Source organism: Williamsia sp. 1138 (assembly GCF_002095435.2).
GTDB lineage: Bacteria > Actinomycetota > Actinomycetes > Mycobacteriales > Mycobacteriaceae > Williamsia.
Genome location: NZ_MJEJ02000043.1, coordinates 59,755 through 117,425 on the forward strand (window position 1 = coordinate 59,755; position 57,671 = coordinate 117,425).

Genomic DNA, 57,671 nt, shown 5'->3' on the forward strand with positions numbered 1-57,671 from the left:
GTCGATGGGCGTGACTATCTCTTCGTCGGACCTGACGAGTTCGATCGGCTGATCGAGGCCGGTGAATTGCTCGAGTGGGCGGAAATCCACGGTGGACTGCAGAGATCGGGCACTCCGGCGCGACCGGTTTTCGACGCAATGGAGCAGGGGAGACCCACTCTCGTGGAGGTCGATCTGGCCGGTGCCCGCAACATCCGGGACGCCGTCCCAGAGGCCGTGACGGTCTTTCTGGCGCCCCCGAGCTGGGACGTTCTGGTCTCGCGGCTGCGCGGTCGAGGCACCGAAAGCGACGAGATCATCGAGCGTCGACTGGAGACCGCACGCGCCGAACTGGACAGTGCGCACGAGTTCGATCACGTCGTGGTGAACGACGAAGTCGACTCGGTGGCCAAACAGTTGCTATCCTTGCTGGTTGAATCCCATTTGAATAATTCGTAGGAGAACTGTGAGCAGCTTGACCCAACAGGACGAGTTCATCGGCGAGGTCGACGCGACTGCGTACGACACACCGCTGGGCATCACGAACCCGCCGATCGATGAGCTGCTGGAACGGGCTTCTTCGAAGTACGCACTGGTCATCTTCGCGGCCAAGCGTGCGCGTCAGATCAATGATTACTACAACCAGCTCGGCGACGGGATCCTGGAGTACGTCGGACCTCTGGTCGAGCCCGGCCTGCAGGAAAAGCCGTTGTCGATCGCCATGCGCGAAATCCACTCCGACCTGCTCGAGCACACCGAAGGCGAGTAATTCCACCTCGGTTCCGAAAGGCGAGAGTTCGTGGGCGAGAACGTCGGCACTACGCGTAAGAACATCGTCATCGGAGTGGGTGGCGGGATAGCCGCGTACAAGGTGGCGTCGGTGATCAGGCATTTCACCGAGGCAGGCCACCATGTCCGGGTGATACCGACCGAGGCGGCGCTGAAGTTCGTCGGCGCCGCCACCTTCGAGGCCCTGAGCGGAAACCCCGTCAGCACAGCTGTGTTCGATGATGTGCCTCTCGTTCCGCATGTCCGCCTCGGACAAGAGGCGGACCTCGTCCTGATCGCGCCCGCGACAGCCGATCTGATGGCTCGCGCGGCCGGCGGTCGTGCCGACGACTTGTTGACCTCCACACTCCTGACCGCTCGGTGTCCAGTGGTGTACGTACCGGCGATGCACACCGAGATGTGGGAGCACCCCGCTACCCAGGCCAATGTGGCAGCTCTGCGCGAGCACGGCGCCACGGTGCTGACCCCGGCCTCGGGCCGGCTGACCGGTGCGGACACCGGAGCCGGCAGGCTTCCCGAACCGCAGGAGATAGCCCTACTCGGTGATCTGCTCCTCGAACGGCCGGAGGCACTCCCGTACGACCTGGCAGGCCTCAAATTCCTGATCAGTGCAGGCGGAACGCGCGAACCGCTCGATCCCGTTCGTTATCTGGGCAACCGCAGTTCCGGCAAGCAGGGTTACGCGCTCGCCCGCGCGGCGGCGCAGCGCGGTGCCCAGGTGACACTCGTGGCCGGTGCCACCGCCGATCTGGCCGACCCCGCCGGCGTCGAGGTGATCAAGATCGCCACCGCCGCGCAGCTGTCCGACGAGATCGGAAAGCGTGCACCCGAGACCGACGTGGTGATCATGGCCGCCGCAGTCGCGGACTTCCGCCCGGTGCACCTCTCCGGCGCAAAGATCAAGAAATCCGACAAGGGACCTGCCCCCATCGAGCTGACCACCAACCCGGATATCCTGGCCGGCCTGGTCGCGGCGCGCAGGGCCGGCGAGATACCCGACACGACCTCGATCGTCGGTTTTGCCGCCGAGACCGGCGACGAGCATCACGGCGTGCTCGACCACGGGCGGGCAAAACTTGCCCGCAAGGGCTGTGACCTGTTGGTCGTCAACGCCGTCGGCGAGGGTAAAGCCTTCGGGATGGACCACAACACCGGATGGATACTGGCTGCCGGCGGTGACGAGACGGCCCTGCCGCTCGGTTCCAAAACACTCATGGCGAGTCGAATACTTGACGCGGTGACTGTTCTGCGCCCAGATGGTGGGGGCACAGATGGTCGATGTAACTGACACCACCACCCCTGTGTAATTTGAGGTCCGCGGGTTTTCGCGCACCGTGCCGCCAGGACAACCGTTCCGAGAGGAAATCCATGACCGATTCCCGTTTGTTCACCAGCGAGTCCGTCACAGAAGGCCACCCCGACAAGATCTGTGATGCGATCAGCGACTCCATCCTGGACGCGCTGCTCACCGATGACCCCCGTGCCCGGGTCGCCGTGGAGACCCTGGTGACCACCGGTCAGGTCCACGTCGCAGGCGAGGTGAACACCACTGCCTGGGCCGACATCCCCAAGATCGTGCGGGACAAGGTTCTCGAGATCGGCTATGACTCGTCGGCCAAGGGTTTCGATGGCAACTCATGCGGTGTCAACATTGCGATCGGTGCCCAGTCGCCGGAGATCGCCCAGGGTGTCGACAATGCCTACGAGTCCCGCGTCGAGGGCATCACCGAGGACGAGATCGCCCGCCAGGGTGCCGGTGATCAGGGCTTGATGTTCGGTTATGCCACGAACGAGACCCCCGAGTACATGCCGGTGCCGATCGCTCTGGCCCACCGCCTCGCCCGGCGTCTGACCGAGGTGCGCAAGACCGGTGTGCTGCCGTACCTGCGGCCGGACGGCAAGACCCAGGTCACCATCGAGTACATCGATGACAAGCCCGTGCGCCTCGACACGGTCGTCGTGTCCACCCAGCATGCTGCCGACATCGATCTGGAGAATCTCCTCACCCCGGACATTCGCAACCAGGTCCTGGAGTCGGTGTTCAACGACCTGAACCTCCCCACACTCGACACCGATGACGTGCGACTGCTGGTCAACCCGACCGGCAAGTTCGTCCTCGGAGGTCCGATGGGTGATGCCGGGCTGACCGGCCGGAAGATCATCGTCGACACCTACGGCGGCATGGCTCGGCACGGCGGCGGCGCCTTCTCCGGCAAGGACCCGTCGAAGGTCGACCGCAGCGCCGCCTACGCGATGCGTTGGGTTGCCAAGAACGCGATCGCCGCAGGTCTGGCCGACCGCATCGAGGTGCAGGTTGCCTATGCCATCGGCAAGGCCGCTCCCGTCGGTCTGTTCGTCGAGACCTTCGGCACCGAGCATGTCGATCGCGCCAAGATCCAGTCGGCGATCACCGAGGTGTTCGACCTGCGTCCGGGCGCCATCATCCGTGACCTGGACCTGCTGCGGCCGATCTATGCTCCGACCGCGGCCTACGGCCACTTCGGGCGAACCGACATCGATCTCCCGTGGGAGCACACCGACCGCGCCGAGAAGCTGAAGGCCGCTGCCGGCGTGTGAGCGTCGCGGCGGGCTCGCCGCGGCATGAGCACAGTCACAAAGGGTCGGGAACTCGCGCCTGACCTGCCGATCGCCCGGGTACTACCTGCGCTCGGACTTGCCCATCTGGATCGTCCGTTCGACTACCAGGTGCAGACGGATCAGCACCTGGACGCCCAGCCGGGTGTCCGGGTGCGGGTGCGATTCTCGGGGCGACTCGTCGACGGGTTCATCCTCGAGCGCGTCGCTGCCAGTGAGCACCCGGGCAAACTCGGTTGGCTCGAGCGGGTGATCTCTGCCGAGCAGGTACTGACCCCCGAGCTGGCCGTACTCGCACGCGCAGTCGCCGATCGCTACGCGGGCACCATGACAGATGTGCTGCGGCTGGCGATACCCGCACGCCACGCCCGTACCGAGCAGGCGGTCGGCCCACCACCGGGCACACCGAAGCCTCCGACGGTCGACCTCGACGCCTGGGATGCGTACCAGCACTCTGACTCCTTTCTCACCGCGATCGCAGAGGGAAAGGCGGCGAGGGCGGCCTGGCAGGTGCTGCCGGGGGAGGACTGGCCGGCTCGCCTCGCCGAACTCGCGTGCCACACCGTCGTCCACGGGCGCTCCGCGATCATCGTCGTCCCGGACCAGCGAGATCTGGTCCGGTTGGAGACCGCGTGTGAACCGTTGCTCGGTGATCGGGTGGTGTCGCTGTCCGCGGGACTGGGTCCGTCGGCGCGGTATCGACGCTGGCTGCGGGCGTTGCGAGGCCAGGCGTCGGTGGTGATCGGTACGCGGAGCGCCGCGTTCGCACCGGTGCCGGATCTCGGTCTGATCGTCGTCTGGGATGACGGCGACGACAGCCTCTGCGAACCGCGTGCACCCTATCCGCACACGCGTGAGGTGGCGGTGTTACGTTCGCATTCAGAGACCTGCGCCCTCGTCCTGGGCGGTGCGGCGCGGACAGCCGAGACGCAGGCATTGGTCAACGCGGGTTGGGCACACGATCTCACCGGCGCACGCGCGACCGTCCGGCAGCGCACGCCCAGAGTTCATGCCCTGTCCGATGAGGACAATCGAATCACCCGCGACCCGCTCGCCCGCTCCGCCAGGATCCCGGCCGTGGCCTTCGATGCGGCGCGAGCAGCGATCGCCGCCGACGCCCCGGTGCTGTTCAGTGTTCCCCGGCGTGGTTACCTGCCGTCACTGGCGTGTGAGCGTTGTCGCGCCCAGGTCCGGTGCCGACGCTGTCACGGGCCGATGCAGGCAGACGGTCCGGGTGTGGGCGGTGCCCACGCGGGTTCCGTCGGCTCTCTGAGCTGCCGTTGGTGTGGGCACCCGGAGACCGATTTCCGTTGTGCCGAGTGTGGGTTCACCAAAGTGCGGGCGCTGACGACCGGGGCCCGGCGCACCGCGGAAGAGTTGGGGCGTGCTTTCCCCGGAGTCCCGGTGCTCACCTCTGGCGGCGACAAGATAGTCGCTTCGGTCGATGCCGGGGCGCGAGTTGTCGTCTCCACGCCAGGCGCAGAACCGGTCGCCGACGGCGGGTACGGCGCCGTGGTGTTGCTCGATACGTGGGCTCAACTCGACCGACCGGAACTCCGGGCCGGAGAAGAAGCCGTCCGCCGGTGGCTCTCGGCCGGTCTGCTGGTCCGTCCTCACGGTGAAGGCGGTGCGCTCGTCATCGTCGCCGATGCAGGTCTGGCGCCCGTGCAGGCGGTCATTCGCTGGGACCCGGTCGGATTCGCCGACCAGGAACTGTCTCAGCGCACCGAATTGGCCTTTCCGCCTGCGGTGACGATGGCGTCCATCGATGGCGAGGGTCCGGCGATCCTCGCGTTCGCAGAGACAGTCGAACTCCCGGCCGGCGGGGAGATGCTGGGTCCCGTCGAACTGCCACCCGGCGTCCGGCTTCCTTCCGGGCTGAACCGCGACGAGGTGTCCGACCCGCAGCGGATCTTGCTTCGATGCACACGCGCCCAGGGGCGTGAACTTGCCGCGGCCTTGCACGCTGCCCAGGTCGCGCGCAATGCCCAGCACGAATCCGCCCCGATCAGGGTCCAGATGGATCCGCCCACCATCGGATAGTCCGCCGAGCGTGCCTTTCTGGGCGCCGACCGTGCTTTTCTTGACGCCGATCGTGCCGTTCTGGACGTCGAGCGTGCCTTTCTTGACTTTGACCGCAGATTTTCGCACCCGACGATGCGCTTTCACCTGTGGACACCGGTTCGTCGGGGCCCTGGCGGTTTGCCGACGCTGGCCGGGTCAGGCACGGCACGTCGGTGGTCAAGGGCCCGGTCGGCGACCGAAAGGGCCCGGTCGGCGACTGAAAGGGCCCGGTCGGCGACTGAAAGGGCACGCTCGGGGTGGGGGTGAGGCAACAACGCGAATGGGTTCCCCGGGACCGGCCAACTACGCTGTTGGCTGGCCGGACGAGTGTTCGGCAGGCGCACACTTTGGAGGTTGCACATGCGGGTGGTGTTCGCGGGCACACCTGAGCCCGCAGTCGGTCCACTGCAAGCGTTGATCGACTCACCGCGACACGAGGTCGTCGGCGTCATCAGCAGGCCCGACGCCGCCGCAGGACGGGGACGCAAGGTGACCCGTTCACCGGTGGCGCAACTCGCCGACGACAACGGCATCCCGGTCATCACCCCGCGGAAGTTGGCTGATCCCGATTCGGTGGCGCAACTCCAGAAGTGGGCGCCCGAGTGCATTCCGGTCGTCGCCTACGGGGGACTGGTGCCGGCGTCACTCCTCGACCTGCCGACCCACGGATGGGTCAACCTGCATTTCTCTCTGCTGCCTGCCTGGCGCGGCGCTGCGCCCGTCCAGGCGGCGATCGCCGCAGGCGACGAGATGACCGGCGCGAGCACCTTCCGGATCGAGGCCGGCCTCGACACCGGACCGGTGTTCGGAGTGGTCACCGAGCGCATTCGTCCCGACGACACCGCAGGCTCTCTGCTCACCAGATTGTCCGAGTTCGGTGCCGGGCTGCTGACGGCGACCTTGGACGGGCTGGAAGACGGTGAGCTGGTCGCCGTTCCGCAGCAATCCGAAGGCGTCAGCACGGCGCCCAAGATCTCGATCGACCACGCCCGGATCCGGTGGGACCTGCCGGCGCACCTGATCGATCGGCACATCAGGGCGATGACTCCGGCCCCCGGCGCGTGGACCACCCTCGACGAGGTGCGGGTCAAGGTGCTGTCGACATCGGTGGTGCCTGCCGGCGAAGAGCAGGCGCCGGCGGCGGGCGAGCTGCAGGTCACCAAGAAGGCGCTGCTCGTCGGCACCAAGACCGATCCGATCCGGCTGGACACGGTACAACCACAAGGCAAAAAAGCGATGGCGGGCGCCGATTGGGCGCGAGGTGCCAGATTGACCGACGGACAGGCACTGACATGAACCAACCGACCGACCAGCGCGAGCACACACCGATCGACCCGGCTCGGGTTGCCGCCGTCGATGTACTGGCGGCCGTACGCGAACGTGATGCCTACGCCAACCTCGTGCTGCCGAAGATGTTGCGGGACAGGAAGATCACCGGTCGTGATGCTGCTCTCGCGACAGAGCTGACCTACGGGACATCGCGGGCGGTCGGGATGCTCGACGCCATCATCGCCGAGGTGGCGAAGCGTCCGGTCACCGAGATCGACGGCGCCGTGCTCGACGTCCTTCGGCTCGGCACCTATCAGTTGCTGCGCACCAGAATAGGAGCGCACGCCGCTGTCTCCACGTCCGTGGACCTCGTCCGTTCCCGTTCGGGCCACGGTCCGGTAGGTTTCGCAAACGCTGTGCTGCGCAAGATCTCCCAGCGTGACGAGGATCTGTGGGTGCAGGCGCTGGCGCCGTCCATCGCCGAGGACCTCATCGGGCATCTGGCCTTCCAATACGCACATCCCCGCTGGATCGCGGAGGTGTTCGACGAAGCTCTCGGCGGCTCGGCGGGGGCCTTGCAGGCTGCGCTCGCCGCCGACGACGAACGTCCACTGACCCATCTTGTTGCTCGACCGGGACTGATAACCGCCGAGGAATTGGCGCTGATCACCGGTGGCGAGGTCGGTCGGTACTCGCCCTATTGCGTCTATCTCGACGGGGGCGACCCCGGCGACCTCGAGCCGATCCGCGAGGGCCTGGCAGGGGTACAGGACGAGGGAAGTCAGTTGGTGGCCAGGGCCCTGGCGCAGGCGCCGCTCGAGGGCCCCGACTCCGGTCGCTGGCTCGATCTCTGTGCAGGTCCCGGTGGGAAGGCCGCGCTGCTCGGTGCACTGGCCGAAATCGAGGGCGCCAGAGTCGACGCCGTCGAGAAGGCGTCGCATCGTGCTGAGCTGATCAGCAAATCCACCCGCGACCTACCTGTTGACGTGCACGTCGCCGATGGTCGCGACCCCGGGCTCGAGCCGGGGTTCGACCGGGTACTCGTCGACGCGCCCTGCACGGGGTTGGGAGCGTTGCGGCGCAGGCCCGAGGCCCGCTGGCGGCGAAGCCCGAACGACGTCGCAGAACTCGTCACGCTGCAGCACCAATTGCTCACCTCGGCCGTCGAACTCGTGCGCCCCGGCGGCGTGGTGGTCTACTCGACCTGTTCCCCTCACCCGGCTGAGACCGCGGGAGTTGTCGACCGGATAGTCGCGGAACTCCCGGTGACCCCCCTCGACACCCGAGAACTCGTCCCCGGCGGCATCGAGGGACTCGGCAACGGGTCCTCCGTGCAGCTGTGGCCGCACCTGCACGGCACCGATGCCATGTTCTTCGCCGCCTTGCGCAAGGACTGACCTCGTGGCCGGCACCACCACGCCGCCGAAGGTGGCGACTCTTCACCAGGGGTGAGGGCACGGCGTTTTAACGGAGCTCAGGGGGAGGCGTCGGATCAACGCCGACGGGTCGGGCGGGCTGCGTACGGTGCGCCCTAGGATGACTCTCATGCAGACGCCTCCGATGATCGCGCCGTCCATTCTGTCCGCCGATTTCGCAAAGCTCGGTGCCGAAGCCGACGCGGTCGCGGGTGCGGATTGGTTGCATGTGGATGTGATGGACGGCCATTTCGTGCCCAACCTGACGTTGGGGTTGCCGGTCGTGCAGAGCCTGCTCAAGAGCACGGACATCCCGATCGACTGCCATCTGATGATCGAGGATCCGGGCCGCTGGGCGCCGGGGTACGCCGAGGCCGGGGCCTACAACGTCACGTTCCACGCAGAGGCCACCGACGATCCGATAGCGGTGGGCCGAGACATCCGGGCCGCGGGTGCAAAGGCCGGACTGAGCATCAAACCCGGTACCGACCTCGATCCGTACCTGGAGATCCTGAAGAGCTTCGACACGTTGCTCGTCATGAGTGTGGAACCCGGCTTCGGAGGCCAGTCGTTCATCCCCGAGGTCCTGGAGAAGGTACGTCGGGTGCGGTCGCTCGTGGACTCGGGCGAGTTACGGGTGCTCGTCGAGATAGACGGCGGGATCAACGCCGACACCATCGAGCAGGCCGCCGAGGCAGGCGTCGATTGCTTTGTCGCCGGGTCTGCGGTCTACAACACCGCCGATCCTGCTGTTGCGGTCGAGTCGCTGCGCGCCCAGGCGCTCGGCGCACGATGACACCATGACCGACGTCGATGGGGCGATGGGCCGGGCGATCACCGCGTCGCTCGGTGCGCGGGGGATCAGTTCGCCGAACCCACCGGTCGGAGCAGTGATCCTCGATGTCGACGGTGCCGTGGCCGGGATCGGTCACACCAGCGCGCCGGGCGGTGCCCACGCGGAGGTGAACGCACTGGCGCAGGCCGGCTCCCGGGCCGCCGGTGGCACTGCGGTGGTCACCCTCGAACCGTGCAATCACACCGGCCGGACCGGCCCCTGCACCGAGGCGTTGATCGCCGCAGGTGTTCGCGAGGTGGCGTACGCCGTCGCCGATCCCAATCCGCTCGCCTCCGGAGGTCATCGGCGGCTGGAAGATGCCGGTGTACTGGTGCAGGGTGGTGTCCGGGCCGGCGAGGTGAGTTCGGGCCCCCTCCGGGAGTGGCTGTTCCGGCAGAAACACGGGCGACCCATGGTCACCGCCAAGTTCGCGGCCTCGATCGACGGTCGGATCGCCGCACCTGACGGGACGAGTCAGTGGATCACCGGAGACGTTGCCCGTGGCCGCGTGCACGACGAACGCGCTCAGCTCGACGCGATCATCGTGGGCACCGGGACGGTGCTCACCGATGACCCGACGTTGACTGCGCGTAACCCCGACGGTTCCCTGCGTCGACACCAGCCGATGCGCGTCGTGGTCGGGTTGTCCGAGATCTCGCCGCAGGCACGCATCTTCAACGCCGACGCCCGCACGCTCCAGGTGCGCGACCGCGATCCGAACCGCGTTCTCGCGGCGCTGGGTGACCTGGCGAATGTGCAGATCGAGGGTGGCTCCCGCCTGCTCGGTGCGTTTTTCGCGGCAGGCCTGGTCGATCGTGTCCAGGCGTACATCGCGCCGCTGGTGATCGGCGGGGGAGCCTCCGCGGTGGTCGACGAGACCGTGCAGACCCTGACCCAGGGTCACCGGTTTGTGACCCAGAGTGCCGAAACCCTGGGTGACGACGTTCTGCTCACCCTGACCGCAACCCGCTGACCGGCGCTGTCACGGCGTTACGCCTGATCAGCTGCCCTGGTGGGTGTGCTAGCGTCGTTGGTGGAAGTTCTCGGGGCGGGGTGTGATTCCCCACCGGCGGTAAAGGTGAAGACCTGGTTTTTCTCCTAGCCCGCGAGCGCCTTCACCTCGGTGGAGGGTCCAGCAGATTCCGGTGAGATCCCGGAGCCGACGGTTACAGTCCGGACGTGAGAGAACACCACTGACAGGTCGCCCAGACCTGCCATGTGCCGCCCTGAGATCGCGCAGCGATTGAAGGAGAAGGCGATGTTCACCGGGATCGTCGAAGAACGCGGCAGCATTGTCGCGAGGGAAGACCTGACGGATGCGGCGCGGTTCACCGTCCGCGGCCCACTCGTCACCAGCGACGCCGGACATGGCGATTCGATCTCCGTCAACGGAGTCTGCCTCACGGTCGTCGACGTCCTTGCCGGCGGCGATTTCACCGTCGACGTGATGGGTGAGACCCTGCGCCGCAGCTCGCTGGAGGCCGTCGGACCGGGCAGCCCGGTGAACTTGGAGCGGGCGATGCCCGCGAGCGGACGGTTCGGCGGGCACATCGTCCAAGGTCACGTCGATGGTGTCGGCACCGTGGAATCGGTGGACGCGGGCGAGAACTGGACTGTCGTGCGCATCGCGATCACGGGGTCGCTGGCCCGCTACATCGTCGAGAAGGGTTCGATCACCGTCGACGGGGTGTCCCTCACCGTTTCGTCAGTCGGCCCGGACTGGTTTGAGATCTCACTCATCCCAACAACTCTCACCTTGACCACCTTGGGTGCTGCTGCACCGGGCGTGGTGGTTAACCTTGAAGTCGACGTGATCGCAAAGTACGTCGAACGGCTGGCTTCGATCGGAGTGGAGCGATGAACAACACCGCAGACAAGCCACAAGGGCTGTCCCAGGACACCAGGTTCGACACGGTCGAGCGGGCGATAGCCGATATTGCTGCAGGTAAGGCTGTTGTCGTCGTCGACGACGAAGACCGTGAGAACGAGGGCGACCTTATCTTCGCTGCGGAGAAGGCGACGCCGGAACTCGTTGCATTCATGGTCCGGTACACCTCGGGCTACCTCTGCGTGCCGCTGGACGGAGCCGATTGCGACCGGCTCGGACTGCCGCCGATGTATTCGATGAACCAGGACAAGCACGGGACGGCCTACACCGTCACGGTCGATGCCCGCGAAGGGATCGGCACCGGCATCAGCGCCTCGGACCGCGCGGCGACCATGCGACTACTCGCCAATCCAGAAAGCACGGCGGGCGATTTCACCCGTCCCGGGCATGTGGTGCCTCTTCGAGCCAAGGAAGGCGGCGTTCTCCGCCGCCCCGGCCACACCGAGGCCGCCGTCGACCTCGCCCGGATGGCGGGTCTGACACCGGCCGGTGTGATCTGCGAGATCGTGAGCCAGAAGGACGAGGGCGACATGGCCCAGACGCCCGAGCTGCGCGTGTTCGCCGACGAACACGACCTGGCGCTGATCTCCATAGCCGACCTGATCGCGTGGCGTCGTCGTCACGAGAAGCACGTCGTGCGGGTGGCCGATGCACGGATTCCCACTGCACACGGCACGTTCCGGGCAGTCGGCTACACCAGCATCTACGACGAGGTCGAACATGTGGCTCTCGTCCTGGGCGACATCCCCGGCGCGGACGGCGAGGGCAACGACGTTCTGGTCCGGGTCCATTCGGAGTGCCTGACCGGTGACGTCTTCGGCTCCTTGCGTTGCGACTGCGGCCCTCAACTCGATGCAGCGCTCGAGATGGTCGCGCAGGAGGGGCGCGGAATCGTGCTCTACATGCGTGGGCACGAAGGCAGGGGCATCGGGCTGCTGCACAAGTTGCAGGCCTACCAACTGCAGGATGCCGGTTCGGACACGGTGGATGCGAACCTCGAACTCGGTCTGCCCGCCGATTCGCGTGATTACGGTCTGGGTGCGCAGATCTTGGTCGATCTCGGTGTCGCCTCGATGCGGTTGCTCACCAACAACCCGGCGAAGCGTGTCGGGCTCGACGGCTATGGCCTGCACATCACCGAGCGCGTGGCGATGCCGGTGCGTCCGAACGCCGAGAATCTCCGGTATCTGCGGACCAAGCGGGACCGGATGGGCCACGACCTCACCGGGCTCGACGACCCGCACGGAACGGATACCGGCGGGGTGCAACCGATCAACATCACCGGAGGAAACCCCGCATGAGCGGCGCAGGCGAACCAGAGCTCGAACTCGGAGATGCCAGTAAGCTGCAGGTGGCAATCGTTGCCTCGCAATGGCATTCGACGATCTGTGAGTCCCTGCTCAGCGGCGCAACGACAGCGGCCGCCAAGGTCGGTGTCAATCAGCCGACGATCGTTCGGGTCGCGGGCGCCATCGAACTGCCGGTCATCGTGCAGGCCCTTGCCCGCAACCACGACGCGGTCGTCGCGTTGGGCGTGGTGATACGCGGTGAGACCCCCCACTTCGAGTACGTGTGCGACGCGGTCACCAGCGGACTGACCCGGGTATCCCTCGACGAGTCGACCCCGGTCGGCAACGGTGTGCTCACCACCAACAACGAACAGCAGGCACTGGACCGGGCGGGATTGCCGGATTCCTCGGAGGACAAGGGCGCTCAGGCGGCTACGGCGGCCATCGCTTCAGCGTTGACCCTGCGCGCGCTCTCCCGTGGCGAGTACCACGCCGGCGTCTGATGAGTGCACATGCCGACAGGACCACAGCGTCTGCGACGGGATCGCCTGTGAGTGCCAGTGGTGAGGCGATGGAGTCGAATGGTGAGCCACGCTGGTTGATGGTCTACCGGCCCCGCCGGTCACCGTTGTACGCGACCATTGCTGCGGTGGTGGTGGTCATCGTCCACGTCGTCGTCGGGTCGCTGTTGACGATCTCGGACACGGGCGCGAACTTCCAGACCTCGGACCAGATAGCCATGGGCTTGATCGGGGTGGTGATCGGCGGTTCGATGATGCTGCTGTGCCGGGCCCGGCTGCGGGTCGGCGCCGAAGGGGTCGGGATACGGAATCTGCTCGGCGAGCGGGTATTCGACTGGAGCATCGTCCGAGGTGTCTGGTATCCCGACAGCGGCAACTGGGCGCGTCTGGAATTGCCGGAGGACGAGTTCAGTCCGATTCTCGCGATCCAGGCGAACGACGGTGACCGTGCGGTGGCCGCGATGGCGGAGTTCCGCGATCTGCAGGAGCGGTTCGCTCCCCGCTGACGTCGGTATTTAACTCCTGTCGTTGCGGGGTACTAGCCTGGAAAATGTGGCTGACCCGTCGACGTACCGCCCGGCTCCGGGGAGCATTCCCACAGAGCCCGGTGTCTACAAGTTCAGGGACGTCCATCGGCGGGTGATCTACGTCGGGAAGGCGAAGAGTCTGCGCTCGCGGCTGACGTCCTACTTCGCCGATCTGACCTCGCTGCATCCGCGGACGCGGCAGATGGTGACGACGGCGGCGTCGGTCGAGTGGACTGTGGTCTCCACCGAGGTCGAGGCGTTACAGCTCGAGTACAACTGGATCAAGGAGTTCGATCCGCGTTTCAATGTCCGGTATCGCGATGACAAGAGTTATCCGATGCTCGCGGTCACGATGGCCGAGGAGTATCCACGGTTGTTCGTATATCGCGGTCCGCGGCGTAAGGGTGTTCGGTACTTCGGTCCGTACGCACATGCCTGGGCGATCAGGGAGACGCTCGATCTGCTGACCAGGGTATTCCCGGCCCGCACCTGTTCGAACGGTGTATTCAAGCGGCACAGGCAGATTGACCGGCCGTGTCTGCTCGGATACATCGACAAGTGTGCGGCACCGTGCATCGGTCGCGTCAGCGCGGAGGAGCACCGCGTCATCGTCGAGGATTTCTGTGATTTCCTCGCCGGGCGTACGGATCGGATGATCAACAATCTGCAGTCGCAGATGGAGAAGGCATCCACTGCCCTGGACTTCGAACGCGCAGCCCGTCTGCGTGACGACATCGGGGCGCTGCGCAGGGCGCTGGAGCGACAGTCGGTGGTCCTCGGTGACGGGACCGACGCCGACCTCGTCGCCATGGACGGGGACGATCTCGAGGTCTCGGTACAGGTCTTCCACGTGCGCGGAGGGCGTGTTCTGGGTCAGCGCGGCTGGATTGTCGAGAAATCGGGCGACGACGACATGGCCGATCAGGTGGGGCAGTTCCTGACTCAGTTCTACGGCGAGCAGGTGGAGCAGGCCGCGTCTGTCTCCGTGGAGGACGGTCACGCGTCTGCGGATCCGGTTCCTCGTGAGGTTCTGGTCCAGGCGTTACCCCCCAATGTCGGCGAAGTGCGCGAATGGCTTTCGGGTCTGCGCGGGAGCAACGTCGATCTACGGATCCCACAACGCGGCGACAAGAAGTCGCTGATGGAGACGGTCGCCCGGAACGCGTCGGGCGCGCTTGCGCAACACAAACTCAAACGGGCCGGAGATCTCACGACCCGGTCGGCGGCCTTGACCGAGATCCAGGACACCCTCGGCCTCGACACCGCACCGTTGCGTATCGAGTGCATCGACATCTCCCATGTACAGGGCACTGATGTCGTCGCTTCGCTGGTCGTGTTCGAGGACGGGTTGCCCCGCAAGTCCGACTACCGGCATTACGCGATCCGGGAGGCCGCCGGTGACGGCCATTCCGACGACGTCGCGTCCATCGCGGAGGTCACGCGACGCCGTTTCCTACGGCATCGCGCGGACCTGGCAGAAAGTTCGGCAGTGGCGATCCCACCGCCCCTCGCCGATGCGAGCGGGGGAGACCTCGCGCCCGAAGCGGCGATCGACCCGAAGACGGGCCGGCCACGTAAGTTCGCCTATCCGCCGAACCTGTTCGTGGTCGATGGCGGCGCCCCCCAGGTGCACGCCGCTGCAGCGGTCCTCGACGAACTGAACATCACCGATGTCGCGGTCGTCGGGCTGGCCAAGCGGCTCGAAGAAGTCTGGGTACCCGGCGACGATGATCCGGTCATCTTCCCGCGGACCAGCGAGGCGCTGTTCCTGCTGCAACGCGTACGAGACGAAGCGCACCGTTTCGCGATCAGTTTTCACCGCAGCAAGCGCAGTAAGCGGATGACCGCCTCGGCCCTCGATGGGGTCCCCGGCCTGGGCAGCACCCGCAGATCAGCGCTCGTCGCGCATTTCGGTTCGGTCGCGAACTTGCGGCAGGCGACCATCGAGCAGATCGCGGAGGTGCCGGGAATCGGGCAAATGACCGCAAAAGCGGTACAGGAGGCGCTTGTCGAACATAATCAGGACAGCGAGAAGACGGGACCCACCAGGTGAGCGAAACCCAGGCCGGCGCGGAGCGCGCGGTCACCGGACGGCCAGAGGTGTTGTTGGTCACCGGACTGTCCGGGGCGGGGAGCAGCACCGTGGCGAACCTGCTCGAGGACGCCGGGTGGTACGTGGCCGACAACGTCCCGCACACCCTCATCGGTTCGATGGTCGATGTGGCCCGCAAAGAGAATTCGACGATCTCCCGGTTGGCTCTGGTGATGCGTATCCAGGGCAACTCCTACGCCGCCGCCCTCGATGAGCTGCGGACAGAACTCGACGCGGCGGGCATTCACCCCAGGGTGGTGTTCATCGAGGCCTCGGAGCAGGTCCTGGTACAGCGGTTCGAGCAGGTGCGTCGGCGTCATCCGTTGCAGGGCAACGGGACTCTGATCTCGGCGATCGCTGCCGAGAGGACTATGCTCGCAACGGTCAAGGAGCGCGCCGACCTCGTTGTCGACACCTCCGGGCTCTCGGTTCAGCGGTTACGGGTGATCATCGAGGGTGCCTACGCCAATGCCTCCGTTGCCGACGTGTCGGTCGTGGTGGAGTCGTTCGGTTTCAAGTATGGACTCCCGATCGATGCGGACATGGTGGCCGACGTCCGGTTCCTGCCCAATCCGTACTGGATCGCGGAACTGCGGGACCACGACGGTCTCGAGGAACCGGTGCGGGACTATGTGCTCGGACAAGAGGGGGCGGGGGAGTTCCTCGACAAGTACGAGCAGATTCTCCGGCTGGTCGGTGCCGGGTACCGGCGGGAGGGCAAGCGCTACATGACAGTGGCCATCGGCTGTACCGGTGGCAAGCACCGCAGTGTCGCGATGAGTGAGGAGCTGGCGGCGAGGCTCTCGCGCACCGGTCCCGACTCGGACGCGTTCTCGGTGCGTGTGGCCCATCGTGATCTGGGGCGCGAATGAGTGGCACCGGTCCATCGATCGTTGCCCTCGGAGGTGGACACGGTCTCTACGCGACCCTGACCGCGATGCGTCTTCTGAGCGATGACGTCACAGCGGTCGTCACCGTCGCCGACGACGGCGGCTCGTCCGGGCGCCTGCGAGCGGAGTTGGGCATCCTTCCACCCGGTGATCTGCGGATGGCGGTGGCAGCGCTGCTGTCGGCCACCGATCCGGGTCCGGAGAGGTCGGCGACCGGTCCTGGTTCTCGACCTCCGCAAGAGTGGGCGACGTTGCTGCAGCACCGTTTCGGGGGCCAGGGTGCGCTCGCGGGGCATCCCGTGGGCAATCTGTTGTTGGCGGGGCTGACCGAGGTCACCGGCGATGCTGTCGAGGCACTCGAGATGATCACCGCGCTGTTCGGGGTGCGGGGACGCGTCCTGCCGATGTCCGCGACGGCGTTGACGATCGAGGCGGACGTCTCGGGGCTCGAAGCAGATCCGCGGATCAGCAGACCCATCCGTGGGCAGGTCGCGGTTGCGACGACCCCGGGAAAGGTGCGTCGCGTTCGCCTGTCACCGGATGATCCGCCCGCGTGCGCGCAGGCCGTCGACGCGATCGACAACGCCGACGTGGTGGTGCTCGGCCCGGGCTCGTGGTTCTCGAGTGTGATCCCGCACGTGCTCGTCCCGGAGCAACTCGCGGCCCTCAAACGCACCAGGGCCCGCAAGATCCTCATCGTCAATCTGGCTCCCGAACCTGGTGAGACAGCCGGGTTTTCGGTAGAGCGACATCTCCATGTGCTCTTCGCCCACGCTGACGATTTCCGGGTGGACCACGTCATCGTCGACTCGGGTTCGGTTCCCGTCGGACGTGAACGCGAGCACGTCGAACGGGCTGCTGCCCAGTTCGGGGCGACCCTGCACGACGGCGAGCTCGCAGTACCCGGGACGCACACCCACGACCCGGGAAGGGTCGCTGCCCTGATCGGGAGGCTGTGCGATAGTGAAGCCTCACGTTACCGATCGACAGTCGGGCAATCTGCATCTGAAACATCCAATGAAAGGGACGACGTCGAGTGGCGATGACATCCGCGGTCAAAGACGAACTGAGTCGTCTGGCGGTGACCCAGGTGAGCAGTCGCAAGGCAGAGGTGTCGGCGTTGCTCCGGTTCGCGGGTGGGCTGCACATCGTCGCCGGCCGGGTCGTGGTCGAAGCCGAGGTCGACCTCGGTAACGTCGCCCGCCGGCTGCGTCGGGAGATTTTCGAACTGTACGGCTACAACTCCGAGGTGCACGTGCTCAGTGCCGGCGGCATCCGCAAGAGCGCGCGGTACATCGTCCGTGTCACCAAGGACGGCGAAGCGCTGGCGCGGCAGACGGGTCTGCTCGACATGCGTGGTCGTCCCGTACGCGGCTTACCCGCGCAGGTCGTCGGCGGCAGCGTCGGTGACGCCGAGGCCGCCTGGCGGGGCGCGTTTCTTGCGCACGGGTCGCTGACAGAGCCCGGACGGTCCTCGGCGCTCGAGGTCAGCTGCCCCGGCCCGGAGGCTGCGTTGGCCCTGGTCGGCGCAGCCCGGCGGCTCGGGGTCACGGCAAAAGCTCGTGAGGTCCGCGGCGCGGACCGGGTGGTCATCCGCGACGGTGAGGCCATCGGCGCCTTGCTCACCCGGATGGGCGCCCAGGACACGAGGCTCACCTGGGAAGAGCGCCGCATGCGCCGCGAAGTCCGGGCCACGGCGAATCGGCTGGCGAACTTCGACGACGCCAACCTGCGCCGGTCTGCCCGAGCCGCGGTCGCAGCGGCCGCACGAGTCGAACGCGCGCTGGAGATCCTGGGCGACCAGGTCCCGGACCACCTGATCACGGCGGGCCAGTTGCGGATCACACACCGGCAGGCCTCTCTGGAGGAACTCGGCCAACTCGCCGATCCGCCGATGACCAAAGACGCTGTCGCCGGGCGAATCCGCCGGTTGCTCTCGATGGCCGACAAGAAGGCGCGAACCGACGGCATTCCTGACACGGAATCGGCGGTCACCGCCGACCTGCTCGACGACGACTGACGCCCTTGGGCGTTGCCGACCCCCGGCTCGGCTCCCCATCGACGGGTGACATCCAACCCACGGAGTCGGACCGGGCGTGCCTGGTCCGAGGCCGACGACTAGGCTGATCACTGCCGCAGACGGGCCACACGATGGCCCAGCACATCCACAGCTAAGGAGCTCATAGTGACCGTTCGTGTAGGCGTAAACGGATTCGGCCGGATCGGCCGTAACTTCTTCCGTGCCATCGAAGCGCAGAAGGCGCTCGGCACCACTGACATCGAGATCGTCGCGGTCAACGACCTCACGGACAACGCGAGCCTGGCACACCTGCTGAAGTACGACTCCATCCTCGGTCGGCTGCCGCAGGATGTCTCGCTCGAAGGTGACGACACGATCGTCGTCGGAGACCGCAAGATCAAGGCTCTCGCACATCGCGGCCCGCTCTCCGAGCTGCCCTGGGGCGACCTGGGAGTCGACATCGTCGTCGAGTCGACCGGCATCTTCACCGATGCCGCCAAGGCCAAGGGCCACCTCGACGCCGGCGCCAAGAAGGTCATCATCTCCGCGCCCGCCAAGGGTGAGGACATCACCATCGTGCTCGGTGTCAACGACGACAAGTACGACGGCAGCCAGAACATCATCTCCAACGCGTCGTGCACCACGAACTGCCTCGGCCCGGTCGCCAAGGTCCTCGATGACGAGTTCGGCATCGTCTCGGGTCTGATGACCACGATCCACGCCTACACCCAGGATCAGAACCTGCAGGACGGACCGCACAGTGACCTGCGTCGCGCCCGCGCCGCCGCCCTCAACGTGGTGCCCACCGGCACCGGTGCCGCGAAGGCCATCGGCCTGGTGCTCCCGCAGCTTCTCGGCAAGCTCGACGGTTACGCGCTGCGCGTGCCCATCCCGACCGGTTCGGTCACCGACCTCACCGCCATCCTGAAGAAGAAGGCGACCGTCGACGAGATCAACGACGCCATGAAGGCCGCAGCCGAGGGACCCCTCAAGGGCATCCTGAAGTACAGCACCGCACCGATCGTGTCCTCGGACATCGTCACCGACCCCCACTCCTCGATCTTCGATGCGCCACTGACGAAGGTCATCGACGAGCAGGTCAAGATCGTGTCCTGGTACGACAACGAGTGGGGCTACTCCAACCGCCTCGTCGACCTCACCGGTCTCGTTGGAAAGTCGCTGTAGCACAACCAGTTCGAGTAGACCCTGACCCTTCGAGCGCCGGGAGACGACGCGCCTGATGACCACCTCGGTACCCACCCTCGCTGATCTGCTCGCGACCGGAGTGGAAGGACGGACCGTCTTGGTTCGATCCGACCTCAACGTTCCGCTGGACGGCTCCACCATCACCGACGCCGGGCGCATCCTGGCCTCGGTGCCCACCATCAAGACGCTGTCCGATGCGGGCGCGAAGGTCATCGTGACCGCGCATCTGGGACGTCCGAAAGGCGCTCCGGATCCGGCGTTCTCGCTGGCCCCGGTCGCGGAGCGGCTCGGCGTCGAGCTGGGCCGCAACGTCCAGCTGGCCACCGACGTGGTGGGCGGTGATGCCCTTGCACGCTCGGAGGGCCTGACGGACGGCGACGTGATGATGGTGGAGAACGTGCGGTTCGATCCGCGCGAGACCTCCAAGGATGCGGCCGAGCGCGAGAAGCTCGCCAAGGCGCTGGTGGAACTGACCGGCGACGAAGGCGCGTTCGTCTCGGATGGGTTCGGGGTGGTCCACCGCGAGCAGGCGTCGGTGTACGACGTGGCAAAGCTGTTGCCGCACTACGCCGGTGGCCTGGTCGCGGCCGAGGTCGAGGTTCTCGCAAAGCTCACCACGGATACGGCCCGCCCGTACGCGGTGGTACTCGGTGGTTCCAAGGTCTCCGACAAGATCGGTGTCATCGAGGCGCTGGCGCCGAAGGTCGACACGCTGGTCATCGGCGGCGGGATGGCGTTCACGTTCCTGGCGGCCAACGGTCTGTCGGTGGGTTCGTCGCTGCTGCAGGAAGATCAGATCGAGACCTGCAAGTCTCTGCTGGAGCGGTTCGGCGACGTCATCCACCTCCCGATCGATGTGGTGGTGGCCGACAAGTTCGCCGCGGATGCCGAGGCGAAGGTCGTGTCGTCTGCCGAGATCCCCGACGGCTGGATGGGTCTCGACATCGGGCCCGAAGCGGTCAAGCGATTCGCGGCGGTGCTCGGCGAGGCGAAGACCGTGTTCTGGAACGGTCCGGCAGGCGTCTTCGAGTTCGAGAAGTTCGCTGCCGGTACGAAGGGCCTGGCCGAAGCGATCATCGGCGCCACCAAGGGTGGCGCGTTCTCGGTGGTCGGCGGCGGCGACAGTGCCGCGGCCGTACGCACACTGGGTCTTCCCGAGGATGGTTTCTCTCACATCTCCACCGGTGGCGGAGCCTCTCTCGAGTACCTCGAGGGCAAAGAACTTCCCGGACTGAAGGTATTGGAGAGCTGAGATGGCCACCCGTAAACCGCTGATCGCGGGCAACTGGAAGATGAACCTGAACCACCTCGAGGCCATCGGTCTGGTGCAGAAGATCGCATTTGCGTTGCCCACCAAGTACTTCGACAAGGTCGACGTCACGGTGATTCCACCGTTCACGGACATCCGCAGCGTGCAGACCGTCGTAGACGGTGACAAGCTGCTGCTCACCTATGGCGCACAGGACCTTTCGGCGCACGATTCCGGTGCGTACACCGGCGAGATCAGCGGGGCGTTCCTCGCGAAGCTCGGGTGCACGTTCGTCGTCGTAGGACATTCCGAGCGTCGCACCCTGCACGCCGAGACCGACGACGTGGTGTTGGCCAAGACCAAGGCCGCATTGAAGTACGAGTTGACGCCGATCGTATGTGTCGGTGAGGGGCTGGAGATCCGTGAGGCGGGCGATCACGTCGCCTACAACATCGCGCAACTCAAGGGGTCCCTCGCCGGGTTGAGCGCTGACGAGATCTCCAAGGTCGTCATCGCCTACGAGCCGGTGTGGGCCATCGGCACCGGCCGCGTTGCCAGCGCCGCCGATGCCCAAGAGGTGTGTGCGGCTCTGCGCACGACGCTCGCCGAACTAGCGGATCAGAAGATCGCCGATTCGGTGCGCGTCCTCTACGGAGGTTCGGTCAACGCCAAGAACGTGGGCGAGATCGTCGGCCAGACGGACGTCGACGGTGCACTCGTGGGCGGCGCTTCACTCAAGTCGGACGAGTTCGCCACCCTGTCGGCCATCGCCGCCGGCGGTCCTCTGCCCTGACCCCCGAATTGGGGCCTTTTGGCGAACGTGACCTGCGGGTTTGCTCGCCAAAAGGCCCCATTTCCGGGCGCGGGCGTCGGCCGGTACAGTGGTAGATCGGCCGTTCGAACAAAACTTCTGATAGGAAACGACACGTGAAGCTTGCCCTGGACATCGGACTCGTGGTCACCAGCGTGTTGCTGATCGTCCTGGTGCTGCTTCACCGCGGTAAGGGCGGCGGCTTGTCGTCGCTGTTCGGCGGCGGCGTGCAGTCCAGTCTGTCCGGTTCGAGTGTCGTCGAGCGCAACCTCGACCGGCTGACCGTCTTCGTCGGCGTGATCTGGACCATCTTCATCCTCGGTATCGGCCTGGACATCAAGCTCTCGTAACACCTTCGGTCAACGTCGATTGTCGAGATGCGCCGGCCCCGCGCTGGCGTAGATACTGAGCGGGTGACTGACAAGCGCCCCGCTGTGCCCCGCCCGGAAGCCGGTAGCACCGACAGACAACTGACCGAACCGCTACGCGAGGACATTCGCCTGTTGGGCGGCATTCTCGGACAGATAGTCCGCAAGCATGCCGGCGAGGACACCTTCGAACTCGTCGAGAAGGCCAGGGTCGAGTCCTTCCGGATCCGCCGTTCCGAGATCGATCGCACCGAACTCGAGACGCTGTTCCGCGACATCGACATCTCCGAGGCCATCTCGGTGATCCGGGCTTTCAGCCATTTCGCCTTGCTCGCCAACCTCGCCGAGGACATCCACCGAGAACGGCGACGGGCGATCCACGTCCGCGCAGGAGACCCGCCGCAGGACTCCACGCTCGCAGCGACATACTCGAAGCTCGCGGCCGCGGGCTTGCGTGACGACCAGGTCGGCGCCGCACTCTCCGACGCCACCGTCGTCCCGGTGATCACCGCACATCCCACCGAGACCCGGCGCCGAACGGTGTTCGAGGTGCAGCGCCGGATCACCGATCTGATGCGCTTCGCCGGGCGAACAGAGCTGACGCCAGCCGAGCGCGAGGAGGTCGACAGAGCCCTGAACAGGCAGGTGCTCACGCTGTGGGAAACCGCACTGATCCGTCTCGAGCGTCTCCAGATCCAGGACGAGATCGAGGTGGGACTCCGGTACTACGACGCGGGGTTCTTCGAGGTGATCCCACGCGTCAATGCCGAGCTCCGCGCCTGGCTTCAGGAGCACTACCCGGCTGCCGGCATCGCCGACGATCCCATGCTGCGGATGGGGTCATGGATCGGCGGAGACCGAGATGGCAACCCGTTTGTGACCGGTGAGATCGTCGGGATGGCAACTCGGCGAGCCGCGGAAACCGCGGTCTCGCATCACCTCGCCGAACTTGCGACATTGGCTCAAGAGCTCAGTTTGACGTCTCGACTCACCGAGGTCGGCGACGAGGTGTTCGCGCTCGGCGGTGTGAAGCGCGGCGAGACCGAGGCCGACGAACCGTACCGGCAAGCCCTACGCGCCATCCGGGCGCGGCTGGCGGCAACCGCCGGCGGATTGTTCGGGGATCGATTTGTCGCCGTCAACGACGGCGGTTACCCGAAAGACGGCGCGTCGACCTACGCCGACGCCACCGAGTTTCTCGCCGATCTCGATGTCATCGATGAGTCCTTGCGCTCGAACGGGGACGACGAACTCGCCGACGACCGGCTGCTGACCCTCCGGGAAGCGGTGCGGGCGTTCGGATTCCACCTCTCCGGCTTGGACATGCGACAGAACTCCGAGACCCACGAAGAGGTGGTCGCGGAGTTGCTCGCCTGGGCGGGCGTCCACTCGGACTATCTGTCCCTGCCGGAGGCCGAGCGAGTGGAGTTGCTCACCGCCGAATTGAGTAGCAGGCGTCCCCTGACCGGGCCGGGGGCCGACCTCTCCGACCTCGCGCACAAGGAGCTCGACATCGTCAGGGCGGCGGCGTCGGCGGTCGCAGCGTACGGGCCTCAGGCGGTCCCCAACTACATCATCAGCATGTGCACCTCCGTGAGCGATTTGTTCGAGGCCATGGTGCTGCTGAAGGAGGCAGGCCTGTTCGATCCGGGGTCGGCGGACATCGCACCGAGTTCGTCGGTGCGCGTGGTTCCTTTGTTCGAGACCATCGAGGATCTGCAGCAGGGCGCCGCCACGCTGCTCGCTGCACTCGACATTCCGCTGTACCGCTCGCTCATCGACGCCCAGGAGGGGATCCAGGAGATCATGCTCGGGTATTCCGACTCCAACAAGGACGGCGGATACCTGGCGGCGAACTGGGCGCTGTACAGGGCCGAGTTGGATCTCGTCGAAGCCGCGAAGAAGGCCGGCATCCGGCTGCGACTGTTCCACGGTCGCGGCGGAACGGTCGGCCGCGGCGGTGGCCCGAGTTACGACGCGATCCTGGCACAGCCTCCGGGCGCTGTTCAGGGTTCGCTGCGGATCACCGAGCAGGGCGAGGTGATCGCGGCGAAGTATGCCGAACCGGTGGTCGCACGGCGGAACCTGGAAACCCTCCTCGCGGCGACCATCGAGTCGTCGTTGCTCGACACGGAGGGGCTCGGTGCCGAGGCCGAGGCGGCCTATGCTGTGCTCGACGAACTGGCCGCACTCGCGCGTGCTGCCTACAGCGAACTGGTGCACGACACGCCGGGATTCGTCGAGTACTTCGTGAACTCGACCCCGTTGTCGGAGATCGGCTCACTCAACATCGGCAGCCGCCCCGCTTCTCGTAAACAGACAGAGAAGATCTCGGATCTGCGGGCGATACCGTGGGTCTTGTCCTGGTCGCAGGCCCGGGTCATGTTGCCCGGCTGGTACGGCACCGGTGCGGCCTTCGAGCAATGGGTCGGCGGCGACGACGACCGGCTCGCCACCTTGACCGACTATTACAACCGGTGGCCGTTCTTCCGCACGGTCATGTCCAACATGGCGCAGGTGATGGCGAAGTCCGACCTCGGCCTCGCCGAGCGGTATTCGCGTCTGGTTCCGGATGAGGCGTTGCGCGAGAAGGTTTTCGGGATGATCACCGCCGAGCACGATCGCACGACCTCGATGTACTTCAAGATCACGGGCACCGACGATCTCCTCGCCGACAATGCCGCGCTCAAGCGGTCGGTGTTCAACCGCTTCCCGTATCTCGAGCCGTTGAATCACCTGCAGGTCGAGTTGCTACGCCGCTACCGCGGTGGGGACGACTCGGATCTGGTGCGCCGCGGTATCCAGCTCACCATGAACGGACTCGCAACGGCACTTCGCAACAGCGGGTAGTCGTGCGGGGATGGCAACCGAGCCGTAATGGGGTATGTTCGAGTCGTGCGAGACGGTTCTCCGTTTTCGTCTCACTGGAACCGAACAGGAGTCTGGGTGTCCACACCAACGCCGATTCGACGGCAACTCGAACCACAGTTCCCCGAGGCCGTCCGGTACGCAGACGCGGTGAACAGCAGAGCGGTCGCGCGCGCACGTCGGGTGACGAAGCGACTGACGGGCAAGGACCTTTTTCCGGCGGAGGAGCACATCCGTACATTTGCCGCGGAGATGTTCACCACGGACCCGGTGGCAGAACGATTCGTGGATGAGGTCTACGGCGAACTCGGCGGCGAGGCGGCCCGCGCACTACTCGACAAGGCGTTGACCGAGGGGCTCGACTCGATCGAGGACCCGCCGCCCGCGATGGTGGCGCTCTTCGAAGAGTTCGAGACCGTTCCCGAGTGGGTCGATCCGGCACAGATAGCCGAAGGTGAGGCCATCTGGAGGCGCTGGGGGACATCGTTGTTCAGCGTGGCGGGCGGGATCACCCTCGAGATGTACACCGAGGCAGCGGTCGCCACCCCGCTGTCGCTCGCAGGTGGATACGCCGGAGACAACGCGCTGCGGCGGTTCTTGGAGACCGCCCGCTTCTGGATCGATGTGTCCGAGCCCGATGCTCTCCTGACACCGGGGTCAGCCGGTCGTGCCACCGCCATGCGGGTTCGGGTCATGCACGTCTGGGTCCGCCGCACGGTCGCCGAACATCCTGAATGGGACTCCGCACGTTGGGGTCTGCCAATCAGCCAGTCATACCAGCTGCTGACCCTGCTCGGCGGAAGCGTGGTGCCTGCGATGGCGCTGTGGATGGTCGGGGTCCAGACGTCGCCTCGCGAGATCCGGGTCTTGCTGCACTACCAGCGTTATCTCGGACATCTACTCGGGGTCCGAACGCAGTGGTATCCGGAGTCGATCGCCGATTCGTTGCGACTGCTGGCGTTGGTCAACACCACCCGCAGCTACGATTCGGGACCGCACGGCGCCGAGCTGATCGAGTCATTTCCTGCGGCCTTCGCCCCGCGGGACGGCCACACGGGTCTGCGCCGGATCCGTGAATTCTACAATTCGCGGATATACGCGGCGTATTCGGCGCTGTTCATGATGCCGTGGACGAGAAGCAAGTACGACATGCCCAGCCCTTTTCCGGCGATTGTGTGGATCGTGCTGCGGCTGCCGCTGATGACGATCGTCGAGACCGCACGTCGGGTGTGCCCACCGATCTCACGTGTGCACGAACGAGTCATGCGGCGGCATCGCGAGAACTGGCATGCCGCGCAGATGGAAGGCCGCGAGGCGACGTTCGACACTGGTCGCGGGCTACGCCGCTGACGCAGGGGTCAGGGCAGATTCGACGCGGCCGCCGGATCGACAAACCACACGGTGGCCTCGGTTCCGTGTGCGCCCGCACAGGGCCAGTCCATGAAGTCGGCACCGGCCACGCCTGCGGCGACGGCTTCGGCCTTTTCCGCACCCGACACCAAGAACCAGACCTCACGTGAACGTGCAATGGCAGGCAGGGTGAGGGTGATCCGCTTCGGCGGCGGTTTCGGCGAGTTCGTCACCGCCACCACCGAGGCCTGACTCTCACCGGTCGCGTCCGAATGCGGGAACAGCGAGTTGATGTGACCTTCGCCGCCCATACCGAGCAGGTGCAGGTCGAACTGGGGAACACTCTCGCCGTCGCCTGCCCGGGCAGCCAGGCGTTCGGCGTAATCGGCTGCGGCTGCGTCGATGTCGTCACCGAACTCACCGTCAGAGGATGCCATCGCGAAGACTCGATCGACGTTCACCGGCACGTGATCGAGTAGCGCGGCCTGTGCCTGACCGGCGTTGCGCTCGGAGTCATCCGCCGCGACAAAACGCTCGTCGCCCCAGAAGATGTCCACCGCAGACCAGTCGATGTCGCCGGAGTCCTTTGCCAGGGCCTCGAGCAGGGCGATGCCATTGCTTCCGCCGGTCAGCACCACCGACGCGGTGCCGCGGGCCGCCTGAGCTGCTGTGATCGTGGCGATGAACCGCTCGGTCACCGCGTCGACCAGCGAATCCTTGTCGGCAGACCTAAAAATTTCCGGTGTTGTCATGCGTGAACCCTGTCTTCGGCGCGAATGATGCCGGCCACCCCCTGCAGGGCGAGATGGTAGATCTCGTCGGGGTCGAGCCTGCGAAGTTCTTCTGCGAGAAGATTACTCAGCTCACGACCCGGAAGCGCAACCCGCCCGTCGGGTTTGCCCGGGATGGAGATGATGGCCTGGTTACTCATTCCGACGCACAGCACGAGCGGACCGGCCTCGCGCTCGACGGTCACCTTGAAGCTGCCGACAGATCGTGTCACCGGAACATCGAGGACCGAATGCAACCAGCCCGCGAGCAGGTCGACCGCGGGGGAGTCGGCCGGACCTTCGACCTCGGCTGCGGTGACCGGACTGTGCGGCGGTTGATCGAGCGCCGATGCCAACAGGGCACGCCATGCGGTGATTCGCGACCAGGCGATGTCGGAGTCGCCCGGGGCATACGTGGCCAGTCGTTGCTGCAATTCCGCGGGGACATCGGTTGCGCGGCGGGCGTCGGTGATCCTTCGGGTACCCAGTCGACCGATCGGGTCTGCGGCCGGATTGTCTGGGCCACGCCCTGGCCACCAGGTCACCACCGGCGTGTCGGGCAGCATGAACGGGATGACGACGCTCTCGCCGTGATCAGCCATGTCGCCGTACAGGTGCAGGACCACGACCTCGGAGGCGCCGGCGTCGCCGCCGACCCGGATCTGGGCGTCGAGTCGCGACTGTGCGTTGCGATCGCCGCGCGCGACGACGATCACCCGGCACGGATGCTCGCGGCTGGCCTCGTTGGCAGCTTCGATGGCACCCTCGGTCGGCTCGCCCTCGTCGGTGCAGACGAGAAGGGTCAACACACGACCGGAGGTGAACGCGCCACCCGAATCGCGAATTTTGATGAGCTGCTTGCTGATTGCGGTGGTACTCGTATCTGGAAGTTCGACGATCATTACCTGCTCCTTCGCCAAGCGGCGCGACTACCGGGAAATCAAGGACGACGCCAGGCCCGCCCGTTGCGGGTCATCATCTCGTCGGCGGACTCGGGACCCCAGGTGCCTGACTCGTAGCCGTCCGGAGTGCCCGTCGCAGCCCAGTGCTCGAGGACGGGATCGAGGATCTTCCATGACAACTCGACCTCGGCGTTGACCGGGAACAGTGACGGTTCGCCCAGCAGCACATCGAGGATCAGCCGCTCGTAGGCCTCGGGGGAGGACTCGGTGAACGCCTGGCCGTACGAGAAGTCCATGTTGACGTCACGCACTTCCATGGATGAGCCGGGGACCTTTGATCCGAAGCGCAGCGTGATGCCCTCATCGGGCTGCACGCGGATCACCAGCGCATTCTGGCTCAGCTCTTCGGTCATCGTCTGATCGAAGGGCAGATGTGGGGCCCGCTTGAACACGAGCGCGATCTCGGTGACCCGACGCCCCAAGCGCTTTCCGGTGCGCAGGTAGAACGGAACCCCGGCCCATCGGCGACTGTCGACCTCGACCGCGATCGCGGCGAATGTCTCGGTTGTCGAATCGGCGGCGAAACCCTTTTCGTCTTTGAGACCGGGGACCGGCTCGCTGCCCTGCCACCCGGCTTCGTACTGGCCCCGAGCGGTGTTCTCGTCGAGCGGCAAGATGTTGCGGGTGGCCGAGAGCACCTTGATCTTCTCGGTCTGCAACTCGTGTGGTTCGAACGAAATCGGCTCTTCCATGGCGATCAGGGCCATCAACTGGATCAGGTGGTTCTGGATCACATCCCGTGCGGCGCCTATGCCGTCGTAGTATCCGGCGCGACCACCCAAGCCGATGTCCTCGGCCATGGTGATCTGGACGTGATCGACGTAATGCGAACTCCACACCGGGTCGAACAACTGGTTCGCGAAGCGCAGCGCGAGGATGTTCTGGACGGTTTCCTTGCCGAGGTAGTGATCGATCCGGAAGACCGAATGCTCCGGGAACACCGTGTTGACAACGTTGTTGAGCTCTTTCGCGCTCTGCAGATCGTGGCCGAACGGCTTCTCGATGACCACTCGCCGCCACTTGTCCTCGGACTGGTCCGCGAGACCCGAGCGCGACAGCTGCTCACACACCACCGGGAACGCCGCCGGGGGAATGGACAGGTAGAACGCGTGGTTGCCGTCTGTACCGCGCTTCTCGTCCAACTCACCGAGCGTGTCACGAAGTTTGTCGAAGGCCTCGGGGTCGTCGAACGTGCCCTGTACGAACCGGAATCCTTCGCTCAGCCGCTCCCAGACATCTTCACGGAACGGCGTCCGGGCATTCGCCCGGACCGCGTCGTGCACGACCTGGCCGAAATCCTCGTGATCCCAGTCGCGGCGCGCGAAACCGACGAGGGCGAACCCGGGTGGCAGCAGCCCACGGTTCGCGAGATCGTAGACCGCGGGCATCAGTTTCCTGCGAGCCAGATCCCCGGTGACGCCGAAGATGACCAGACTGCACGGCCCGGCGATCCGGGGTAGCCGCTTGTCCCGTTCATCTCGGAGTGGGTTGACCCAATCTGAGTTGCGGTCGGGCAATGCCTTTCAGCCCTTCGACTTCTCGGCCAACTGCTCGGCTGTGGCGTCGAGCAGTTCCTTCCACGACGCCTCGAACTTCTCCACACCCTCGTTCTCGAGGACGAGGAAGACATCTGTCAGGTCGATGCCGATGGCGGAGAGCTTGTCGAAGACCTCCTGCGATGCCGGACCCTGACCGATGATCGACGAGGTATTGACCTCACCGTGGTCTGCGAAGGCGTCCATCGTCTTCTCGGGCATCGTGTTGACGGTGCCCGGGGCGACCAGCTCGCCGACGTAGAGGGTGTCCGGGTATGCCGGATCCTTCACGCCGGTCGACGCCCACAGTGGGCGCTGGGCATGGGCACCCTTGGCGGCCAGTGCCGTGAAACGGTCGTCCTTCTCGAACACCTGCTGGTAGGCGGCGTAGGCGAGGCGAGCGTTCGCGAGCGCAGCCTTGCCCTTGAGCGCCTTGGCCTCGTCCGAGCCGATCGCGTCGAGTCGCTTGTCGATCTCGGTGTCGACCCGCGAGACGAAGAACGATGCGACGGAATGGATCTTGGACACGTCATGACCCGCGGTCGCGGCCTGCTCGAGGCCGTCGAGGAAAGCGCCCATGACCAGTTCGTAGCGCTCCACCGAGAAGATCAGGGTCACGTTGACGCTGATGCCCTCCGCGATGGTCTTCGCGATCGCGGGGATGCCGGCCTCGGTGGCCGGGATCTTGATCAGGACATTGGGCCGGTCGACGATCTTCCACAGTTCGACCGCCTGGGCAGCGGTCTTGTCGGTGTCGTGCGCCAGTCGCGGATCGACCTCGATCGACACCCGGCCATCGACTCCACCCGAGGCCTCGTACTGCGGGGCGAGGATGTCGCACGCGTCGCGGACGTCGTCCGTGGTGACGGTGCGGATGGTCGCATCCACGTCGGCCCCGCGGGCGGCCAGCTCATTGACCTGATCGTCGTACGCGTCGCCCTTGGACAACGCGGCCTGGAAGATCGACGGGTTTGTGGTGACACCGACGACCGACTTCGTGGCGACGAGTTCGGCCAGGTTGCCCGATTTGATCCGGGTTCGGGACAGGTCGTCGAGCCAAACCGAAACTCCGGCCTGGGACAGTGCAGCAAGATTGGCGTTCTGTTCGCTCATGGTGCGCTCCAATTCTTGGTGATGGGGGAGTCGTGATGGACGAGTTCGCTCAGGACTGCTTCGCGATGGCGCGCTCGGCGGCTGCCGTGACCGCTTCCGCAGTGATGCCGAACTTCTCGAAGAGGATCTTGTAGTCGGCCGAAGCGCCGTAGTGCTCGATCGAGATGATCTCTCCGCCGTCGCCGACAAGGCGATACCACGGCATCGCGATGCCGGCTTCGACGCTGACCCTGGCCTTCAGTGCGGGCGGGATCACCGAGTCGCGATACGACTGGTCCTGCTCGTCGAACCATTCGACGCAGGGCATCGAGACGACCCGAGCCGCGATTCCCTTGTCCTTGAGCGCCTTCTGTGCGTCGACGGCGAGGTACACCTCCGAACCGGTGCCGATCAGGACGACCTGGGGGTCGCCGTCAGCTTCGGAGAGGATGTATCCGCCCTTGGCGACACCCTCGGCGGACGTGCCTTCGAGGATCGGCAGGTTCTGGCGGGTCAGGGCGAGGCCCGCCGGGTTGTGGCGACGCTGCAGGATCTGCTGCCAGGCGTACGCGGTCTCGTTGGCGTCACCGGGTCGAACCACGTCCAGATCCGGGATGGCGCGCAGCGCCGCGAGGTGTTCGATCGGCTGGTGGGTCGGTCCGTCCTCGCCGAGCCCGATGGAGTCGTGGGTCCAGACATAGATGGGGTCGGTCTTCATCAGGGACGCCAACCGCACCGCCGGGCGCATGTAGTCGGCGAACTGCAGGAAGGTACCGCCGTAGGCACGGGTCGGACCATGCCGCACGATACCCGAGAGGATTGCGCCCATCGCGTGCTCGCGGATACCGAAGTGCAGGGTGCGGCCGTACGGATTAGCGCTCCACTGTTTGGTGCTGATCGACGTGGGCCCGAAGGATGCGGCGCCGTCGATGGTGGTGTTGTTGCTGCCGGCGAGGTCGGCGGAGCCGCCCCACAGCTCGGGCAGGATCGGCCCGAGTGCGGACAGCACCTTGCCCGACGCGGAACGGGTCGCCACGTCCTTGTCGCCGACCTCCCACTTGGGCAGGGCGTCGGTCCAGCCGTCGGGCAGCCCGTTCACGTTGAGCCGATCGAGCAACGCCTTGCGGTCGGGATTGGCCTGAGCCCACTCGTCGAAGGACTTCTCCCACGCCTTACGCTGCTCGGCGCCGCGCTCGACCAGCGCACGGGTATGGCCGATGACCTCGTCGGAAACCTCGAAGGTCTTGTCCGGATCGAAACCGAGGAGCTTCTTCGTCGCCGCGACCTCCTCGTCACCGAGCGCAGAACCGTGTGCGCTGCCGGTGTTCTGCTTGTTCGGGGCGGGGAAGCCGATGATCGTGCGCAGGACGATGATCGACGGCTTGTCGATCACTGCCTTGGCCTTCTCGATGGCCTCTTCGATGGCGGTCACGTTCTCGCCGCCGTCGACGTGCTGCACATGCCAGCCGTACGCCGCGTAACGCGCCGCGACGTCCTCGGACAGCGCGATGTCGGTGTCGTCCTCAATGGAGATGTGGTTCTTGTCGTAGAAGACGATCAGATTTCCGAGCTGCTGGGTACCGGCCAGCGAGCTGGCTTCTGAGGTGACGCCCTCTTCGATGTCACCGTCCGAGGCGATGACATAGATGTAGTGGTCGAAGGCGCTGCCGCCGACCGGAGCATCCGGGTCGAACAGGCCGCGCTCGTAGCGGGCCGCCATCGCCATGCCGACGGAGGATGCGAGTCCTTGGCCGAGGGGACCGGTGGTCATCTCGACGCCCCGGGTGTGGCGGTATTCAGGGTGACCCGGCGTCTTCGAATCCCACGTGCGCAGCGCCTCGATGTCCTCGAGCTCGAGCCCGAAGCCGCCCAGGTAGAGCTGGATGTACAGCGTCAGGCTCGAATGCCCGCACGAGAGGATGAACCGGTCGCGGCCCATCCAGTCGGTGTCGGTGGGGTCGTGGCGCATCACACGCTGGAACAACGTGTATGCGAGTGGGGCCAGACTCATAGCCGTGCCCGGGTGTCCGCTACCGCATTTCTGAACGGCGTCGGCAGCCAGAACCCGTACTGTGTCAACCGCTTTCGTGTCCACCTCGCTCCAGTCAGCTGGATGGGAGGCCTGGGTTAGCGCGCGAATTTCGTCTGATGCTGACACGATCGTGTGAACTCCTACAAGCTCGACTCCGGTACAGGGCGGGGCTACGCAGAGCCCGACACCAGCCTAGTCGTCTCGGCTCGATGTCGTGGCATACGGGAGGCGAATTGTCGCCGCGGTGCCGACCGAGGTCAGTGACAGGCCGCTGTGGTGGGGTTTCGACCTCGATTCTGGTTCTGGAACCCCGGCCGTCTACCATTCTCTGTAGTAGATGGACGAGTCAGGAGATCTAGTGCGGATTGGGGAACGTGTGAGCGGACACGGTTTCGCCTCCTCCCCGGCGACAGATGGCGGTGAGGCGCCGCCGGTGTCGACGCCCACCTCTCTTCGCCGGCGGATTCAGAGTGCGGCGCTGGCTTATCTCGCGCTCACCAAGCCCCGGGTCATCGAGCTGCTGCTCGTCGCGACCATCCCGGTGATGCTGCTGGCAGATCGCGGCACCATCGATCTCGCCCTGATGGCCTGGACGCTGCTGGGCGGCTGGTTGGGCGCGGCGAGCGCGAACACCTTGAACATGGTGGTCGACGCGGACATCGACCAGAAGATGAAGCGCACCGAACGTCGGCCTCTGGCCCGGCACGCGGTGTCGACACGAAGCGCCCTGGTCTTCGGCATTCTGCTCGGAGCCGGGTCGTTCGCAGTTCTCTCCACGATGGCGAACCTCCTCAGCGCTCTGCTGGTGATGGCGACCATCGCGTTCTACGTCTTCGTGTACACGATGGTGCTCAAGCGCCGGACCTGGCAGAACGTCGTCTGGGGTGGAGCAGCGGGATGTATGCCCACGTTGGTCGGCTGGGCTGCGGTGACCGGGAGCCTGAGCTGGCAGCCACTGGTGCTGTTCATGGTGATCTTCTTCTGGACTCCTCCGCACACCTGGGCTCTCGCCATGCGTTACAAGGAGGACTACCGCGCGGCGGGGGTCCCGATGCTCCCGGTGATCGCCACCGAGATCCAGGTGACTCGGCAGATGGTCTTCTACACGTGGGCCACGGTGCTGAGCACGCTGATCCTGTGCCTGGCGACCAGCTGGATCTATGCGGCCGTCGCGCTGGCAGCGGGCGGATGGTTCATCTTCGTCGTGCACAGGCTCTACCGTTCGACTCTTCGCGGCGAAGAGGTCACACCATTGAAGGTGTTCCTGCAGTCGAATGAATATCTCGCGATCGTGTTCTGTGGTCTGGCAATCGATTCGGTGATCGGCTTTCCGACACTCGCCAGCTTGTTCTGACGTCATCCGTTCGGTACATCATCGGCTCATTTCCGTGGGTCGGTTTGGCGTGCCGGATGCGATGAGCGTTAACGTCTGTTGATTCGGGCTTCTCGCTGAGCCCTGTTGCCGAACATCATTGGGGGAATCGTGTCGTATTCACATGGACCTGGGTCCGGGCCCACCGGTGGTGGTCCCGAGTGGCAGCCGTACTCGGAACCGACGGTGGCCGGCCAGCCTCAGTTCGGTCAGCCGCAGCCGGGTAATCCGCAGTATGGGCAACCGGGACCGGGCGAGGCCTACCAGCCCTATCAGCCCTATCCGCCGCAGCCGGGCCAGTGGCCCGCGGGGCAGGGTGGCTTCGGACCGGGTGGCGGGCCACCCCCGCCCCGATCACGTAAGCCCCTGATCATCGGTGCGGTGGCCGGCGCTGCGCTCATCGTCGTGGCACTGGTCGTGACGCTCGTGGTCACCCTGGCCGGCGGCGGCACGGCAGGCAACCCCGACGCCGCGGTGAAGACCTACTTGCAGGCCTTGTCCGACGGGAATGCGCAAAAGGCACTGGATGTGATGAAGGCGCCGCCGTCGGATCTGCTACTCACCGATGACATCTTGAAGAAGCAGCAGGAGATCGCCAAGATCACCGACATCAAGATCGTCGACACCACGAAGGCCGGAGACATGGCCACTGTGCAGGCGACCTACAAATTCGGCGACCGCAATGCCGACGAGACGTTCATCCTCCACAAGACAGGTGATTCGTGGCGTTTGGACGACGGTGCGGTCGGCTTGGAGCTCTCGCCGTCCATGGACATACCTGAACTCACCGCGTTCGGTGTGGCCGTCGACAAGGAAGCCAAGATCTACTATTTCCCCGGCCCGATGGAATGGGGAAGCGCCGACAAGAACTTCAGCGTGGTGGACACCAAGGCCAAGGACTTCCCGATGTCGGCTCAGGCCTACTTCGGTGCGTCGCAGCTGACCACCGAGCTCAGCGGGACCGGCCGCAACGCCGTGCAGTCGGCGATCACGGCTTATCTCGACAACTGTGCCCTCTCCAAACAGGCGGATGCGTCGGCGGACAAACCGGGGTGCGGCCAGAATGTGTATGCCTACAACGCGGAGCCGGGGTCAGCCACCTGGACCGCACCGACCGACTTGTCGAAGCTCGAGTACCGCATCGGTTACGACAATCCCGAAGAAGTGTCGGTCAGTGGCCAGCTGCCCTGGTCCGTGACGTACCGAACCACGGCCACCAGCTATCGGCCTGCAGAGAACAAGACCGAACAGGACAACGAGTTTCTGTACGGCAAGGTCGACCTCTCGGCCGACCCGCCGACGTTCACCTCCGACTGAGCCGCGTCACCGGGCCGGTGGTGGTCAGTGCCGGCCCGGGAGCAGGACGAGCGAACCGGTGGTCGTGCGAGCGGCGAGGTCACGGTGGGCCTGTGCGGCATCGGCCAAAGGGTAGGTGTGGCCGACGAGCACTTTCACGGTGCCGTTCGCGATTCCGCTGATCACGTCACCGGCGCGCCAGGTGAATTCCTCATCGTCCGCGATGAAGTCTCCGAGCTTGGGACGAGTGACCGACAGCGAACCCGCCGCGTTGAGTCGCTGGAGGTCGAACGGCGGCACCGGGCCGCTTGCCGCTCCGAACAAGACGACGAAGCCGCGGACGGCGGTCGCGGCCAAACTCTGTTCGAAGGTGTCGGCGCCGACCCCGTCGTAGGAGACCGCGACTCCGCGTTCGTCCGTCAGAGCGCGCACCCTGTCGGCGAGATCATCTCCGTACCGCAGCACCTCGTCCGCGCCCGCCTCGCGCGACAGGGTCTCTTTGGCGTCTGAGGACACGGTGGTGATGACCCGCAGCCCTTTCGCCTTCGCCATCTGGGTGAGCACCAGCCCGACACCGCCCGCGCCTGCGTGTACGAGGATCGTCTCACCGGTTCGAGGATGGGCAGACCCATCCAGCAGATAGTGCGCTGTGAGCCCCTGGAGCAGGGCAGATGCAGCCACCTGGTCGTCCACGCCGTCCGGGACGGGGATAGCCCGCGCGGCGCGCACGACGACGAGATCGGCATAGCTGCCCGGCGCGTCACACCAGGCAACCCGCTGGCCCACGGTGAGCGTCGTGACCTCGGGTCCGACGGCGATCACCTCGCCGGCGCCCTCGCTGCCGGGGACGTAGGGCAGGTTCATCGCGTACGCACCCGAGCGTTGATAGGTGTCGATGAAATTGACCCCGGTGGCAGCGACCCGGACAAGGATCTCACCGGCGCCGGGTTCGGGATCGGGCACGCTCACGTACTGGAGCTCGTCGGGACCGCCGTGCTGACTGACCTTTATCGCATGCATGTTTCTGTTGTACGCGGGCCGGATGAACGGACCACTCACCGGCCCCGCCGCACTCCGGCTCTATGCTGTTTCCCATGAGTGAGCACCAGGGCGTCATCTCCGCGATCACCAAGTACGTGGCCCGTGAAGGCGGCTCGGCCACCGCTGTTCTCCAGCCCATCGGCGCTGCGGGCGTTCGGATCACGCTGGTCGGCGGTCAGGGCGGCATCCTGGGTGACCAGGTGGTCGCAGACCTGGAGACCGCGAAAGCGATCGTCGACAAGGTCGACGGCGTCGAGATCGGGGAATGGGACAGGGAGCTGACGTCCTCGGTGGACGTTCGGCCCGGTCACTACCGCAAGATGGCCGGCTGGGTCGCCAACACCTGAGCCTTTCGGCTCAGCCCAGCGCAGCGGCTGAGCGCTCCGGAACCGTATGGTCGGCACCGACCGGCGACAGGCGGGGCCGCATCGCGATCCACAGCGCGGCAGTTGCCGCGACACACGCCCCGGCGCCCGCCACGTGCACGACCACCAGAGCTGCCGGAATGTCGGTGATGTACTGGGTCACCCCCACAAGAGCCTGCGCGGCCACCACCGCGACGACGACATAAAGCCGTTTCTTGAGCCTGTGCGATGCACCGACCGCGAACAGTGCAAAGCCGATCGCGACGAGGACCGACAGATACGCGATCAGCAGATCGGCGTGGAGATGCACCAAGGTGGTGATCTCGACCGCGAGCCTGGGAACGGGCTTGTCGATGCTCTTGTCGCCCGCGTGGGGGCCTGCGCCGGTCACCATCGTTCCCGCGACGAGCACCGCACCCATCAGCGCGGCGGACAGTACGGTCAACCAACGCAACGCAGCAGGCACCTCGGGGATCGCCACGGCCTCGTCGGGTTCTCGAACCTTTTCCAGCAAGAGCACCGACAGCCAGACCATGACCATCGACAGCAGCAGGTGGATCGCCACGGTCCACCACAGCAGACCCGTCAGTACCGTGATGCCGCCCATCACGGCCTGTACGACGGTGGACACGGGCATCAGCCAGGCGTAGACCCGGACCTCGTACCTGCGCCGGGCGCGGGTCACGGCGATGACGATCAGTGCCGCGGTGAGCACGACGAGGAAGGTGAGCATCCGGTTGCCGAACTCGACCGCCTGGTGGATCGCCGCCACCTCTCCGTGCTGGACGGGGGTGAAGCTACCCGGGAAACACTGTGGCCAGGTCGGGCATCCCAATCCCGACGCCGTCACGCGGACGACGGCCCCGGTGACGGCGATACCCGCCTGCGACAGCACCACCGCGATGGCGATACCGATCTGTACGCGGAGCGAGGGGAGCGGGAGCCGGTCGACGAGCCGGACAAACAGGCGATACACGCTCTCGATCGTAGGCTGCGGCCCGACGTGCGCCCGCCTCAGGTGAACCTCATCGACTCGCGGCGGAGTGACCCGCCGGCGCTTCGTCAGGTGAACTTGAAATACCTCACAGCGGCGACACCGGACACGATGCCCCAGACGGCCAGGACTGCCAGTCCGAAGAGATCGATCGACCCGGCGGTGGCCTGGTGCAGCGCTTCACTCAACGCGCCGGATGGCGTACACCGGGCGACCCACTGCGCTGCATCGGGCACGCGGTCGCCGAGCACCACGATCGAACCGATGCCCAGGAATGCAAACCACAGGAGATTGGCCAAGGCGAGTACCACCTCGGCCTTCAAGGTGCCTCCGAGCAGCAATCCCATCGCCGAGAACGTCAGGGTGCCCACCGCGATGGCGATGATGCCCAGCAGGAGTCCGGCAACCGTTGGCCGCCAGCCCAGGGCTGCACCGATGCCGCCGAGGATGACCGCCTGGATGCTGACCACGACCGCAACGGCGATCGACTTGCCGGCGATGACACCCCACCGAGGCAGGGGAGTCGCCCCCAGCCGTTTGAGCGCACCGTAGCGGCGGTCGAACCCGACAGCGATCGCCTGACCCGTGAACGCGGTCGACATCACCGCGACGGTCATGATGGCCGGCACGAACAGATCGGTGCGGGACTCGTCGAAATCGCCGATCGGGAGTAGGCACAGGCCGATCAGAAGAGTGATCGGAATGAACATCGTGAGCAGTTGTTGCTCACCGTTGCGCAGCAGGAGCATCAACTCGATACGCGACTGCGCGGCGATCATCGTCCTGATGGGTGCGGGGCTCGGGCGGGGGGTGAAGGTGCCGGCGGCGAACCGGTTGGGATTGGTCATCCGCGCATACCTCGTCCGGTCAGTTCCAGGAACACGTCCTCGAGGCTGCGGGTCTCGACCCTCAGGTCGGTGGCGAGCACGTTGATCTTGGCGCACCAGCCTGTCACCGTGGCCAGCACCTGCGGTGTCACCTGACCACGAACCAAGTACCCACCCGGCGAGAACTCGCTGCACGAGTAACCCTCGGGAAGAACGGTTTCCAGCAGCGTGAGGTCGAGACCCCGAGGGGCGTGGAAACGCAACTCGTTCTCGGCCCCTCGACTGGTCAATTCGGCTGGGGTGCCCTTGGCGACCTCGACACCGTGATCGATGATGATCAACTGATCAGCCAGTTCCTCGGCCTCGTCCATGAGATGGGTGGTCAGCAGGACCGAGACCCCATCCGCCCGCAGACGTTCGATCAGTTCCCACACCATGATCCGGGCGTGGGCATCCATGCCGGCCGTCGGCTCGTCGAGGAACACGACCTCGGGTCGTCCCACCAGGGCGCATCCGAGGGCGAGGCGTTGTTGCTGCCCGCCGGACAGACGCCGGTACGAGGTACGTTCCGCGTCGACGAGACCGAGGTTCTGCAAGAGCCAGTCCGGATCGATCGGGTCGGCGGAGTACGACGCGCACAGGCGCAGCATCTCGCCTGCGCGGGCACCGGGGTAAGCCCCGCCGCCCTGCAACATGACGCCGATCCGGCTGCGTACCTTCTCGTTGTCCGCAATGGGGTCCAGACCCAGGAGGGTGACCTCACCCTCGTCGGGGGACTGGAATCCCTCGCAGATCTCGACCGTGGTGGTCTTTCCGGCGCCGTTGGGGCCGAGTATCGCGAGGATCTCCCCGGTCTGGAGTTCGAGATCGAGCCCACCGACCGCGGTGGTGTCGCCGTAGCGCTTCACGAGCCCCTTGACCGACAGGGCCGGACCGGCCGCCGCACCGCCGGTGACACGGGCTGCGGACGAGGGGCTACTCACAACGTCCAAGGGTAAGCGTCGTTTGATGCGCTGTGGAACACGGGTGACCGCCGCGCCTGGCGACGGTTCTCAGGAGGCTCACCCGACGGGCTCGGCGACGTCGGACTTTGCCCGGCGTCGGCGCTGCCAGGGCATTTCCTCGAAGAACAGCGCTGTGAGTATCGCCACAAGCAGAACCGCCGCAACGATCGCCTCGGCGAGCTGGAACCCACGTGTCCCTGCCCCGGTCGGCAGCACGACCACGGAGATGATCGCGGAGACGGTGATCGCGATGATCCGGAACCAGCGACCGGTCGCCCAGGCTGCGAGCGGGATGATCGCCCACAGGAGATACCACGGCTGAACGAAGGGGAACAGCAGGACGAAGGTGCCCATCGCGATCCCGAGCGCCCCAACCGGGTGCAGACGTCCTGCGAGCGCGGCGAGCAACCAGCGCACGACGAGGATCGCGGCAATCACCTGGGCGACCGGCCTGGCGACGTCGAGCATCGCCTGGGTGTGATCTCCGAGTCCCAGCTGCACACCGATCCGTCCGGTCGTCACGGACAAGAAGGTCGGCATCGACATCCAGGAGCGGACGACATCTCCGGTCGAGAGGGTGGTGGTCCAACCGAATCCGAGACCGGTTCCGAGCGAGATGACCGCGGTGACGCCGCCCAGGATCACTCCGAGCAGGCCCGCGGATTCGAGCAACGCGACGACGCTTCGTTTGGAACGCTGCCAGTATTCGCGAGGTGGTGCGTGCCGCAGGGCGGGCAGGGTGGCACCCCATCGTCTGGCCAGCGCGATGCCGACGAATCCGAACGCGAGCACCGACGCGATCTTGATCATCGCCGACGCGGCGAGCAGCACGGCGCCCCCCAGCAGCAGCCATCCTGCGGCGGAAGGCAGCCACGATCCGGGTCTTCGCAGCCGGTGTGGAGAATCGATACCCCGGAAGCAGATCTCGATGCCGGCCAGCATCATCCCGAGCATGAGGGCCTCGTTGTGGATGCCCCCGACCAGATGCAGGATGAGCAGCGGATTCATCGCGCCGAGCCACAGGGCGGCCACTGGTGAGACCCCGCATCTCTTGGCCAGGCGCGGCAGCGCCCAGACGATCAGCGCGACCCCGAAGAGGGCGAGAGCCCGGTGTGCGACGAGGGCAGCGGGGATGTATTCACCCGTGATGTGGGTGATGCCGTCGCCGAGCCAGAGGAAGAGCGGACCATAAGGAGCGGGGGTTTCGCGCCACAGGTTGGGCACCGAACGGGTGAACACATGGTCTATCCCGAGTCCTGCTGCAGGGCTGACCGTGTACGGGTCGAGCCCGCGGGCGGCGATCTCGCTCTGCGCGAGGTAGGAGTAGACGTCTTTGCTGAGCATGGGCGGTGCGACGACGAACGGCAACAACCACACCAGCAGGGTCCGGTCGGCCTGTCGCCGCGTCATCCGGCGTTCAGGAGCGTGCCCTTTCATCACGTCGACCCCGAGTCGGCCGACGGCGAAGCGCCCGAGCAACAGCCACGCCAGAACCAGGATCACGGTGCCCGCGAGGGAGAAGGTCAAGGCCGTCGGCCACATCCGCGAGGGCAGCGACAGGACGCGAGTGCCCGCGATGGGGTTCTGGAGCACGGGGAGCGCGCCGGTACCGAGCGCACCGACCAGCACCAATACCGCGCCGGTGGCACCGAATAACCGAATCTTCAGAAGTCGTCGTGACTCCTGGCGATTGAGTGGTCCCACTTCGCCCTCGTCGCCGTGGAGCTTGGCGACGGCCAGTCCGTAGTCTCCGGTGGAGTCGCGGCCCGGTCGGCTCGCCCCGACACGGCGAAGGCCCAGATAATCTGCCGAGCGACCGAGCGCCACCCGGACCGGGCTGCGCTGATCCGTTGCCGGAGCACTCGCGTTCGTTGCCGGAGCACTCGCGTTCGTCGCCGGAGCACTCGCGTCGAGATCGGTGTCTGTGGGTTCCGGCACAGGTGCGACTGTAATCGCACGGGATTCCTCTGCCGGTGAGGCCATCGCGGGGGCGCCGGCGCCCGGGGGGTGACGTAACCGACACTGGGAACCAAGGTGACCCTTGCTAGCAATCGATTCTTATTTCGGTAACACTTGTGTTGTGAAAACGGCACAGGAACACTCGCATGCCCTCGAGGTGGCATCGATCTCCGATGCGCCGGGCACACACGGAACCGACGAGCTGCACAGCCCGGTGACCGTCAGTCACGACGGTCACACGCGTGCGGCTGTTGTCACACTGATCTTGGAACAGGGGCCGGTGACCGCCGGCCACATCGGCGAGGAGCTCGGGATCACGCCCACCGCGGTCCGGCGCCATCTCGACGCGATGATCGCGTCGGGCGATGTGGTCTCCACTGCCGCGCCTCGCTACGCCCAGCGTGGCCGGGGCCGGCCTGCCAAACACTTTCAGCTCACTGCTGCCGGTCGTGGCCGTCTCAAACACGCGTACGACGACCTCGCAGGGGCCGTGATGCGGCGACTGCGCCGTATCGGTGGCGAAGAAGCCGTCCAGGAGTTCGCTCGGGACCGTGCTCAGGAAATCGTTTCCGACGTGCAGGTATCCGGCAGTTCGGCAGAAGATCTCGAACGTACGGCTGAAGAAATCGCCGAAGCACTGACCAGCGCGGGATTTTCTGCGACCACTCGACGCGTTGGTAATGGTGTGCAGATCTGCCAGCACCACTGCCCTGTCGCGCATGTGGCCTCGGAGTTCCCTGAACTGTGCGAGGCCGAGACGGCAGTGTTCACAGAGAAGCTGGGCACCCACGTGCAGCGCCTGGCAACGATCGCCAACGGCGACTGCGCATGTACCACCCACGTGCCACTTGCAAATCTGCAGGTGGCAAATCAGGTCGACGCCCAGCCCGCGTCGGCACCGGCAGCCTCCGGAAGGAGTCACACATGACGGTCACAGACCCGACACCCACACAGACAGCAGCTGCGGGCGTACTGACGCAGGAAGAGACGATCGACTCTTTTGGCGCCTATGGATACGGCTGGGCGGATTCAGACGTCGCGGGAGCAAGCGCTAAGCGCGGTATCTCGGAGGCGGTCGTCGCCGACATCTCCGCCAAGAAGAGCGAGCCCGAGTGGATGCTCGCCGCGCGCCTCAAGGCGCTCTCGATCTTCGAGCGCAAGCCGATGCCGAGCTGGGGTTCGAACCTCGACGGCATCGACTTCGAGAACATCAAGTACTTCGTGCGGTCCAGCGAGAAGCAGGCTGCAACCTGGGATGACCTGCCCGAGGACATCAAGAACACCTACGACAAACTCGGCATCCCCGAGGCGGAGAAGCAGCGGCTGGTCTCCGGTGTCGCCGCACAGTACGAGTCCGAGGTCGTCTACCACTCGATCCGTGAGGATCTCGAGGAGCAGGGCGTGCTGTTCCTCGACACCGACACCGCATTGCGCGAGCAGCCGGAGTTGTTCCAGGAGTACTTCGGCACCGTGATCCCGGCCGGAGACAACAAGTTCTCTGCGCTGAACACCGCGGTGTGGTCGGGTGGCTCGTTCATCTACGTGCCGCCGGGCGTGCACGTCGACATCCCGCTGCAGGCCTATTTCCGCATCAACACCGAGAACATGGGCCAGTTCGAGCGGACGCTGATCATCGTCGACGAGGGTGCCTACGTGCACTACGTCGAGGGTTGCACCGCGCCGATCTACAAGACCGACTCGCTGCACTCGGCTGTTGTCGAGATCATCGTCAAAAAGGGTGGCCGCTGCCGGTACACCACCATCCAGAACTGGTCGAACAACGTCTACAACCTGGTCACCAAGCGGGCCAAGGCCGAGGCCGGCGCCACCATGGAGTGGGTCGACGGCAACATCGGTTCCAAGGTCACCATGAAGTACCCGGCTGTGTGGATGACCGGAGAAGGCGCCAAGGGCGAGGTGCTCTCGGTGGCATTCGCCGGACCCGGACAGCACCAGGACACCGGCTCGAAGATGGTCCATCTCGCGCCGAACACGTCCTCGAACATCGTCAGCAAGTCGGTGGCGCGTGGTGGTGGCCGGGCGTCGTACCGCGGTTTGGTCCAGGTGAACAAGGGTGCACACGGCAGCCGTTCGACGGTCAAGTGTGATGCGCTGCTGGTCGATCAGATCAGCCGCAGCGACACCTACCCGTACGTGGACATCCGCGAAGACGACGTGACCATGGGTCACGAGGCCACGGTCTCCAAGGTCAGCGACGATCAGATCTTCTACCTGATGAGCCGCGGCCTGACCGAGGACGAAGCGATGGCCATGGTGGTTCGCGGCTTTGTCGAGCCGATCGCGAAGGAACTCCCGATGGAGTACGCACTCGAGCTCAACCGGCTGATCGAACTGCAGATGGAAGGGTCGGTGGGATGAGTTCTCCTTCCGGAGTCGTAGGACCGGCCGGTGTGGTCGGCGCAGTCCAGGGTGAGAACGTGCGCCCTGTCGCGAACAAGGGTGAGCAGTTCACGTCGTTCGACGTCGAAGCGTTCGAGATCCCGCGGTCCAAGGACGAGGCGTGGCGGTTCACCCCGTTCCGGCGCCTGCGTGGCCTTCACGACGGATCGGCGAAGGCCACCAAGCAAGCGGTGACCACGGTCGAGGGTCTTGTCGCGGGTACGAACGTCGAGACCGTCGGCCGCGACGACAAGCGTCTCGGACAGGGTGGAGTGCCCTTCGATCGTGTTGCGGCACAAGCTTACTCGTCGTTCACCGAGGCGACTGTCATCACCGTCGGCAAAGAGGTCACCCCCGCGGACCCGATCACGGTGGTCATCGAGGGTCCCGGCGAAGGCGAGTTCGCATTCGGGCATCTGCAGGTTCGTCTCGAGGCCTTCGCCAAAGCTGTTGTGGTCATCGACCAAAAGGGCAGTGGCACGTACGCCGAGAACATCGAGTTCATCGTCGGCGACAGCGCCCACCTGACAGTCGTCAACGTCCACGACTGGGCCGACGATGCTGTCCATGTAGCGGCGCATCACAATCGTCTCGGCCGCGATGCGGTACTGCGGCACTTCGCCATCAGCCTCGGCGGCGATCTCGTACGTATCTCTCCGATCGTGCATTACGACGGCCCCGGCGGCGATGCCGAATTGCTGGGGCTGTACTTTGCCGACGCCGGTCAGCACCTCGAGCAGCACCTGTTCGTGGATCACTCGCAGCCGCATTGCCGTTCCAACGTCGTCTACAAGGGCGCCCTGCAGGGCGTGGCGAACGATCGCACGCGTGAGGCCCACACGGTGTGGGTCGGTGATGTGCTGATCCGTGCCGAGGCCGAGGGCACCGATACCTTCGAGCTGAACCGAAATCTGATCCTGACCGATGGCGCCCGCGCCGACTCGGTGCCGAACCTGGAGATCGAGACCGGTGAGATCGTCGGCGCCGGACATGCCAGTGCCACCGGACGTTTCGACGACGAGCAGCTGTTCTACCTGCAGGCTCGCGGCATTCCCGAGGATCAGGCCCGCCGGTTGGTGGTGCGGGGCTTCTTCGGTGAGGTGATCGCCAAGATCGGCGTGCCGGAGTTGCGTGAGCGACTCGAGGCAGCGGTCGAAGCCGAACTAGAGGTCGCCGGCGCCTGAGGCGCGGCCGACTCCAACACATCTTTCAAGCACAGATACAGGCAAGGACTGAAATACAGTGGCTATTCTGGAAATCCGCGATCTGCACGTCAATGTGAGGCAGAGCGACACCGACGCCGAACCCATCCGGATCCTCAAGGGCGTCGACCTGACCATCGAGTCGGGCAAGACGCACGCGATCATGGGACCGAACGGCTCGGGCAAGTCCACGCTGTCATACGCCATCGCAGGTCACCCCAAGTACGAGGTGACGCAGGGGACCATCACCCTCGACGGTGAGAATGTTCTCGAGATGTCGGTCGACGAGCGCGCGCGGGCAGGTCTGTTCCTGGCGATGCAGTATCCCGTCGAGGTGCCGGGCGTCTCCATGTCGAACTTCCTGCGCACTGCCGCCACCGCCGTGCGTGGCGAGGCGCCGAAGTTGCGGCACTGGGTCAAAGAGACCAAAGAGGCGATGACCGAGCTGGACATCGATCCCTCGTTCAGCGAACGCAGTGTCAACGAGGGATTCTCCGGTGGCGAGAAGAAGCGCCACGAGATCCTCCAGCTCGGACTACTGAAGCCGAAGATCGCCATCCTCGACGAGACGGACTCCGGTCTCGACGTCGACGCGCTGCGCGTTGTGTCCGAGGGCGTCAACCGCTACAAGGACACCGAGAACGGTGGCGTGCTGCTGATCACGCACTACACCCGCATCCTTCGCTACATCAAGCCAGATTTCGTGCATGTCTTCGTCGCCGGCCGGATCGTCGAATCCGGTGGACCAGAACTCGCGGACGAGCTCGAAGACAACGGCTACATCCGATTCACCCAGGCCGCGGGCGTCTGAGGTCACAACACTCTGGAGGGCAGACGTGACGACCACCGATCAAGGCTCCTCGATCGAGGCCAGGGCGCTGGACGTGACCGCTGTCCGCGCCGACTTCCCGATTCTCGGGCGGACCGTCCGCGACGACAAGCCTCTGGTGTATCTCGATTCCGGGGCCACCAGCCAACGGCCGCTGCAGGTGCTGGACGCAGAACGTGACTTCCTGCTCAGCTGCAACGCCGCCGTCCACCGCGGTGCGCATCAGCTGGCCGAGGAGGCCACCGACGCCTACGAGGACGCGCGGGCGATCATCGCGGAGTTCGTCGGGGTCGACTTCGACGAACTCGCCTTCACCAAGAACGCGACCGAATCGCTGAACCTGGTGACGTACACCCTCGGCGACGACCGAAGTGCCGGCGTGCTCGGCGGTGAGCGTCTGGGCGCCGGAGACACCGTCGTGATCACCGAACTGGAGCATCACGCGAATCTGGTTCCCTGGCAAGAACTGTGCCGTCGGACCGGAGCGTCTCTGAAGTGGTACGGCGTCACCGATGACGGGCGGATCGATCTCGATTCGCTGGTGCTCGATGACACGGTGAAGGTGGTCGCCTTCACGCACCAGTCCAACGTGACCGGGGCGATCGCGGACGTGCCGGAAATGGTTCGCCGGGCCCGGGAGGTTGGCGCACTGGTCGTGCTCGACGCATGTCAGTCGGTTCCACACATGCCCGTCGACTTCCACGATCTGGACGTCGACTTCGCGGCCTTCTCCGGTCACAAGATGTTCGGCCCCTCGGGCGTCGGTGTGCTCTACGGCAAACGCGACCTGCTGGCCCAGCTGCCGCCCTTCATCACCGGTGGTTCGATGATCGAGACCGTCTCGATGGACGTGTCCACGTATGCGCCTGCGCCGCAGCGCTTCGAGGCGGGCGTCCCGATGACATCGCAGGTGATCGGATTGGGTGCCGCCGTGCGGTATCTGCAAGTACTGGGCATGGACGCCATTGCGGCGCACGAGCACTCGCTGGTCGCCGCCACGCTTGCTGCACTCGAGAAGATCGACGGCGTCCGAATCATCGGACCGGCGACCATGGATCGTCGTGGCGGTGCGGTGTCGTTCGTGGTCGACGGTGTGCACGCGCATGACCTCGGCCAGATCCTGGACGACGAAGGTGTTGCGATCCGCGTCGGCCACCACTGCGCGTGGCCTCTGCACAAGCGTTTCGGCGTCGCGGCGACCGCGCGGGCATCGTTTGCGGCGTACAACACCCTCGACGAGGTCGACGCGCTTGCGAAGGCAATCGTCACAGCGCAGAAGTTCTTCGGTGTGACCGGTGCGAACGACGACAATGCGCACAGCGGGGTGGTTGCCTGATGCGTATGGAGCAGATGTATCAGGAAGTGATCCTCGATCACTACAAGCATCCGCAGGGTCGCGGTCTGCGCGACCCCTTCGGTGCCGAAGTCCACCACGTGAACCCGACCTGTGGTGACGAGGTCACGTTGCGGGTCCAGTTGTCGGAGGACGGCACCACGGTGACCGACGTGTCCTACGACGGCCAGGGTTGTTCGATCTCGCAGGCCTCCACATCGGTGATGTTCGAGCAGTTGGTGGGCCACTCGGTCGACGAGGCGCTTGCCACGGTCGACTCGTTCAATTCGATGATGACTTCCCGCGGCAAGGTCGACGGTGATGAAGATGTCATCGGAGACGGCGTTGCTTTCGCCGGGGTCAGCAAGTACCCGGCACGGGTGAAGTGCGCACTGCTGGGATGGATGGCATTCAAAGACGCGTTGGCTCAGACCGTGGTCAACAAAGAGAACTCTGCCAAGGAGTCAGCATGACAGAAGAAGTTCAGACCTCGTTGCCGAAGATCGAGGACATCGAGGAAGCGATGCGCGATGTCGTCGACCCCGAGCTCGGCATCAACGTCGTAGATCTCGGACTGGTTTACGGTCTCGACGTCAACAGCGACGCGGTCGCCAAGATCGACATGACCCTCACATCGGCGGCGTGCCCACTGACCGATGTCATCGAAGACCAGATCCGGTCGGTGTTGATCACCTCATCGGGTCTGTGCACCGACATCGAATTGAACTGGGTGTGGCTGCCGCCGTGGGGCCCGGACAAGATCACCGACGACGGTCGCGACCAATTGCGCGCGCTCGGCTTCACCGTCTGACGAAGCTGGGCCGTGGCCGAGACGTTTGAAACCCGGATCGATCGGTTGATCAGGGAGGCCCAGGAACGGGGCGAGTTCGACAATCTACGCGGAGCCGGGAAACCTCTCGATCTCAGTGACGCCGACGACCCCGAGTGGTGGGCCAAGCGCAAGATCAAAGAAGAGAACCTCGACGCGTCCGCCTTGCTGCCGCCGACGCTTCAATTGCGGCGAGAGGCCGCGAGTTATCCCGAGTCGTTGAGGGACCTGCGTGACGAGTCTGCCGTTCGTGCCGTTCTGGAGGACTTCAACCGTCGGGTCCGTCGCGATCGGCTGGCACCGAGTCTGGGGCCCGCATCGTATGTCATCGCCCGAACCGTGGACGTCGACGAGATGATCGAGCGCTGGCGCAGCTTTCGTCGCTGACGCGCAATCACCGCGCAGGCGACTCGAGGTCGGTCCAACGGATCTCGACGGCCGTCTGGGCGCTGGACTGGGCGCCGAGCAGGCGGGCGAGGCCGGCTCGCGCAGTATCGCGGACCCGATCTCCGAGCACCCCGAGGTCGTCGTCGTAGCGGCCGATCAGATCGATTCGGACACGTTCGACGGCCTTCCCGTCGGTGTCGATGTGCAGCGCGGCGATCTCTCGTTCACACACATCGTGGACGATGCGCGCGAGCGAGTACCGCAGCGCCCGCGTGTTGACCTCGATTCCGGTGCTGTCGGTGGCGACCGGGACGCCACGACGCACTGCGGCGCGCAATTTGGGCTGAAGCCTGTTGTAGACGTCGGTGTCGTCGGTGTGGTCGCCGAGTTCGGCAGCGGCGTCAGCAATCCACAAATCGTCGTCGTTTGCGGGCTGTGCCATCACAGATCATCCCTTCCGTCACTCGATCGATCCCTGCTTCGCTGCGTCTCGCTTCGATCGTGACTGTCCGGATTCCACGGCGCAAGTTGTTGCGCCAGATGCGCCCTGGCTCGCTGGAGATGCCCACGTACGGAACCGCGCGTGATTGCCAGGGCCGTCGCGATCTCATCATGGGACAAACCCTCGACCTCCCGTAGCCACCAGCAGGCTCTCGCGTGGTAACTCAGTCGCTCCAGCTCGACCTGTAACGCCTGGAGGAGGGTCTGGCCGACGTATTGGTCATACGGGTCGGAGTTCCGGCGGTCGGGGCCGTCGAGTCGGTCGTCCTCTGTCGGTATCGCCGAGCGGCGTCGACGCAGGTCGATCGCCTTGCGGGACGCGATCGTGAACAACCAGGTGCGGAACGAGGAGCGCTGCTCGTAGTCCGGGAGATTGCGCCACGCCGCAATGAAGGTCTCCTGTGTGACGTCCTCTGCTGTCGTCGGGTCCGACACCAGGCGGGTGGCGTAACTCAGCAGTGGTCGGAGGTGCCGCCGAACGAGTTCGTCGAAGGCAAGTCTGTCTCCGATGGCTGCGGCACGAATCAGCGAATCTTCGCCCTCTTCGTTCACTTGTTAAGCATGCCACAGGCGGTAGTGGTGGAGGTCACTTGTGGCGACGCGTGCACTTTGCATGCGGGCCATCGTCTAAGTAGGTGGATCGGAAAGTTCGGGTCCACCGAGATCGTGAACCATCTAACTCAAGGAGCCATTCATGACAACCGCAGCAACAAAGACTGTCGGCGCAACGGGTTCGGCGTCGGATCGAGACATCGTCGCATCGTCCATCGGTGGGGACGTGGTCGCGGGCGATCACGGCAAGACGTCGATCGCCGACGTGGTCATCGCCAAGATCGCCGGCATCGCGACGCGAGAGGTCGACGGTGTCTACGATCTCGGCGGCGGGGCCGCACGCGCAGTCGGAAAGCTCCGCGAGACGATCCCTGGCGCGTCAGCGAACGTCACTCAAGGCGTGTCGGTCGAGGTCGGTGAGCGGCAGGCCGCCGTCGACATCGGGTTGGTCGCCGACTACGGCGTCGCCATCCATCAACTCTCCCAGTCGGTACGGTCGAACGTGATCGATGCGATCGAGAAGATGACCGGTCTCGAAGTAGCCGAGGTCAACGTGACCGTGCACGACGTGCATCTGGACGGCGACGAGATCGGGTCCGAGGGTCAGTCCACCCCGCGAGTCCAGTGAGCGGTGCACCCGCAGGTGGTGTGACACCCGCCCAGCAGGTCGCGACCGCTGTGACGGACCTGGACGGCGTCGCGGAGCTCCACGGCGGCGTCCTCGGGGAGGTGGCGACCTACCTTCCCGGCGGTCGGGTCAGCGGTGTCCGGCTGGACAAATCCGGTGTCGAGGTCCACGTCGTCCTCTTCCTCGACGACGACATCAGGGCGGTGGCCGCGGAAGTCCAGCGGGTGGCGTCCGATGTTGTCGGGGTACCGGCAACCGTGGTGGTCGAGGATGTCGTCGCCAGGGTCTGACCCCGCCCGCTCGTCGGATCCGGATTACCGATTGCGGCGCAGACAGATCATCCGCGAGAACCATCCGGACCACGGCGGTCGGTCCGAGACCATGAATGCGGCGCTGGCCCGTCTCGACGCCGAATTCGGGACGGCCGCAAGGCGGGACCAGCCGACCGCGTTCGTGCGGACTCGGTCCAGGCGACGGCGCTGGCGCCGGTTCCTACCCCGGTGGGTTCCGGGAAGTGTTCGTTACATCGATATCTGAGTGAGTGATTCGAGAAATGAGTTTTCCATGAGCAATACCGTCTTAGGGCTGATCGTGGGCCTGATGTTGGCGCTGGCGGTCACCACCGGCGGGTTCTTCGGCCTGCTGATCGCGCTCGTCTTCGGCGCTGTCGGCCTCGCGGTCGGGGCGCACCGTGATGGCCGTATCGATCTCGGTGTGCTGCTGCGGAGCAAGGGCCGTGGCTGACACCGCGGTGGCCCAGAGGTCGGTACCGCACGACCTGGAGGTACGGCCCCCGGCGCCGCCTGCCGATAGGGGAGACCTTCACGTCGAGGCCCGGGTGTACTCCCAGATTGCACGTCAGGCCGCACTGGAGGTGCCGGGTGTCGTAGCCCATTCGGTGACCTTCGGATCGCTGACGGGCCGCAATCTGCCGAGGGCGCTGGCTGATTCCGATTCGCGACATCCCGCCATCGCGGTCGAGATCGCCATCGGCTGGCCCTCGTCGGCCGCCGAGGTGTCGGCCGGCGTGCAGCATCACGTCGCAGAGGTGTTGACGCGATTGACCGGTCGCCGTCCCTCGCGGGTCGATGTGGACGTCGCAGCAGTGAGTCAATCAGAGCTGTTGCTCACCGAAGAGGTGGCTGAGATCGCCACTGCGCAGCAGGATTCGCCTGACGCCGTACTGACTCAGCACGACCGGATTCCGCGCAGCTATCCGGCCGCAGGACTTCTTGCCGCTGTGATCGGCCTGCTCATGGTGCTCTCCGCAGTGGTCTCCGGCCGCGAATACGCGGTGGCGCAAGGTCATTACGATTCCGAGCCCTGGCTGGCAGACGCCGCAGGTTGGTTGTCGAGCACCGCATGGCAGACCTGGATGGTCGCCGCGGCAATCGGCGCCATGGTGGTGGGAGTGTGGCTGCTCTACAACGCCATCAGGCCTCGCGCGCGCACACATCGGGCCATCACGGCCGCACCCGGCGTGTGGACCCGCGACACCGACATCGCCCGGCGACTCAGTGCGATCGCGCTCGACGATGACACCACGGTCTCCGCGGGCACGACAGTTGTGCGAGGACGGGCGAAGGTGACTGTTCTGGGGCAACCCGGCTCTGACGGCGGAGCGCTACAGAAGCAGCTCGAGGACGCGGTGAGCTGGCTCGACTCGCCACCGAAGGTTGTGCTGGATCACAGTGCACCTCCGCTCTCACCCGGCATCGAGGAAGGACCTTCCACATGAGGCGCGCCGTACACACGATTGATCGACTGGTGGTCGCTGTGACCGCGCTGGCGCTGATCGCCGGCGGGGTGGTGGCATTGCTGTGGTGGCAGGGTGTCGCGGTGGTCGTGGACGCGTTCGCTCGGGTGGACAACACCAAGATCGACACGGCTGCAGACCAGACGTGGTGGCCGTGGGCTCTGCTCGCCGCGACCGTCATCCTTGCGCTGCTGGGTGTGTGGTTGCTGGTCGGCAACCTTCGCCCGAACCGCGTACGCACGGCGTCGGTCGGAGCTGGTTCCGACGTTGTCGGTGGAACCTGCGCGGTCTCGGTCACTGATGTGGGTAAGGCGGCGGCGAAATCGCTGGAGCGACATCGCCGGATCCAGTCGACACGAACCCGCAGCTACGTCGAGGGCACCACACCGATTCTCGAACTCACGGTCACCGCCGATCCGACCGCCGACGGCCGCGACCTCATCGAAGTGCTCCGGGCAGTCCGGCATCAACTACAGCTGTCGTTCGCAGGCTCGGACGTCGAGGTCCAGATGTTGCTCCATCGCGGCGCCAACAACTGACCGTCACCCGATCGTCGAGCGTGTCGCCGACCGGATTATGTTGCCGGCCAGCTTCGTATCCGCATGCAGGGCGGTCCCGGCCATGGCGCAGAGAGTTCCACCTATCCGATCGCGGCCGCTGAGGTAAGCGCGTCGGTGACGTGCCGGTGCAGCGAAGAACGCCTCGAAGAATCCCACGAGGTCTTCCTGGGGCAGATTGAGCAGAGCCGTCAGTCCGCGGACACGCAGGCGATACACCGCCCGCGCCTGCCAGGGCCACAACGCGCGGACCGGATCGTCGCCGGTCGCCACGGCGGCGATCAGGTCATCGGCTGCGCTCAGCGATTCGGCGACGCTGTAACCCGTTGCCGGGTGCAACATCCCACCCCCGGCGCCGAACCTCAGTGGCCTGCCGGGTTCCCAGGGATGGCGCGCGGTGTCCAGGAGCGCGAAGTGCACCTTCTCCGTGCCCAGGACGTCGAGGTCGTTGACATCTAGTCCGAGGTGTCCGAGTCGCGCGGTGAGACGTCCGCGCAGTTCTCCGATGGACATCGGCGGCGCGGCCGCGAGGCAGGTTTCCTCCAGCAGCACGCGCTGCTCGTCCAGCGGGATCACGTACAGGAACGTCGGAGTCGAATCATTGCGCGTGCCACGCCAATCCATGAGTATGGCCGCGGCGCCGTCGAGTATCGGCTCGGCGACCGAGCGCTGCACGACGATCCCGTACGCGGTCTGTGCGGGCGCGCCGCGATCGCGTAGTCCGCGTGCGTCGACCACGTTTCGCGCCCGCACCACGGTGCCGTCGTCGAGCTGCACCGATCTCTCTCCGAGGACGGCCGCGCGATGTGGGTGAACGGTGACGCCGTCGAGCCCCAGCGATTGCTGCAGTTCCGCCGTTCCCAGGGTGACGTATGCCCGGTCGAGCACCGTGCGCGCCGGTGTGTAGACCGCGATCTGCTGACTCCTGGCGACGATCGCCGATGGGTCCAGCCAGTCCGGGAGGTCGTCGGCCCACGCCGCGTAGGTGGGCTTCCACCGGGCGTCCACGTCGGGGTCGATCAGTGCGATCTGCAGTCCCACGCCCGCGCCGCGGTGGGCGAGTGCGCGGCCTGCGGGCCCGGCTCCGACCACCGCGAGGTCGACGAGATGGTTCGTCATACGGGAACCGTATCGTTTTGGCGTACACTGGCGCGTCGTGATTACGGCAACTGACCTCGAAGTACGCGCAGGCGTACGCACCCTGCTGAGCGCCCCTGGTCCGGCGCTACGGGTGCAGCCCGGCGATCGCATCGGGTTGGTCGGCCGCAATGGTGCCGGCAAGACCACCACGATGCGCATTCTGGCCGGTGAAGGCGAACCTTACGCCGGGTTGATCACCAACAGTGGTGAGATCGGCTATTTGCCCCAGGATCCGCGTGAGGGCGATCTGGAGGTCCTTGCGAAGGACCGGGTGCTCTCGGCCCGGGGCCTTGACACCCTCTTGCGCGATCTGGAGAAGCAACAGGCGTTGATGGCCGAGGTGGTCGACGAGAAAGCCCGCGACAAGGCTGTCGACCGCTACGGAGTACTCGAGGACCGGTTCTCGTCACTCGGTGGGTACGTCGCCGAATCCGAGGCCGCTCGGATCTGCAACAGTCTCGGTCTGCCCGACCGAGTGCTCGCGCAGCCGCTGCGGACACTCTCGGGCGGACAGCGCCGACGCATCGAACTCGCCCGGATCCTGTTCGCGGCCTCGGACGGCAGCGGCGGTAAGTCGGGTACCACCTTGTTGCTCGATGAGCCCACCAACCACCTCGACGCCGACTCGATCACGTGGCTGCGATCATTCCTGCTCAACCACGACGGCGGCTTGGTGGTCATCAGTCACGACGTCGAGTTGCTCGGCGACGTGGTCAACCGCGTGTGGTTCCTCGACGCCGTCCGCGGCGAGGCCGACATCTACAACATGAGCTGGCAGAAGTACCTGGACGCGCGCGCGACCGACGAGCAGCGGCGTAAACGTGAACGCGCCAACGCCGAGAAGAAGGCGGGCGCGCTCCGCGTGCAGGCGGCCAAGATGGGGGCGAAGGCCACCAAAGCCGTTGCTGCTCAGAACATGCTGAAACGTGCCGAGCGGATGATCGAGAACCTCGACGACGAGCGGGTGGCCGATCGGACGGCCAAGATCAGGTTCCCGGATCCGGCGTCATGCGGCAAGACCCCGCTGATGGCGTCGGGGCTGACGAAGATGTACGGATCGCTCGAGATCTTCGCCGGCGTCGACCTCGCCATCGACCGGGGGAGCCGCGTCGTCGTCCTCGGTCTCAACGGCGCGGGTAAGACCACGCTGTTGCGGCTGCTGGCAGGCGTCGAGACCGCGGAGCGCGGCACGCTGGAACCCGGATACGGTTTGAAGATCGGCTATTTCGCGCAGGAGCACGAAACGCTCGACGATCAGGCCAGCGTCTGGGACAACATCCGCCACGCCGCGCCCGACGCTGGTGAGCAAGACCTGCGAGGGCTTCTCGGGGCGTTCATGTTCACCGGCCCGCAGCTCGATCAGCCCGCAGGAACGCTGTCGGGCGGTGAGAAGACCCGTCTGGCGCTGGCGGGGTTGGTCTCGTCGGCGGCCAATGTGTTGTTGCTCGACGAGCCCACGAACAACCTGGATCCGATCTCCCGTGAGCAGGTCCTCGACGCACTCCGCAGTTACAAGGGTGCCGTGGTCCTCGTGACCCACGATCCGGGTGCGGCGGCGGCGCTCGATCCGCAACGGGTGATCCTGCTACCCGACGGCACCGAGGATCACTGGTCCGCGGACTACCAGGAGATCATCGAACTGGCCTAGCCCGATCTTGGTGGGTCCTGGTGAGCGCGACCTGCGGAAACGCTCACCAGAACCCACCAAAACCGGAGTTCGGGTCAGACGTATCGCGCCTGGAGTTCTCGTTTGACCAGTTTGCCGGTGGGCGTGCGGGGCAGCGAGTCGACGAAGTCGATGCTCTTCGGGACCTTGTAATGCGCCAGACGTGACCGCGCGAGATCGATCAGTTCTGTCGCCAACTCATCGGATCCCACGATCCCCGGCTCGAGCTGCACGCACGCTTTGGCGACCTCCCCGAGATCGGGGTCGGGCACTCCGATGATGCCGATGTCGAATACGGCAGGGTGACCGATCAGGATGTTCTCGGCCTCTTGAGGGTAGATGTTGACGCCGCCGGAGATGATCATGAACGACTTGCGATCGGTCAGATAGAGGAAACCCTCCGCGTCCACGTACCCGACGTCCCCGCTCGTGGTCCAGGCTGGATGAGCGGGATGTTGTGCTTCTCTTGTCTTCTGGGGGTCGTTGTAATACTCGAACGGCAATTCATCACGTTCGAAGTAGACCGTGCCGATCTCGCCGGCGGGCAATTCGGTCCCGTCATCGGCGCAGATGCGGATCACCCCCAGCAGCGGCTGACCCACCGAGCCGGGGTGTGCGAGAGCCTGTTCGCTGTTGATGAAGGTGGCTCCGGAACCCTCCGTCGATGCGTAGTACTCGTGAATGACCGGGCCCCACCAGGCGATCATCGCCTGCTTCACCTCGGGCGGGCACGGAGCGGCTGCGTGGATGGCGATCTTGAGGCTGCTCACGTCGTACTTGGTACGAACCTCTTCCGGGAGCTTGAGCATCCGGATGAACATCGTCGGCACCCACTGGCTGTGCGTCACCTTGTATTCGTCGATCAACTGCAGCGCCGACTCGGCGTCGAAGCGGTCCATCATGACAACGGTGCCGCCGACGGAATTGACCATGCCGCAATAGCGCAGCGGCGCAGCGTGATACAGCGGAGCCGGGCACAGGTAGACGCACTCCTGGTCGAAGCCGTAGATGAGGGAGAAGACTGCGGTGTACGGATCGGAGATCTCGTTCACCTGGCCGTCCTGCAGCGGCACCTTGATGCCCTTGGGGCGTCCCGTCGTCCCGGATGAATACAGCATGTCCTGACCGCGCGGCTGATCTTCGAGCGGGGCATCCGACGCGGCGGCGAGGATGTCGTCGTACGAGGAGAAACCCGCGAGCTCGCCGGCCCAGGAGATGCGGTGCTCGACCGTCGGGACCTGGTCGACAGCGGAGACCGCATCGGCGACCTCGGCCGAGGCGAAGAGGGCTACGGCACCGCAGTCGCCGAGGATGTAGTTGGTCTCATCCGCAGTCAGATGATTGTTGATGGCAGTCACGTACATGCCTGAACGCACTGCAGCCCAATAGATGACGAGCATCCGGATGTCGTTGGTGGACACCATTGCAACACTGTCGCCACGGCCGAGCCCGAGATCGCGAAGGTAATGGGCCACCTTGGTCGAATCGCGATCGAGTTCTGCATACGTGATCGACTCACCTGTCGCAGGTCGCACGACTGCGACCTTGTCAGGTGTGGTTGCGACGAAATTGCCCGGGAACATTCATGACCTCCGGCTCTGGGAAGCGCGATCAACCTGACCGCATATGTTAACCAGAACTATCACATGGCCAGGTTCCCGCGAGGGCTTATCGAGGTCGGCGTACCGACGCTTCGACGAGGTCCAGTACCGCGTGCAGATCATCTGTCGCCGCGCCCGTGGCCAAACGAGTGGTCAGGCCGTCGAGGATCAGATCCAGATAGGCGACCAACACGGTCGTGGGGATGTCGTCGCGCAATCGACCCGCCGTGCGCTGGCGTTCCAGTCGCGCCAGCGTCGCCGACTCGAGCTCTGCCGACCGAGCCTTCCACTCAGTGCGAAAACCAGGGTCCGTCCGCAACTTTCGGGCAATCTCCAGCCGAGTACCCAACCAGTCGAAGTCTTCCGGCCGATTGAGCATGTCGCGCATGACCTGTACGAGACCTTGGTTGGCCGCGACATCGGCCATCCGCTCGGCATCCTCATGCGCCAGCGCGAGGAACAACGCCTCCTTGTCCCGGAAGTGATGGAATATCGCACCCCGGGACAGGGCGGTTGCCTCCTCGAGCCGGCGCACGGTGGCGCCGTCGTAGCCGAACTCGGCAAAACAACGGCGCGCACCGTCGAGGATCTGATGACGCCGGGCTTCCAGGTGGTCTTGACTTACCTTGGGCAATGCCCCTGGTCCTCGGTCAGCTCTTGAGCATGTTGCGCAGGACGTACTGCAGGATGCCGCCGTTGCGGTAGTACTCGGCCTCACCGGGGGTATCGATGCGGACCACGGCGTCGAACTCGATCTTCTCGCCGCTGTCCTTGGTCGCGGTGACCTTGACCGTCCTCGGGGTCGTGCCCTCGTTGAGTTCGGTGATACCCGCGATGTCGAACACCTCGGTGCCGTCGATGCCCAGCGACTTGTAGCTCTCGCCTTCGGGGAACTGCAGGGGCACCACGCCCATGCCGATCAGGTTGGACCGGTGGATGCGCTCGAAGGATTCGACGATGACCGCCCGCACGCCGAGGAGCATCGTTCCCTTGGCAGCCCAGTCACGTGAGGACCC

56 protein-coding genes and 1 riboswitch (2 of these 57 only partly in view) are annotated in these 57,671 nt (G+C 65.5%); of the genes, 40 read left to right on the plus strand and 16 right to left on the minus strand.

The window, feature by feature from the left end:
- The 23 genes from gmk to BH683_RS13930 all read left to right on the plus strand — a co-directional run.
- A protein-coding gene (gene gmk, locus BH683_RS13820; RefSeq protein WP_210405215.1) for a guanylate kinase crosses the window boundary here: on the plus strand, window positions 1-438 show its 3' portion. Its footprint begins 120 nt before the window's first position; only the last 438 of its 558 coding nucleotides appear in the window; its start codon lies off the left edge, out of view; it ends in the stop codon at window positions 436-438.
- A 7-nt stretch (window positions 439-445) separates the two neighbouring features.
- Window positions 446-748, plus strand: a complete 303-nt coding sequence (rpoZ, locus tag BH683_RS13825; RefSeq protein WP_084836844.1) for a DNA-directed RNA polymerase subunit omega — start codon at window positions 446-448, stop codon at window positions 746-748.
- Window positions 749-778: 30 nt separating this feature from the next.
- Window positions 779-2,056 (plus strand): bifunctional phosphopantothenoylcysteine decarboxylase/phosphopantothenate--cysteine ligase CoaBC, encoded by a 1,278-nt coding sequence (coaBC, locus tag BH683_RS13830; protein WP_084836845.1) that lies wholly within the window; start codon window positions 779-781, stop codon window positions 2,054-2,056.
- An 80-nt stretch (window positions 2,057-2,136) separates the two neighbouring features.
- Entirely contained in the window at window positions 2,137-3,345 is a 1,209-nt protein-coding gene (metK, locus tag BH683_RS13835) for a methionine adenosyltransferase (RefSeq protein ID WP_084836846.1), read from the plus strand.
- Between the two features lie 24 nt (window positions 3,346-3,369).
- Window positions 3,370-5,406, plus strand: coding sequence for a primosomal protein N' (locus BH683_RS13840; RefSeq protein ID WP_168187046.1), 2,037 nt, complete (start codon window positions 3,370-3,372; stop codon window positions 5,404-5,406).
- Window positions 5,407-5,787: 381 nt separating this feature from the next.
- The gene (gene fmt, locus BH683_RS13845) at window positions 5,788-6,723 is read left to right on the plus strand and encodes a methionyl-tRNA formyltransferase (RefSeq protein WP_084836847.1); all 936 of its coding nucleotides are present in this window, start codon (window positions 5,788-5,790) and stop codon (window positions 6,721-6,723) included.
- Complete coding sequence (locus BH683_RS13850) at window positions 6,720-8,093, plus strand: transcription antitermination factor NusB (RefSeq protein ID WP_084836848.1); 1,374 nt, start codon at window positions 6,720-6,722, stop codon at window positions 8,091-8,093. Before fmt ends, BH683_RS13850 begins: the two co-directional genes overlap by 4 nt.
- Before the next feature lie 163 nt (window positions 8,094-8,256).
- Window positions 8,257-8,907, plus strand: coding sequence for a ribulose-phosphate 3-epimerase (gene rpe, locus BH683_RS13855; RefSeq protein WP_084836948.1), 651 nt, complete (start codon window positions 8,257-8,259; stop codon window positions 8,905-8,907).
- Window positions 8,908-8,911: 4 nt separating this feature from the next.
- A complete protein-coding gene (gene ribD, locus BH683_RS13860) occupies window positions 8,912-9,919 on the plus strand; it encodes a bifunctional diaminohydroxyphosphoribosylaminopyrimidine deaminase/5-amino-6-(5-phosphoribosylamino)uracil reductase RibD (RefSeq protein ID WP_084836849.1) in 1,008 nt (335 codons plus the stop codon).
- Between the two features lie 62 nt (window positions 9,920-9,981).
- A riboswitch (FMN riboswitch) is annotated at window positions 9,982-10,139 on the plus strand.
- Window positions 10,140-10,204: 65 nt separating this feature from the next.
- Window positions 10,205-10,807, plus strand: a complete 603-nt coding sequence (locus BH683_RS13865) for a riboflavin synthase (RefSeq protein WP_084836949.1) — start codon at window positions 10,205-10,207, stop codon at window positions 10,805-10,807.
- Window positions 10,804-12,135 carry a bifunctional 3,4-dihydroxy-2-butanone-4-phosphate synthase/GTP cyclohydrolase II gene (locus tag BH683_RS13870; RefSeq protein ID WP_084836850.1) on the plus strand — a complete coding sequence of 444 codons (1,332 nt, stop codon included), beginning with the start codon at window positions 10,804-10,806 and terminating at the stop codon, window positions 12,133-12,135. The genes BH683_RS13865 and BH683_RS13870 overlap by 4 nt, the downstream gene beginning before the upstream one ends.
- Window positions 12,132-12,626, plus strand: coding sequence for a 6,7-dimethyl-8-ribityllumazine synthase (gene ribH, locus BH683_RS13875; protein ID WP_084836851.1), 495 nt, complete (start codon window positions 12,132-12,134; stop codon window positions 12,624-12,626). The genes BH683_RS13870 and ribH overlap by 4 nt, the downstream gene beginning before the upstream one ends.
- Window positions 12,627-12,673: 47 nt before the next feature.
- Window positions 12,674-13,150 carry a PH domain-containing protein gene (locus tag BH683_RS13880; RefSeq protein WP_348639225.1) on the plus strand — a complete coding sequence of 159 codons (477 nt, stop codon included), beginning with the start codon at window positions 12,674-12,676 and terminating at the stop codon, window positions 13,148-13,150.
- A gap of 46 nt (window positions 13,151-13,196) precedes the next feature.
- Window positions 13,197-15,224, plus strand: a complete 2,028-nt coding sequence (gene uvrC, locus BH683_RS13885; RefSeq protein WP_084836852.1) for an excinuclease ABC subunit UvrC — start codon at window positions 13,197-13,199, stop codon at window positions 15,222-15,224.
- Complete coding sequence (rapZ, locus tag BH683_RS13890) at window positions 15,221-16,135, plus strand: RNase adapter RapZ (RefSeq protein WP_084836853.1); 915 nt, start codon at window positions 15,221-15,223, stop codon at window positions 16,133-16,135. The genes uvrC and rapZ overlap by 4 nt, the downstream gene beginning before the upstream one ends.
- The gene (gene yvcK / locus BH683_RS13895) at window positions 16,132-17,199 is read left to right on the plus strand and encodes a uridine diphosphate-N-acetylglucosamine-binding protein YvcK (protein WP_084836854.1); all 1,068 of its coding nucleotides are present in this window, start codon (window positions 16,132-16,134) and stop codon (window positions 17,197-17,199) included. The genes rapZ and yvcK overlap by 4 nt, the downstream gene beginning before the upstream one ends.
- Window positions 17,190-18,173: a DNA-binding protein WhiA gene (gene whiA, locus BH683_RS13900; protein ID WP_084836855.1), complete on the plus strand. Its 984-nt coding sequence runs from the start codon at window positions 17,190-17,192 to the stop codon at window positions 18,171-18,173. The genes yvcK and whiA overlap by 10 nt, the downstream gene beginning before the upstream one ends.
- Before the next feature lie 165 nt (window positions 18,174-18,338).
- The gene (gene gap / locus BH683_RS13905; RefSeq protein ID WP_084836856.1) at window positions 18,339-19,358 is read left to right on the plus strand and encodes a type I glyceraldehyde-3-phosphate dehydrogenase; all 1,020 of its coding nucleotides are present in this window, start codon (window positions 18,339-18,341) and stop codon (window positions 19,356-19,358) included.
- Window positions 19,359-19,413: 55 nt separating this feature from the next.
- Window positions 19,414-20,631 carry a phosphoglycerate kinase gene (locus BH683_RS13910; RefSeq protein ID WP_084836857.1) on the plus strand — a complete coding sequence of 406 codons (1,218 nt, stop codon included), beginning with the start codon at window positions 19,414-19,416 and terminating at the stop codon, window positions 20,629-20,631.
- A 1-nt stretch (window position 20,632) separates the two neighbouring features.
- Complete coding sequence (gene tpiA / locus BH683_RS13915) at window positions 20,633-21,421, plus strand: triose-phosphate isomerase (RefSeq protein WP_084836858.1); 789 nt, start codon at window positions 20,633-20,635, stop codon at window positions 21,419-21,421.
- A gap of 134 nt (window positions 21,422-21,555) precedes the next feature.
- On the plus strand, window positions 21,556-21,789 hold the full coding sequence (gene secG, locus BH683_RS13920) for a preprotein translocase subunit SecG (protein ID WP_084836859.1): 234 nt from the start codon (window positions 21,556-21,558) through the stop codon (window positions 21,787-21,789).
- Between the two features lie 27 nt (window positions 21,790-21,816).
- Entirely contained in the window at window positions 21,817-24,657 is a 2,841-nt protein-coding gene (gene ppc, locus BH683_RS13925) for a phosphoenolpyruvate carboxylase (protein WP_084836860.1), read from the plus strand.
- A gap of 96 nt (window positions 24,658-24,753) precedes the next feature.
- Window positions 24,754-26,025: an oxygenase MpaB family protein gene (locus tag BH683_RS13930; protein ID WP_246833370.1), complete on the plus strand. Its 1,272-nt coding sequence runs from the start codon at window positions 24,754-24,756 to the stop codon at window positions 26,023-26,025.
- 8 nt (window positions 26,026-26,033) lie between these two features.
- Here the strand turns inward: BH683_RS13930 and pgl are convergent, their stop codons facing one another.
- Genes pgl through tkt form a run of 5 tightly spaced genes read right to left on the minus strand, consistent with a single transcriptional unit; the run spans window position 26,034 to window position 32,542 of the window.
- The gene (pgl, locus tag BH683_RS13935) at window positions 26,034-26,777 is read right to left on the minus strand and encodes a 6-phosphogluconolactonase (protein ID WP_084836862.1); all 744 of its coding nucleotides are present in this window, start codon (window positions 26,775-26,777) and stop codon (window positions 26,034-26,036) included.
- Window positions 26,774-27,697 (minus strand): glucose-6-phosphate dehydrogenase assembly protein OpcA, encoded by a 924-nt coding sequence (locus BH683_RS13940; protein WP_084836863.1) that lies wholly within the window; start codon window positions 27,695-27,697, stop codon window positions 26,774-26,776. The genes pgl and BH683_RS13940 overlap by 4 nt, the downstream gene beginning before the upstream one ends.
- A 38-nt stretch (window positions 27,698-27,735) precedes the next feature.
- Window positions 27,736-29,274, minus strand: coding sequence for a glucose-6-phosphate dehydrogenase (gene zwf / locus BH683_RS13945; protein ID WP_094647482.1), 1,539 nt, complete (start codon window positions 29,272-29,274; stop codon window positions 27,736-27,738).
- Window positions 29,275-29,280: 6 nt separating this feature from the next.
- A complete protein-coding gene (tal, locus tag BH683_RS13950) occupies window positions 29,281-30,405 on the minus strand; it encodes a transaldolase (protein WP_094647484.1) in 1,125 nt (374 codons plus the stop codon).
- 49 nt (window positions 30,406-30,454) lie between these two features.
- A complete protein-coding gene (gene tkt / locus BH683_RS13955; protein WP_084836864.1) occupies window positions 30,455-32,542 on the minus strand; it encodes a transketolase in 2,088 nt (695 codons plus the stop codon).
- Window positions 32,543-32,774: 232 nt separating this feature from the next.
- On the opposite strand from tkt, the gene BH683_RS13960 reads away from it, so the two are divergent.
- Together BH683_RS13960 and BH683_RS13965 are read left to right on the plus strand one after the other, a co-directional pair.
- Window positions 32,775-33,770, plus strand: coding sequence for a heme o synthase (locus BH683_RS13960; RefSeq protein WP_246833371.1), 996 nt, complete (start codon window positions 32,775-32,777; stop codon window positions 33,768-33,770).
- A 129-nt stretch (window positions 33,771-33,899) separates the two neighbouring features.
- Window positions 33,900-35,105 carry a DUF4878 domain-containing protein gene (locus tag BH683_RS13965; protein WP_168187047.1) on the plus strand — a complete coding sequence of 402 codons (1,206 nt, stop codon included), beginning with the start codon at window positions 33,900-33,902 and terminating at the stop codon, window positions 35,103-35,105.
- Between the two features lie 24 nt (window positions 35,106-35,129).
- Here BH683_RS13965 and BH683_RS13970 read toward each other — a convergent pair whose 3' ends face one another.
- On the minus strand, window positions 35,130-36,104 hold the full coding sequence (locus BH683_RS13970; RefSeq protein WP_084836951.1) for a quinone oxidoreductase: 975 nt from the start codon (window positions 36,102-36,104) through the stop codon (window positions 35,130-35,132).
- A 62-nt stretch (window positions 36,105-36,166) separates the two neighbouring features.
- On the opposite strand from BH683_RS13970, the gene BH683_RS13975 reads away from it, so the two are divergent.
- Window positions 36,167-36,472, plus strand: coding sequence for a hypothetical protein (locus BH683_RS13975; protein ID WP_084836867.1), 306 nt, complete (start codon window positions 36,167-36,169; stop codon window positions 36,470-36,472).
- Window positions 36,473-36,482: 10 nt separating this feature from the next.
- On the opposite strand, the gene BH683_RS13980 is transcribed toward BH683_RS13975, so the two are convergent.
- From BH683_RS13980 to mptB, 4 genes are all read right to left on the minus strand, one after another.
- Window positions 36,483-37,466 (minus strand): COX15/CtaA family protein, encoded by a 984-nt coding sequence (locus BH683_RS13980; RefSeq protein WP_084836868.1) that lies wholly within the window; start codon window positions 37,464-37,466, stop codon window positions 36,483-36,485.
- An 86-nt stretch (window positions 37,467-37,552) separates the two neighbouring features.
- Window positions 37,553-38,332: an ABC transporter permease gene (locus tag BH683_RS13985; RefSeq protein ID WP_084836869.1), complete on the minus strand. Its 780-nt coding sequence runs from the start codon at window positions 38,330-38,332 to the stop codon at window positions 37,553-37,555.
- Window positions 38,329-39,294 carry an ABC transporter ATP-binding protein gene (locus BH683_RS13990; protein ID WP_084836870.1) on the minus strand — a complete coding sequence of 322 codons (966 nt, stop codon included), beginning with the start codon at window positions 39,292-39,294 and terminating at the stop codon, window positions 38,329-38,331. The genes BH683_RS13985 and BH683_RS13990 overlap by 4 nt, the downstream gene beginning before the upstream one ends.
- 78 nt (window positions 39,295-39,372) lie before the next feature.
- Window positions 39,373-41,115 carry a polyprenol phosphomannose-dependent alpha 1,6 mannosyltransferase MptB gene (mptB, locus tag BH683_RS13995; RefSeq protein ID WP_246833379.1) on the minus strand — a complete coding sequence of 581 codons (1,743 nt, stop codon included), beginning with the start codon at window positions 41,113-41,115 and terminating at the stop codon, window positions 39,373-39,375.
- 361 nt (window positions 41,116-41,476) lie between these two features.
- Here mptB and BH683_RS14000 point away from each other — a divergent pair, with 361 nt between their 5' ends.
- The 8 genes from BH683_RS14000 to BH683_RS14035 are packed head-to-tail and all read left to right on the plus strand — an operon-like array spanning window position 41,477 to window position 48,254.
- Window positions 41,477-42,202, plus strand: a complete 726-nt coding sequence (locus BH683_RS14000) for a metalloregulator ArsR/SmtB family transcription factor (protein ID WP_246833380.1) — start codon at window positions 41,477-41,479, stop codon at window positions 42,200-42,202.
- Entirely contained in the window at window positions 42,199-43,653 is a 1,455-nt protein-coding gene (sufB, locus tag BH683_RS14005; RefSeq protein WP_084836872.1) for a Fe-S cluster assembly protein SufB, read from the plus strand. Before BH683_RS14000 ends, sufB begins: the two co-directional genes overlap by 4 nt.
- Window positions 43,650-44,858 (plus strand): Fe-S cluster assembly protein SufD, encoded by a 1,209-nt coding sequence (gene sufD, locus BH683_RS14010; protein ID WP_084836873.1) that lies wholly within the window; start codon window positions 43,650-43,652, stop codon window positions 44,856-44,858. Before sufB ends, sufD begins: the two co-directional genes overlap by 4 nt.
- A 58-nt stretch (window positions 44,859-44,916) precedes the next feature.
- Entirely contained in the window at window positions 44,917-45,687 is a 771-nt protein-coding gene (gene sufC, locus BH683_RS14015) for a Fe-S cluster assembly ATPase SufC (RefSeq protein WP_084836874.1), read from the plus strand.
- Between the two features lie 25 nt (window positions 45,688-45,712).
- Window positions 45,713-47,041, plus strand: a complete 1,329-nt coding sequence (locus BH683_RS14020; protein WP_246833372.1) for a cysteine desulfurase — start codon at window positions 45,713-45,715, stop codon at window positions 47,039-47,041.
- Complete coding sequence (gene sufU, locus BH683_RS14025) at window positions 47,041-47,511, plus strand: Fe-S cluster assembly sulfur transfer protein SufU (protein WP_084836876.1); 471 nt, start codon at window positions 47,041-47,043, stop codon at window positions 47,509-47,511. The genes BH683_RS14020 and sufU overlap by 1 nt, the downstream gene beginning before the upstream one ends.
- Window positions 47,508-47,849 carry a metal-sulfur cluster assembly factor gene (locus BH683_RS14030; protein WP_084836877.1) on the plus strand — a complete coding sequence of 114 codons (342 nt, stop codon included), beginning with the start codon at window positions 47,508-47,510 and terminating at the stop codon, window positions 47,847-47,849. The genes sufU and BH683_RS14030 overlap by 4 nt, the downstream gene beginning before the upstream one ends.
- A gap of 12 nt (window positions 47,850-47,861) precedes the next feature.
- Entirely contained in the window at window positions 47,862-48,254 is a 393-nt protein-coding gene (locus tag BH683_RS14035) for a DUF1992 domain-containing protein (protein WP_084836878.1), read from the plus strand.
- Between the two features lie 7 nt (window positions 48,255-48,261).
- On the opposite strand, the gene BH683_RS14040 is transcribed toward BH683_RS14035, so the two are convergent.
- Together BH683_RS14040 and BH683_RS14045 are read right to left on the minus strand one after the other, a co-directional pair.
- The gene (locus tag BH683_RS14040) at window positions 48,262-48,696 is read right to left on the minus strand and encodes a hypothetical protein (RefSeq protein WP_084836879.1); all 435 of its coding nucleotides are present in this window, start codon (window positions 48,694-48,696) and stop codon (window positions 48,262-48,264) included.
- Complete coding sequence (locus tag BH683_RS14045; RefSeq protein WP_084836880.1) at window positions 48,696-49,307, minus strand: RNA polymerase sigma factor; 612 nt, start codon at window positions 49,305-49,307, stop codon at window positions 48,696-48,698. The genes BH683_RS14040 and BH683_RS14045 overlap by 1 nt, the downstream gene beginning before the upstream one ends.
- 142 nt (window positions 49,308-49,449) lie before the next feature.
- Between BH683_RS14045 and BH683_RS14050 the strand changes: the two genes are divergently transcribed.
- The 5 genes from BH683_RS14050 (at window position 49,450) to BH683_RS14075 (ending at window position 52,230) form a co-directional block, all read left to right on the plus strand.
- Window positions 49,450-49,935: an Asp23/Gls24 family envelope stress response protein gene (locus BH683_RS14050; protein WP_084836881.1), complete on the plus strand. Its 486-nt coding sequence runs from the start codon at window positions 49,450-49,452 to the stop codon at window positions 49,933-49,935.
- A 20-nt stretch (window positions 49,936-49,955) separates the two neighbouring features.
- Window positions 49,956-50,225, plus strand: a complete 270-nt coding sequence (locus BH683_RS14055; protein WP_168187048.1) for a hypothetical protein — start codon at window positions 49,956-49,958, stop codon at window positions 50,223-50,225.
- Window positions 50,226-50,499: 274 nt separating this feature from the next.
- The gene (locus BH683_RS14065) at window positions 50,500-50,679 is read left to right on the plus strand and encodes a DUF2273 domain-containing protein (protein WP_084836884.1); all 180 of its coding nucleotides are present in this window, start codon (window positions 50,500-50,502) and stop codon (window positions 50,677-50,679) included.
- A complete protein-coding gene (locus BH683_RS14070) occupies window positions 50,672-51,673 on the plus strand; it encodes an Asp23/Gls24 family envelope stress response protein (protein WP_084836885.1) in 1,002 nt (333 codons plus the stop codon). The genes BH683_RS14065 and BH683_RS14070 overlap by 8 nt, the downstream gene beginning before the upstream one ends.
- A complete protein-coding gene (locus BH683_RS14075) occupies window positions 51,670-52,230 on the plus strand; it encodes a hypothetical protein (protein ID WP_084836886.1) in 561 nt (186 codons plus the stop codon). The genes BH683_RS14070 and BH683_RS14075 overlap by 4 nt, the downstream gene beginning before the upstream one ends.
- A gap of 3 nt (window positions 52,231-52,233) precedes the next feature.
- Here the strand turns inward: BH683_RS14075 and BH683_RS14080 are convergent, their stop codons facing one another.
- Window positions 52,234-53,367, minus strand: a complete 1,134-nt coding sequence (locus tag BH683_RS14080) for a lycopene cyclase family protein (protein WP_168187049.1) — start codon at window positions 53,365-53,367, stop codon at window positions 52,234-52,236.
- Between the two features lie 37 nt (window positions 53,368-53,404).
- On the opposite strand from BH683_RS14080, the gene BH683_RS14085 reads away from it, so the two are divergent.
- The gene (locus BH683_RS14085) at window positions 53,405-55,036 is read left to right on the plus strand and encodes an ABC-F family ATP-binding cassette domain-containing protein (RefSeq protein WP_084836887.1); all 1,632 of its coding nucleotides are present in this window, start codon (window positions 53,405-53,407) and stop codon (window positions 55,034-55,036) included.
- A gap of 74 nt (window positions 55,037-55,110) precedes the next feature.
- Here BH683_RS14085 and BH683_RS14090 read toward each other — a convergent pair whose 3' ends face one another.
- The 3 genes from BH683_RS14090 to acnA form a co-directional block, all read right to left on the minus strand.
- Complete coding sequence (locus BH683_RS14090; protein WP_084836888.1) at window positions 55,111-56,637, minus strand: AMP-binding protein; 1,527 nt, start codon at window positions 56,635-56,637, stop codon at window positions 55,111-55,113.
- Window positions 56,638-56,722: 85 nt separating this feature from the next.
- Window positions 56,723-57,289, minus strand: coding sequence for a TetR/AcrR family transcriptional regulator (locus tag BH683_RS14095; protein WP_084836889.1), 567 nt, complete (start codon window positions 57,287-57,289; stop codon window positions 56,723-56,725).
- A gap of 16 nt (window positions 57,290-57,305) precedes the next feature.
- Window positions 57,306-57,671 carry the 3' portion of an aconitate hydratase AcnA gene (acnA, locus tag BH683_RS14100; protein WP_084836954.1) on the minus strand. 2,433 nt of this gene lie beyond the right edge of the window, so 366 of the gene's 2,799 nt are visible here — the last part of the coding sequence; its start codon lies beyond the right edge, outside the window — the gene reads right to left on this strand; the stop codon is at window positions 57,306-57,308.

Excerpts from the sequence above, each read along its gene's own strand:
- BH683_RS14030 (WP_084836877.1), top strand. The coding sequence starts at position 47,508 with ATGACAGAAGAAGTTCAGACCTCGTTGCCGAAGATCGAGGACATCGAG.
- ribD (WP_084836849.1), top strand. The coding sequence starts at position 8,912 with ATGACCGACGTCGATGGGGCGATGGGCCGGGCGATCACCGCGTCGCTC.
- ribH (WP_084836851.1), top strand. The coding sequence starts at position 12,132 with ATGAGCGGCGCAGGCGAACCAGAGCTCGAACTCGGAGATGCCAGTAAG.
- BH683_RS14090 (WP_084836888.1), bottom strand. The coding sequence starts at position 56,637 with ATGTTCCCGGGCAATTTCGTCGCAACCACACCTGACAAGGTCGCAGTC.
- BH683_RS14050 (WP_084836881.1), top strand. The coding sequence starts at position 49,450 with ATGACAACCGCAGCAACAAAGACTGTCGGCGCAACGGGTTCGGCGTCG.
- BH683_RS14065 (WP_084836884.1), top strand. The coding sequence starts at position 50,500 with ATGAGCAATACCGTCTTAGGGCTGATCGTGGGCCTGATGTTGGCGCTG.
- BH683_RS14075 (WP_084836886.1), top strand. The coding sequence starts at position 51,670 with ATGAGGCGCGCCGTACACACGATTGATCGACTGGTGGTCGCTGTGACC.
- fmt (WP_084836847.1), top strand. The coding sequence starts at position 5,788 with ATGCGGGTGGTGTTCGCGGGCACACCTGAGCCCGCAGTCGGTCCACTG.
- BH683_RS13865 (WP_084836949.1), top strand. The coding sequence starts at position 10,205 with ATGTTCACCGGGATCGTCGAAGAACGCGGCAGCATTGTCGCGAGGGAA.
- BH683_RS13850 (WP_084836848.1), top strand. The coding sequence starts at position 6,720 with ATGAACCAACCGACCGACCAGCGCGAGCACACACCGATCGACCCGGCT.
- yvcK (WP_084836854.1), top strand. The coding sequence starts at position 16,132 with ATGAGTGGCACCGGTCCATCGATCGTTGCCCTCGGAGGTGGACACGGT.
- BH683_RS13940 (WP_084836863.1), bottom strand. The coding sequence starts at position 27,697 with ATGATCGTCGAACTTCCAGATACGAGTACCACCGCAATCAGCAAGCAG.
- sufU (WP_084836876.1), top strand. The coding sequence starts at position 47,041 with ATGCGTATGGAGCAGATGTATCAGGAAGTGATCCTCGATCACTACAAG.
- pgl (WP_084836862.1), bottom strand. The coding sequence starts at position 26,777 with ATGACAACACCGGAAATTTTTAGGTCTGCCGACAAGGATTCGCTGGTC.
- BH683_RS13970 (WP_084836951.1), bottom strand. The coding sequence starts at position 36,104 with ATGCATGCGATAAAGGTCAGTCAGCACGGCGGTCCCGACGAGCTCCAG.
- sufB (WP_084836872.1), top strand. The coding sequence starts at position 42,199 with ATGACGGTCACAGACCCGACACCCACACAGACAGCAGCTGCGGGCGTA.
- BH683_RS13910 (WP_084836857.1), top strand. The coding sequence starts at position 19,414 with ATGACCACCTCGGTACCCACCCTCGCTGATCTGCTCGCGACCGGAGTG.
- tpiA (WP_084836858.1), top strand. The coding sequence starts at position 20,633 with ATGGCCACCCGTAAACCGCTGATCGCGGGCAACTGGAAGATGAACCTG.
- metK (WP_084836846.1), top strand. The coding sequence starts at position 2,137 with ATGACCGATTCCCGTTTGTTCACCAGCGAGTCCGTCACAGAAGGCCAC.
- BH683_RS13985 (WP_084836869.1), bottom strand. The coding sequence starts at position 38,332 with ATGACCAATCCCAACCGGTTCGCCGCCGGCACCTTCACCCCCCGCCCG.
- BH683_RS14040 (WP_084836879.1), bottom strand. The coding sequence starts at position 48,696 with ATGGCACAGCCCGCAAACGACGACGATTTGTGGATTGCTGACGCCGCT.
- BH683_RS13840 (WP_168187046.1), top strand. The coding sequence starts at position 3,370 with ATGAGCACAGTCACAAAGGGTCGGGAACTCGCGCCTGACCTGCCGATC.
- BH683_RS13870 (WP_084836850.1), top strand. The coding sequence starts at position 10,804 with ATGAACAACACCGCAGACAAGCCACAAGGGCTGTCCCAGGACACCAGG.
- BH683_RS13975 (WP_084836867.1), top strand. The coding sequence starts at position 36,167 with ATGCTGTTTCCCATGAGTGAGCACCAGGGCGTCATCTCCGCGATCACC.
- BH683_RS14080 (WP_168187049.1), bottom strand. The coding sequence starts at position 53,367 with ATGACGAACCATCTCGTCGACCTCGCGGTGGTCGGAGCCGGGCCCGCA.
- sufD (WP_084836873.1), top strand. The coding sequence starts at position 43,650 with ATGAGTTCTCCTTCCGGAGTCGTAGGACCGGCCGGTGTGGTCGGCGCA.
- tal (WP_094647484.1), bottom strand. The coding sequence starts at position 30,405 with ATGAGCGAACAGAACGCCAATCTTGCTGCACTGTCCCAGGCCGGAGTT.
- rpe (WP_084836948.1), top strand. The coding sequence starts at position 8,257 with ATGATCGCGCCGTCCATTCTGTCCGCCGATTTCGCAAAGCTCGGTGCC.
- ppc (WP_084836860.1), top strand. The coding sequence starts at position 21,817 with ATGCGCCGGCCCCGCGCTGGCGTAGATACTGAGCGGGTGACTGACAAG.